Here is a 55,369-nt window from a genome sequence, read left to right on the forward strand (position 1 = left end):
GTGGCAGTTTCCTGCATGTATTGGCTGACGGTCGTCCACAAGACCCTGCCCAGACCATCGGTGAGCGCGGCTACCAGCGAGCCTTCTTCCACCAGCATTTCCAGTTCCGCCTGGATAGGCTGGATAGCCGGGTTCAAGGGGGAGGCTTCCCACAAGGCTTGCGGGGAAAGCGGCGCTTCCGGCGTCAGCGGCGTGCTCCACGGGTTAAGGTGTTGCAGGCTGCGCCGCCACGATCCGGCCACTTCAGCGGAAACTACGCCAGATGCTGCCGATAATACGCCATCATGGACAAACGCCTGCCATGCTTCCGCCAAGGCTTGCCTGCGTTGCTCCAGAATCTCTCCCCGGCTTGGCCGTTGTGGCATGACTTCTCCTCTACTGCCTGTGGATTTCCCGCTACCTACCTTTTTGCAACCTATATTCCTATAGGATGTAGTTTAAATACTTGCACACCAACTACCTGATATTCCAGAGGAGGAGGCGATATGCTGAAATCGCTGTACATTAATCCGGAGAAATGCACGGGCTGCCTGCAATGTGAGATGGCCTGTTCGTATGAAAACGAAGGTGTTTTCAACCCCGCGCGTTCCCGCATCAAGGTTTTTACTTTCCATCATGACGGGCGTTTCGTCCCCTACACCTGCACCCAGTGCGACGAAGCCTGGTGCATGAAAGCCTGCCCGGTTGAGGCCATCGTGCTCAACGCGGCCACCGGCTCCAAGGACATCGTGAATGACCGCTGCGTGGGCTGCAAGGTTTGCACCATTGCCTGCCCGTTCGGCACGGTGAACTACAACTCGGCCAGCGGCAAGGTGATCAAGTGCGACCTGTGCGGCGGTAACCCGCAATGCGCGGCAGCCTGCCCGACCGGCGCGATTACCTACATCGACGCCGACGCCACCGGCCTGACGCGGATGCGCGATTGGGTCGACAAGATCAACACGCAACACGCAGCCGCTTGAGGAGGATAACGACATGGCATGGACTAAACAGATTCTGCGCGTCAATCTGACCGAAGGCACAGTCAAGGCTGAGCCGCTCAACATGGAATGGGCGCAGGAATACCTCGGCCAGCGTGGGCTGGCGACCCGTTACATGGTGGAAGAAGTCGACCCGCAATGCGATGCGCTCGGCCCTGACAACAAGCTGATCATGGCCACCGGCCCGCTGACCGGCACCATGGCTTCCACCGGCGGGCGCTATTCCGTCATTACCAAAAGCCCGCTGACCGGCACGATTGCCTGTTCCAACTCCGGTGGTTTCATTGGCGCTGAACTGAAAAACGCTGGCTGGGACATGATCATTTTTGAAGGCAAGTCGCCTTCCCCTGTCTACCTGTACGTGGAAAACGACAAGGCTGAACTGTTGCCAGCCGATGACCTGTGGGGCAAATCCGTGTGGGAAACCGACGAAATATTGCACCAGAAACATCAGGATCCGCAATTGCGCATTTCCACCATTGGCCGCGCTGCCGAAGGCGGCTGCCTGTATTCTGCCATCATCAATGACCTGCACCGCGCGGCTGGCCGTTCCGGCGTGGGCGCGGTAATGGCGTCCAAAAACCTGAAAGCGGTGGCAGTGCGTGGCACCAAGGGCGTGGGCAACCTTAAAGACCCGATCCGTTTCATGCAGGAAGTGGTGAAGCAAAAGAAAGTGCTGGCTGACAATGCTGTGACCGGCGCTGGCTTGCCCACCTACGGCACCCAGGTGCTGATGAACGTCATCAACGAAATGGGTGCGCTGCCAACCCGTAACATGAACGAAGTGAAGTTTGAGGGCGCGCACAAGGTTTCCGGCGAAGCCATGCATGAAAAACGCAAGTCCGACGGCAAGGCCAACCTGACCCGCAATGCCGGTTGTTTTGGCTGCACCATCGCTTGCGGACGTATTTCCACCATCGACCAGGGGCATTTCTCGATCAAGGAAAAGCCGCAGTACTGGGGCAATTCCGGCGGTCTGGAATACGAAGCGGCTTGGGCGCTGGGGCCGGATACCGGGGTGGATGACCTGGATGCGCTCACCTACGTCAACTTCCTGTGCAATGAAGACGGTTTTGACCCGATTTCGTTTGGCTCTACCGTCGCAGCAGCGATGGAACTGTTCGAGCAGGGCGTGATTACCACCGAGGATACCGGCGGTATCGAGCTGAAATTCGGTTCGGCGGAAGCGCTGGTAGCAGTGACGGAACTGACCGCCAGGGGCGAGGGTTTCGGCAAGATTCTCGGTTTGGGTTCCAAGCGTATGTGCGAGAAATACGGTAAGCCGGAACTCTCCATGACGGTCAAGGGGCAGGAATTCCCCGCCTACGACCCGCGCGGCATTCAGGGCATGGGGCTGACTTACGCCACTTCCAACCGGGGCGCTTGCCACTTACGCAGCTACACGGTCGCTTCCGAGGTACTGGGCATTCCGGTCAAGACCGACCCGCTGGAAACCGATGGCAAGCCGGAACTGGTGATTGCCTTCCAGGATGCAACTGCTGCGGTGGATTCCTCCGGCCTGTGCCTGTTCACCACCTTCGCCTGGTCTCTGGAAAACATCGCGCCACAGATTGACGCTGCCTGCGAGGGTGACTGGTCGGTGGAAAAGTGCGCCGAAGTGGGCGCACGTATCTGGAATCTGGAGCGCGATTTCAACATGCGTGCCGGTCTGACGGGAGCGGACGACACCTTGCCAAAACGTCTGTTGAAAGACGCCGCCAACGTCGGCCCGGCGCAAGGTAAAGTAGCCGGTCTGGACAAAATGTTGCCCAAGTACTACGAACTGCGCGGCTGGACGACGGATGGCCAATTGACCGACGATACCCGCAACCGTTACAACCTGCCTGCATGAGGTCGGCATGAAGCATGTGATTATCGGTACTGGGCCGGCGGGCGTTATCGCCGCCGAGACCCTGCGTAAACGCCAGCCGGACGCCTGCATTACCCTGGTCGGCGGTGAGCCGGAACCGCCGTATTCGCGCATGGCGATTCCCTATCACCTGATCGGCAAAGTTGGGGAAAGCGGCACGTACCTGCGCTCCGGTTCCAGCCATTTCATCGAGCGGGATATAGCGCTGGTCGGCTTGCGTGCCACGGCCATCGACGCCAACGCCAAAGCGGTGATGCTGGAGGACGGTGACAGCTTGCCTTTTGACAAGCTGTTGCTGGCGACCGGTTCCCACCCGACCCGCCCGCCCATTCCCGGCATGGATTTGCCGGGCGTGGTTAACTGCTGGACGCTGGCGGATGCGCGCAGGATTATCACCGGAGCCAATGCCGGTGACGACGTGGTGCTGATGGGGGCGGGTTTCATCGGCTGCATCATCCTCGAAGCGCTGGCATTGCGTGGCGTCAACCTGACCGTGGTGGAAATGGAAAACCGCATGGTGCCGCGCATGATGGATGACCAGTCCGGCGGCTTGCTCAAGCAATGGTGCGAAAGCAAGGGTGTCACGGTGCTGACTTCCACCCGCGTCCTGAGCGTCAGCGAGGACGGCGACAAGCTGGCGGTGGAACTGGATGGCCGCGACCCGCTCACGGTCAATCTGGTGATCTGCGCCACCGGCGTGCGCCCCAACACGGAACTGGCCTCGGGGCTGCTGGATGTCAACCACGGCATTCTGGTCAACGAACGCCTGCAAACCAGCCACCCGGATATTTACGCGGCGGGCGACGTGGCCGAAGGTAAGGACTTTTCCACCGGCGGCTACAGCGTGCAGGCGATCCAGCCGACCGCTGTCGAACACGGCGCGCTGGCGGCCATCAACATGAGCGGCGGAACCAATGCCCTGCACCGTGGCAGCATCAACATGAACGTGCTTGACACCATGGGGCTGATTTCCGCTTCGTTCGGCCTGTGGCAAGGGGCGGAAGGCGGCGATTCGGCCACGCTGGACAACCCGCAACGCTACCGTTACATCAACCTGCGGTTTGCGGATGATGTGCTGGTGGGTGCGAATACGCTGGGCATGACCCAGCACATCGGCGTGTTGCGTGGCCTGATCCAGAACCGCACCCGGCTGGGCAAGTGGAAACAACACCTGATGGCAGACCCAACGCGGGTGATGGAGGCGTACCTTGCCCACCATGTCCCGCGTCAGGGGCCGTGACGGCATGAACATTACCCTGAAGCTGTACGCCAACCTCAGCCACCTGCTGCCCGCCCATGCGCAATACAATGCGGCGGAAGTGAGTGTTGCCGACAACGCCAGCCTGAACATGGTCATTGACCAGTTCCGGGTTCCGCGTGAATCGGCGCATCTGGTGCTGCTGAATGGCGTATTCGTCTGCCACGAAGACCGCGACCAGCCGGGCAGGCTTAAGGCGGGGGACGCCCTGGCCATCTGGCCGCCGGTGGCCGGGGGGTAACACCATCTCTCTCCTCAAGCGCGAAATGGGGTTTACGCGGGCGGAGTTCCTCCAACTCCTGCCTGCTGCCCTGCGCAACTACCCCTATACTCAGGACGGCGACCGTATCCAGGTGATGGTTGACGGCAAGCCGTTGATCATTACCTTGGGCGAACAGCAGGTAAGGCGTATTGCCATGCTGGCCTTGCCGTGGATTCCGGTCGAGTTCGATTATACGCAGCTGGATGAAGCAAGCTTTCAGACTTTCCTCAAACGCTTTGACCTTTACTACCGCAAAGGCGGCGGCTGAAGGACAGTCAAAAACAGAGTGGCTCAATATGCGTTTCAGGGTCTTATCCCAACAGCAGCGAAAGCAAGGACTGTAAGGCAGCTTGCCCCCGTTTCCTGATGTTGTGAAGAGACTCGAAGAATGCAAGGTAACACGGTAGCTTTTCTTGTGAGATCCCCCGATGAGGTCGTAACCATGAGCGTAACAGTGACCAAAAACCTTCCATCGTATTGACGTGGACTTCATGGAAACCGTCACCATCTTCGTCACGGGCATATTCGCCTGCGCCATGGTTGACGGTTTTGTGGGCATAGCCCCATTCTTCCAATCGGCTGTAAATGTTGTACTCATCGGTGTAGACCAGCGTGCCTGCTGCCACCGTTTCCACAATCAACGGCTTGATCGTCGTCTGTTTCACATTCGCCAGCATACGGATCACGACCTCCCCGGAACGCTGGATCATGCCGAAAATGGGTGGTTTGTCCTTTTCCAGTGTCCCACGCCCCGGCGCACCTTTCAGGGCGCGGCGGCGACCTTCACGCCCAGCATCCGCGACGGCTTCGGGGTTTCCCTTGTGTCCAGCCTTGACATAAACCTCATCAAATTCAACATTCCCAAACAGGTTTACTGGCGTTTTTTTTCTCGACACCACGCCGTAACTGTTCCGTCATCGCCTGAACATCATCCTTGTTCAACCCCAATTCGCGGGCGATTTGTTGGTTGGACAGGTTCAACGACATCAGGTACAGGCACAACACCCACACCTTCAGCGGCTGGTGGTGGCCTTCAAACACCGTTCCCGTCAGGTCATCAAAACGCTTTTGGCAATCCTTACACTGGTAACGCTGGCGTTCCTGCTGGGTGTCATCCTTGCCTCGACGGATAGTGTCCTGTGAACCGCAGTGCGGACAAATCACCCCATTAGGCCAACGCACGGAACGGACTTGCTCGAAACAGGCGGCATCACTGGTCAGGCTGGAAATACTGATGAGCGAGGTCATAAAGCCTCTCCTTGGCTATCGGAAATGACTAACTTTACCGCTATCCATCACGTTTGCAATGCCGGGGAAAACAAGACCCTGAAACGCATATTGAGCCAACAGAGTTAACTATTTTCTTTTTCATCGTAAAACAGTTTTGCTTTTTTTACGATGAGTGCGAAAATGGTTAGATGGAACGCTTCTACACAGACATCCTGCAAAACGAACTGCTGACACAGCGACAGATGCTGTTTGTCTCCGGCCCGCGTCAGGTCGGCAAGACAACACTGGCGAAAGCTATCGTTGAGCAGCAGCATGGCCAGTATTACAACTGGGATAACCGCCAGCACCGTCAATGGATTCTGCAAAGCGTTAGCAATACCACCGACGCTGAACTGCTCAACCAGATCGGTGTGCATGAGTTGCGCGAACAGCGGGCACTCGTCGCCTTCGACGAACTGCACAAATACAAGGACTGGAAGAACTACCTCAAAGGGCTGTTTGACCTGTACGAACAGCAACTGGCGGTGCTGGCAACCGGCAGCGCCCGCATGGATATTTTCCGCAAGGGCGGCGACAGCCTGATGGGCCGTTATTTCCATTACCGGATGCACCCGCTCAGCCTGCGTGAAATCAGCGCGCCGCATACCGCAGGGCAACTGCTGCAAGACCTGCAACGCCCTGACAGCAGCGCTCTGGAACAATTGCGCAATTTTGGCGGCTTCCCCGAACCCTTCCTCAAGGCTGACACCCGTTTCTACAACCGCTGGCAGCAACTGCGCCAGCAACAACTGATTTTTGAAGACATCCGCGACACCAACACGGTGCAAGACATCGCGCATCTGGACGTACTCGCCACCCTGCTGCGTGAACAAAGCGGGCAAGTGGTTCGTTACAGCACACTGGCAAACCAGATCAATGTCAGCGTTGACACCATCCGCCGCTGGATCACCCTGCTGGAAAGTTTCTACTACGCCTTCCGGGTCACGCCCTGGTTCCAGAACCTTGCCAGCGCGTTACGCAAGGAACCCAAAATCTACCTGTGGGACTGGTCGCAGGTAAAAGACACCGGAGCACGACACGAAAACCTGATTGCCAGCCACCTGCTCAAAGCGGTTCACTGGTGGACAGATCATGGCTTGGGTGATTACCAACTGCACTACCTGCGCACCAAAGACCAGAAAGAAGTCGATTTCCTTGTCAGCCGCAACAACCAGCCGTGGCTGCTGGTGGAGGTCAAAAGCTCACCCAGTCAACCAATCAACAAGAATTTGCACTGGTTTCAGGAACAACTGGGCGCAGAACACGCCTTGCAGGTCGTGATGGATATGCCGTATGTGGAAGCCGACTGTTTTGCGGCAGGTAAACCCGTCAAAGTGCCTGTGGAAACATTTTTAATGCGGCTGGTTTAACCAAGAATAACGATTACCCAAAGGATGATGCATGAACATTGGAGCAGACTTGCTGAAGCAAGTGGAACGCATCCGTCAGGTACTGCCGCTGCCTGCCGTCGACCGACTGTACTTCCCCGCCTTGCAAACGGATGGCGAATACCGCGACGAATTCGGTTTTGTGTTTCTGGAAACGGGCGACATCGGTACGTTTTACGTTAGGTGATTTACCTCAAAGATATTACCCAAAAACAGGGCGAATCAGAATGTCCCATTTTGGTAAAGCAGCATTTCTTTCCAGCCTCGCCTCAACAGCCTCCATAGCTTTTTTGCTGAGGGTCACGCCCTTCTCATAAACCTTGTGGCTGAATTCGACCATGGGGTTGATGCCTTTCCAGGTCATGGTTTTTGCCCATTCCAGCAGGGTTTCGGCATCCTTGAGCTGGGTGCCGTTCCAGTGTTGTTCCAGAATCCCCCAGCAGCGTTCAATCGGGTTGTACTTGCTGTGGTAAGGCGGGTAGTACAGCAGGTGGACTGTCTTACCGGTATGGTTGGCGAATTCCACCATGCGCTTGAGGAATTGCGTCCTGATCCCGCTGCTTTCCGGGCCATTGTCCGCTTTGATCTGGATGCACTGGCAGGCGTCCTTGTCAGCAGAAGGCATCTGTTCCCATACCCGGCACAGGGAATCCACGATGAAGTCACTGGTTTTGCTGGAACTGCCGAAGGTCAGGTAAACCTGCCCACTGTCCTCATCCAGTACGCCAAAAGGGATGTATTTCTCTTTGCAGCCCATCTCATGGTCAGCGGCTTTATTGTCACCCCGTGTTTTCCCGCCCCGTGAGTAGTCACCGATGTTGACGGTCGCCTTGCAGTCCATGCTCAGGCGTTTGACCGCCCCATCGGCAAACTGCCCATCGTTGGCCTGGATATTGGCGAAGATGGCGTCGGTTTCTGGAATTTTTTTTGCGGCTTGGCTTTCTCCACCTTGCGCAGGCGGTAGCCATTCCGGTTGAGTATCCGCGCCATGGTGCTGGGGGCGGGCACTTGTCCACCGCTGAAACCCATGGCCTGTAACTGCCGGATGGCTTCCGCCGCCGTCAGGCGGGTGTAGGCGATGCTGCTGCGGAATGTCGGGTCTTGCTGGCTATGTGCTTCCGCCAGCGCCAGCAAGGCGGCTGCCGCTTCCGGCTGGGTTTCCTCCCAGCGCTTCTGGCCACAATACGCCGCCTGCGCACCCACGCAAACCATGCCGCTGCGCTGTTCCTCCAAACCCAACTGCACCCCCTCCCGACCCCAGCCAAAACACCTTTCAGTCTGGCGGGCGTTGCCTGCACAATATTTCCGGCTCATGTCCGCCTGGAACGCACGGCGGGTGCTGCCAGACATTTTCGAGGCCGCCAGTTTCAGGTCGGCTATCTGGGATTCGCTCAGGATCGGGTTAGCTGTTTGGGGTTCGGGGGGCATGGGGATAGGGACTCCGCTTGTCGATAAGACAAGTGTAGCCATTGCGGGGGAATCTTTCAGGGAAATCCCCTTAGTCTGGAAGACACCTTGCCGAAACTGTGGCGACAGTTTCCCAACCCCGAACAGGTCAGCCTGCCGCTGGATGAATTACTGGTGAAGCTGCAAGCACCTGATCTGGCGTCGCGGGCGCTGGGGCTGGGCGCGTTCAATGCCCTCAGCCAGTATGTGCTGCGGCTAGCCGGTTTCCCGCTGGCGCCGCACCGCAACCACGATCGCGACAACCTACCGGTTCCGGTCGGCAAGGTAGGCATGGTTGGCTATTTCTGCCCGGTGATTGACCGCCTGACCGACCAAGGGATTGCCGTGCTGGTGCTGGAAAAGGTTCCAGAGCGCGTACCCGACCGCCCGCTGGTGAGCGTCACCACCAACCCGAGGGATCTGGCTGGTTGCGACGAAGTAATGTGTACGGCGTCCACCCTGATCAACGATACGCTGGATGATATTCTGGCGGCGTACGGTCAGGTGCCGGATTTCAGCCTGATCGGGCCGAGCGCAGGCGGGCTGCCGGATGCGGTGTTTGCGCGGGGCGTCGAGGAAGTGGGCGCAACCGTTTACCCCGACCGGGAAAAGCTGCTCTACCTGCTGGCCAATCAGGATTCCTGGGGCAAAGCCGGGCGGAAATACCGCATCAGGCGGGAAGATTATCCGGGGCTGGAGGCACTGCTTCAGCGGGCTGCGGCAGTATAGTCTTTTCATTTTAGTCGGCTACACTTTGTCTGTTGAATGCGTAATCAATCGCGTCGTCCAGGGTGCTACCTTTTCCCATGGCCAGACGCGCATAATGTTTCAAGGTTGCCCAGCATTGCCCGATGGGGTTGAGATCAGGCGAATAAGCGGGTAACTGAATGATACGAATCTGGTATTTCATGGCAATCGCCTCCAGGTCACCGCCTAAATGGAAGCTCGCGTTGTCCCAGACAAGCACATAAGGTTTGGGTTTTTCCTGACCTTGCTGCAACGATTTTCCCAAGGCTTCCAACCATTGTTCAACAATCATCCGGTTAATGTTGCCGGTCACTACCCACGGCATTTGCCAGCTTTGATCAGAGGCGCGGATAGCGCTGATCCAGTTGCGTTTATGTCCCCGGCCTCCAGGGCGGGGGATGTCACAAGGCTCCCCTTTTTTTGCCCAGCCCCACTCATAGCGTTCGGTGCTGTAGAATCCTGCCTCGTCCGCAAACAGGATATGATCCTGACCGTATTTTTTCTCCAGATGCCCAAGTAGCCACAGGAAAACCCAGCAGTCTAGCGGTTTGGCTTGCTGGTAGAAAGAACGTTTTTTTTATGGCTCCAGCCGATCCGTTGCAGCCATTTATGCAGGCCACGATAAGAAATGGCCTTGCCATAATGCGCTTCAAAGCGTGGCAGCAAATCCTCGATGCGTTCAAACGGGGTTTCGCTCTCCACCCATTGGCGAAAAGCTTCAACGTCTTTCACCTTATGGCTGTGCCCAGGGCGGGGATGTGTCCGGGGTTGGAGGCTGCCGGTTTCTTCCCTCAGGGCCAACCATTTGTCGTAAGCGCCGTTAAATCGCCCTACTTGCCCTTGTCAAAAAAAGGGACTTTTTTCGCACATTTCTCCAGCGGCACATTCCATGGCAGGAGGGCCTCCCATTTTTCCAGGGTGTCGGCCTGGGCGATATGCTCCAGCAGATAGCGGATATAGGCATACGGTTCGAGGCCGTTGGCCTTGGCGGTTTCAATCAGGGAATAACAGGCGGCGCTGGCGCGCGCGCCATGCGGGGTGTCGGCAAACAGCCAGGCTTTGCGGCCCACGGCAAAGGGACGGATGGCGTTCTCCGCCAGCACATTGCTGATATGCAGGTCGCCGCGTTGGCAGTAGCCACTCAGGTATTCCCACTGGTTGAGGCAGTATTCCATCGCCTTGCGGGTGAGGCCGCCTTTCATCACCTTGCCGACCTGCGTTTCCAGCCAGGTTTTCAGTTCGTTGAGCAGGGGCACGCTCAACTGCTGGCGCAGGCGGTATTTCTCCGCCGTGTCCAGGCCCTTGATGTTGTCCTCGATGCGGTAGAGCCTGCGGATCATGCCCAGGGCAATATCCGCCAGGGTGGGTTTGCCACGGGCCTGTTTGCCGCCCGCCGCCTTGACGGCCTCCACGAACTTGCGGCGGGCATGGTCCCAGCAGCCAATGCGGGTGATGGCGTTGTTGCGGCACACGGCGGCGTAACCGGAATAGCCGTCGGCCTGGAAAATGCCGTGGAAGTCCATCAGTAGGCGTTCGGGGACGCTCCCCGCCCGGCTGGGGTCGTATTCAAACAAGACCGCCACCTGGTTCGGCGGGCCGCCCCGCACCACCCACATCCATTTGTCGGCCTGGGCGGTTTTGCCGTCCTCCTTCAGCACCTGGATGCGGGTTTCATCGCCTTGCAGGTAAGCGCCGCTGTTCTGGGTTTCGCGCAGCAGGTTGAGCAGGGGTTTGAAGCTGTCCTCCAGACGGATGATCCAGTGGGCCATGCTGCTGCGGCTGAGTTCCGCGCCGTGGCGTTTGAAAATGCCCTCCAGGCGGTACAGGGGCAGGCCATCGGCGTATTTGGCGATGATGACCTGCGTCAGCAGGTTGAGGCTGGCATGGCATTTGCCCAACGGATGGGGCGGACGGGCGGCGGCGACCAGCGTTGGCCCGCCATCTGCCGTTGCCGGGGCGGGATCCTGGCTGGCCCCGGCGGCAAACACGGCTTTTTCCTGCCAGTATTCCAGCACCACCAGTTGCGCCGGGATGTAGTCCAGCTCTTCCTTGACCTTGGTGAAAAACGTGCGGGTCGCCCCGGCTTTTTCCGCATCACCCAACAACAGCTCCACCCGTTGGCGCTTCAGCCCGGGCGGGAAGCCGCGCTGGCGTTGGCTGGGGCGGGGCCTGGCGGGTTCCGCCTCCGGCAGTCGTCCGGCGATGTCCTCCAGCGCGGTTGCCAACTCGGCTTCATCAAACAGGTCAATCTGGAAGGGGAGCTTTTCAGACTGGGCGCTAAACCGCTGTATTTTGGCCAGGCGCAGCATTTCTTCCAGGAGCTGGATATGGTGGTCACGCTGTTTCAGGACGGCGGCAAATTCCGCCTCTTGCTGCGCCAGCAACTGGCGCAGGCGGGCAGCGTCCAGGTCGCTATGGGATGTGGTTTTGGGGGCTGGCGGCGGTGCTAAATCCATGGGTTAAATGATAACAAAATCATCAGGATAAGTCGCTAAAACAGCGCCCCGTAGCACAACTTTTTATGCCCTTTGAGCAGGCTGATGTCATAACCGTCCAGCAGCCAGTTGATCTGCTGGGCCGTCAGCGCCATCACCCCGCCATCCCCCGTTTGCGGCCAATGGAACTTCTCTTCCGCCAGGGCTTTGTAATACAGCACAAAGCCATTGTCTTCCCAATACAGGCATTTTGATTTTCGTGCGCTGGCGGTTGGTGAAGGCGTACAGCGCCCCGGCAAACGGGTCGTGGCCCAATTCCTGCGCCACGATCGCCGCCAGCCCCTGGGCGGCCTTGCGGAAATCAATGGGCGGGCGGTAAAGGTAAATGTCCGGCATCTCCCCGGCGGGGCGGAAATAACGGGCCATTACAACTGCCCCAGCAACCGGCGCAGCAAGGCCACATTGCCGGGGTGGATATTCCTGATCACCAGGCCATTCGGCAGGGACAGCTCCAGGCCATCGCCCGTCCGGGCGTCTGTCCCCGGCTGCGCCGGGCGGACAGTCACGAAACCGGAAGGCTCTGGCAATACCGGGCGTTTGCCATCCCCGGGCGGCTTGCCCGCCGTACCGCATAATTTGCGCCGCCAGTAGACAAAGCCGTGGTAACTCAACTGTTCCTGTTCACAATACTGGACTCCGGAAAGGCCGGAGGACTGGAAGCGTTGGAGCTGGGCTTGCCAGTACGCCAGACGCCCATCTTGACCTGGATTCATCGTGTTCTCCCATGCAATCTGTTGCTGATGGGCTGAGTGTCCGGGATTACGTGGGGCGCTGAAAGGAGGGGGATTTAGAAGCGCTTACCATTTGTCCAGGGTGCTGCGGGCTATGGAAAACGTCCCACAAACGTGGGATTTATGTTTGCTCTTGTCATAGGCAGCAACAACACGTTCACGGAGATCCTTAGAGTAGTAAGGTGATTTACCTCAAAGACATTACCCAAAAACAGGGCGAATCAGAATGTCCCATTTTGGTAAAGCAGCATTTCTTTCCAGCCTCGCCTCAACAGCCTCCATAGCTTTTTTGCTGAGGGTCACACCCTTCTCATAAACCTTGCGACTGAATTCGACCATGGGGTTGATGCCTTTCCAGGTCATGGTTTTTGCCCATTCCAGCAGGGTTTCGGCATCCTTGAGCTGGGTGCCGTTCCAGTGTTGTTCCAGAATCCCCCAGCAGCGTTCAATCGGGTTGTACTTGCTGTGGTATAGTCTTTTCATTTTAGTCAGCTACAATAGGACGGATGATCAACTTCCCCATCCTTCATCATGCCGACTTACTACTCTAAGGATCTCCGTGAACGTGTTGTTGCTGCCTATGACAAGAGCAAACATAAATCCCACGTTTGTGGGACGTTTTCCATAGCCCGCAGCACCCTGGACAAATGGTTGGCCCTGAGGGAAGAAACCGGCAGCCTCCAACCCCGGACACATCCCCGCCCTGGGCACAGCCATAAGGTGAAAGACGTTGAAGCTTTTCGGCAATGGGTGGAGAGCGAAACCCCGTTTGAACGCATCGAGGATTTGCTGCCACGCTTTGAAGCGCATTATGGCAAGGCCATTTCTTATCGTGGCCTGCATAAATGGCTGCAACGGATCGGTTGGAGCCATAAAAAAAACGTTCTTTCTACCAGCAAGCCAAACCGCTAGACCGCTGGGTTTTCCTGTGGCTACTTGGGCATCTGGAGAAAAAATACGGTCAGGATCATATCCTGTTTGCGGACGAGGCAGGATTCTACAGCACCGAACGCTATGAGTGGGGCTGGGCAAAAAAAGGGGAGCCTTGTGACATCCCCCGCCCTGGAGGCCGGGGACATAAACGCAACTGGATCAGCGCTATCCGCGCCTCTGATCAAAGCTGGCAAATGCCGTGGGTAGTGACCGGCAACATTAACCGGATGATTGTTGAACAATGGTTGGAAGCCTTGGGAAAATCGTTGCAGCAAGGTCAGGAAAAGCCCAAACCTTATGTGCTTGTCTGGGACAATGCGAGCTTCCATTTAGGCGGTGACCTGGAGGCGATTGCCATGAAATACCAGATTCGTATCATTCAGTTACCCGCTTATTCGCCTGATCTCAACCCCATCGGGCAATGCTGGGCAACCTTGAAACATTATGCGCGTCTGGCCATGGGAAAAGGTAGCACCCTGGACGACGCGATTGATTACGCATTCAACAGACAAAGTGTAGCCGACTAAAATGAAAAGACTATAAGGCGGGTAGTACAGCAGGTGGACTGTCTTACCGGTATGGTTGGCGAATTCCACCATGCGCTTGAGGAATTGCGTCCTGATCCCGCTGCTTTCCGGGCCATTGTCCGCTTTGATCTGGATGCACTGGCAGGCGTCCTTGTCAGCAGAAGGCATCTGTTCCCATACCCGGCACAGGGAATCCACGATGAAGTCACTGGTTTTGCTGGAACTGCCGAAGGTCAGGTAAACCTGCCCACTGTCCTCATCCAGTACGCCAAAAGGGATGTATTTCTCTTTGCAGCCCATCTCATGGTCAGCGGCTTTATTGTCACCCCGTGTTTTCCCGCCCCGTGAGTAGTCACCGATGTTGACGGTCGCCTTGCAGTCCATGCTCAGGCGTTTGACCGCCCCATCGGCAAACTGCCCATCGTTGGCCTGGATATTGGCGAAGATGGCGTCGGTTTCTGGAATTTTTTTTGCGGCTTGGCTTTCTCCACCTTGCGCAGGCGGTAGCCATTCCGGTTGAGTATCCGCGCCATGGTGCTGGGGGCGGGCACTTGTCCACCGCTGAAACCCATGGCCTGTAACTGCCGGATGGCTTCCGCCGCCGTCAGGCGGGTGTAGGCGATGCTGCTGCGGAATGTCGGGTCTTGCTGGCTATGTGCTTCCGCCAGCGCCAGCAAGGCGGCTGCCGCTTCCGGCTGGGTTTCCTCCCAGCGCTTCTGGCCACAATACGCCGCCTGCGCACCCACGCAAACCATGCCGCTGCGCTGTTCCTCCAAACCCAACTGCACCCCCTCCCGACCCCAGCCAAAACACCTTTCAGTCTGGCGGGCGTTGCCTGCACAATATTTCCGGCTCATGTCCGCCTGGAACGCACGGCGGGTGCTGCCAGACATTTTCGAGGCCGCCAGTTTCAGGTCGGCTATCTGGGATTCACTCAGGATCGGGTTAGCTGTTTGGGGTTCGGGGGGCATGGGGATAGGGACTCCGCTTGTCGATAAGACAAGTGTAGCCATTGCGGGGGAATCTTTCAGGGAAATCCCCTAAGTCGGCATGATGAAGGATGGGGAAGTTGATCATCCGTCCTATTGTAGCTGACTAAAATGAAAAGACTATAGGTAGCTGATCATATCGTGAGAAGTTATTGTTTGCATCCAAGAGTCTCCCCTAAATCAAAGCCTTTTAGAACTTCCTGAATTTCTAACCACTTAGGGTGAATTTTGCCTTGCTCAACTTCAGGTTTAAGATCTTGTGATAAATGGCGTGTAAGTAATTGAGCTAATAGGGAAAATTGTTCACAACGTGCTTTTCCCTTCTCGCCAGTAGTTCTAAAATTATAGGTTACTAACGATACGTAATCACTGACAGTGCTAATCCCTTTACCTTCCGGGATGCTGGAGTAAAATTCATGTGTCAATATTGCTGGAATATATGTTGCGTTAGGCCGTTGCACAGTAAGAAAGTGGGCTTGCTTGAATACTGAATCACTTTTTATTTTTTCTAATCTGTCAGCAAAGTCTTTAAAAATAGGTACTGGCTGACCACCTGCAAAAACTATGGCATCCGCATTCCCATCAGAAGATACAACTTGGCAAAAGCCTTCTTTTATATCATTATCTAGGGGGAGTTATTTTGATATGCAGCAGATCAAAAAGTCTCTCGGCTGTAATACGACTGCCTAGTTTTTCGCTGCCAAGGACAACCCGTTTATTTTCTAGTTTACTTATGTCTTCGATTGTATTTTTTGCAAAGACATGTATTTCCTCTGTGTATAATTTGGATGCTGATGTTAATAACCCACTGTTTTCTGTATCTAAGATGTCTCCTTTGGCGAGACCTATGGCTGCATCTGCTGTTGATTTTAGCATTTTCAGACTTTCTACACCTCCTCCTGTTTCTATTACATTTATTTTTAAACACTTATCTCTATCGCCGACACGACAGTTGTTTTCTGTCCAGTCATGTTCTGCCCATTGGCTAATATCTTTAGCTATCTCGAAGTAAGTACCTCCTTTAGGGCCTGTAAGAAAGGGCAATGGCTGTTTAATCCAATAATCATACCTATTGTCTTTGCTGGCATCTAGCTGATTGGCTGGAATTCCTGGGAGGGGAGAGTAAATGTTTTTAACTTCTTGGCGGCATTCTGCAAGTGTTATTTGTTGTGGTATTGGTGTAGACGTAACCTGATTATTCGAGGAAGAGGGTAATGGAATTACTATTTTTGTAGGTGGTTCTTTTAAATAAAGATATAGCAAATATGTAGCAATAAAACCTAAAAAAAATAAAAGCAACAACCATTTAGTAAGGTTTGAGTTATTATTTTGATGTGTATTTTTGGTATAAGTTGGCATGTCAATCAGTTCGGCACGGAGATCAAATGCATAACCATCAAACTTGCCTTTTAAAATATGAACTGTGTCAAGATTGTCAATTAGCAGTTGTTTATTTCGACCTTGGCATTGTTCACTCACATTGTTAAGTTTTATTGCAAGCTTTACAATATTGGGTTGATTGGCATATCTAGTTATTAAATTCAGGGAGGTCGATTGTAATTGGGATAATTCTTGTAAAGGATGCTGATTGTCTTCTAGTTTTAGAATAGCTTTTCCGAGTACTTCGCCTATCCCAGCAAAAATGTTTGCCAAATCTTCTCTTTGAGCTTTACTTTGGTTTTTTAGAAAAGCCACAAAGTCGGGAGTGGTCTTCATAAAATTTAATAATAGACTGAGAGCATCTGTTCCCGTTACCATGGCTTTATCCAATAAATACTCAAACGCGCTTAAATTTAAACATAAATCTCTTGTAAAATACACAAAATTCCTTGATTAAACATGTGGATATTATTGATATATTTTATTTCCAATAAAATGGGGGTTGTTAAGTAAAATATACTCACGACAATCCAAAATTCGGTTTCCTCAAAATTAATAACTCATTGATAATCAAGTGGTAATAGAAGGTAAGGAAACCGAAAGCTGAATTGCCGAAGGTATAGTTGTGCGGCTAATTTGTGTTCTCCAATTTGCCAACACTTTCAGATCGACTTTCTGTTCGAATGCCCATCGATTTCAGCGGGCTGCGGCAGCACGTAGCTGATCGTCACGCCCTTCATGCGCAGCGCCACCAGCAGCGGGGTGGAAAGGCTTTCCGGCAGGTACAGGCGGTAGCCGCCGAAGAAATAATGGTGCACGTCCAGATACAAGGTTTCCAGCAGGAAAGCCGGTGGATTCGCGCCATTCAAGGCTTGCAGGATGGGCAACACCGGCGTGCGTTCCACATCAGAAAAATACAGCAGGTTGCGTTCCCGGTTGAAAAAAACGTGGTTGACGCCAAGATAATAGAAAATATCCTTTTCGCTGGTGCTGGCCGGTAAATCACGCCGCTGGCAGGGCACATTGGCCGTATTGCGGACACTTTGCGGAACCGGCTGCATGTTGGCCTCCCAACGGTGGAACGGAATGCTTGGCTGTGGTGTAGTGTAGTGTACCACCCATGATCAGGAATGATGTCAACATGCTGGAAGAAAACCTACTGGCGACCACCTACCCGCACCGCATCCACTACTCGGTGTTCGGCAACCCTGACGGCATTCCCCTGTTGTTCATCCATGGCGGCCCCGGTGCGTATGCCCGCCCGGAACACGCGCAATTCCTGTGCCCGCAACATTTCCGCATCATCCAGTTTGACCAGCGTGGGTGCGGGCGTTCCCTACCGTCCGGCAGCCTGTTGTACAACTCGACCTTTCACTTGCTGACTGACATGGAAGCCTTGCGTAAGCATTTGGGTATCGAGCGCTGGGTGGTGTACGGCGGCTCCTGGGGTGCAACGCTGGCGCTGGAATACAGCAAGCGCTACACCACCCAGGTGCTGGCGCTGTTGTTGCGTGGCTCGTTTCTAGGGCGCAAAACGGACTGGGACTGGTTCAGCCAGCCGGATGGCGTCGCGCAATCCATCCCCGAGGCTTACCGGCAGTTGCGGGCAGCATTGCGCTGTGAACCTGATGATGACATTGCGGATGCTTTGCACAGACGTTTGTTTGAGGCGGATGCTTCCACCGAAACGCTCTACCGTTACGCGCTGGCGTGGGATGCGTGGGAATCTGCCGTGATGGGCTTGCCTGCCCCCGGCTTTAACCCGGATGCAAGTGTCTGGCAGTCGCGTATCAACAGCATCCGGATCTACGCCTATTATGGCTTGCATCGCTGGTTTTTGCCTCCGGAAGGCGTGTTGCCGGGGCTGGAACGTATCCGCCATATTCCGGGCGCGATTGTGCATGGCTTGCAAGACCGTGTGTGCCAACATGCCGGTGCGGCCTTGCTGGCGGAGAAGCTTCCCCGGATGCGCCTGAAAAGCATTGAGGCCGGTCACGGAATGCATGAAAGCGTCATGCAACAGACCGTACAGCAGGCGGCAAACTCGTTATTCGCCTACCTGAGCAGCAGCAAGGTGCTGTAACACTGCTCAGACCGGCTCACGTTCAATCGCGCCGCAGACCGGGCAGTTGGGGTCACGTGGCAGTTTGAACCCCATCCATTCCATCGCCTGCCCGTCGAACAGCAGCACCCGCCCGGTCAGGGTCTGGCCGTTACCGACCAGCAGTTTGATTACCTCCAGCGCCTGCATACTGCCGAGGATACCGAGTAGCGGGCCGACCACGCCGTTTTCGCTACAGGTTTGTGCGAGGCTTCCCACCTTGCCGTAGAAGCAGTGGTAGCAAGGGTTTTCGCCCAGCCAAGGTTGGAATACGCTGATTTGCCCTTCCCAACGGATAGCGGCGGCGGATACCAGCGGCTTGCGGGCAGCCACGGCGGCGCGGTTGATCAGCAGGCGGGAATTGAGGTTGTCGGTGCAATCCACCACCACGTCAACCTGCTGCATTTGAGCCAGCAAAGCCGCTTCATCCAGTCTGGCGGGGATGGTTTCGACCATGATTTCCGGGTTGAGGCGGCGCAGGGTTTCAGCGGCGGAATCCACCTTGGGCTGGCCGACCTTGGGTGTGTCGTGCACGATCTGGCGTTGCAGGTTGGTCAGGTCAACCACATCCGGGTCGCACAACACCAGTTTGCCGATGCCACTAGAGGCGAGGTACATGGCAACCGGTGACCCCAGCCCGCCGATGCCAAGAATCAGTACGGTAGCGGCATTGAGCTGTTCCTGCCCTGCCAGATCAATCTGCGGCAGCATGATCTGGCGGCTGTAGCGCAGCAATTGTTCATCTTCCATCGGTATCCCTCCCCATTGTGTTCAGTGTATTCCAACATGCCGGTCTGGGCGCGTCTTCCCACCTTTTACCAACCTTTTCATCAAAAGGCATGAATCCCAACCTTTTTCCAACCTTTGCATTTTAACTTATCCACAAGGGGACAATCCCGACCTACCAAAGACCACTAGAGAGAGGAAACAAACATGCAATACGCAAACCCGAATACTGAAAGCGCGGTCATCAACTTCAAGGAACGCTACGGCAACTTCATCGGCGGGCAATGGAAAGAACCGGTCAACGGCGAATACTTCGACAATATTTCCCCGGTCAATGGCAAGCCATTCTGCCAGATTCCACGCTCCACGGCGGAAGACATCGAACTGGCGCTGGATGCAGCCCACGCCGCCAAGGACGCCTGGGGCAAAACCTCCGTCGCTGCCCGTTCCAACATCCTGCTGAAAATCGCTGACCGTATCGAAGCCAACCTGGAAAAGCTGGCCATCGCCGAAACCTGGGACAACGGCAAAGCCGTGCGCGAAACCCTTAACGCTGACGTACCATTGTCTGCTGACCACTTCCGCTACTTCGCAGGCTGCTTGCGGGCGCAGGAAGGCACAATGGGCGAAATCGACGAAAACACCGTCGCCTACCATTTCCATGAACCACTGGGCGTGGTCGGGCAGATCATTCCGTGGAACTTCCCGCTGCTGATGGCGGCGTGGAAACTGGCCCCGGCACTGGCGGCAGGCAACTGCGTGGTGCTGAAACCGGCTGAACAGACCCCGGCTTCCATCCTGGTACTGATGGAGCTGATCGAAGACCTGCTGCCACCGGGCGTACTGAACATCGTCAACGGTTTCGGCGTGGAAGCAGGCAAGGCGCTGGCCACCAGCACCCGTATCGCCAAGATCGCCTTCACCGGCTCCACCCCGGTCGGCTCCCTGATCATGAAATACGCCGCCGACAACATTATCCCATCCACCGTGGAACTGGGCGGCAAATCACCCAACGTCTACTTCGCTGACGTAATGGATCACGAAGACGCCTTCCTGAGCAAGGCGGTGGAAGGCGCGGTACTAGCGTTCTTCAACCAGGGCGAAGTCTGCACCTGCCCATCCCGCCTGCTGATTCAGGAAGACATTTACGAAAAGTTCATCGGCATGGTGGTCGAGCGTGCCGCCCTGATCAAACGCGGCAACCCGCTGGATACCGACGTCATGGTCGGCGCGCAAGCATCACAGGAGCAGTACGACAAGATTCTGGAATACATCCAGATCGGTAAGGACGAAGGCGCGGAAGTCATCACCGGCGGTTCAGCCGAACAACTGGACGGCGACTACTGCGATGGTTACTACATCAAGCCGACCCTGCTGAAAGGCACCAACAACATGCGCGTGTTCCAGGAAGAAATCTTCGGGCCGGTCGTGTCTGTAGCCACTTTCAAGGACGAAGCCGAAGCGCTGGCAATTGCCAACGACACGGAATTCGGCCTGGGCGCAGGCGTGTGGACCCGCGACATGAACCGCTCCTACCGCATGGGCCGCGGCATTCAGGCTGGCCGCGTGTGGACTAACTGCTACCACCTCTACCCGGCACACGCAGCCTTCGGTGGTTACAAAAAATCCGGCGTAGGCCGTGAAACCCACAAGATGATGCTCGACCACTACCAGCAGACCAAAAACCTGCTGGTCAGCTACGACATCAACCCACTGGGTTTCTTCTAAAACTTTCCTCCTCAAGCGGTGTGCGTGGGTCGGGTTAGCCTGACCCACGCTTTTTTACACCAATAACTGATCAGTAACGGGAAGTACCCGTCCATTGCAACTTGCCAAACAATGCCCACGCCGCCACAGCCAATGTGGACAGGAAGGAAACCAGCGCCCAATTGGCCAGTGACAGCCCCAGGATCACCAGTTCCTCGTCTTCACACAGACCCGTTACCTCGAACAGGCTGGGGATGTTGTCGCTCAGGAAATAAACCAGTTGCTCAATCAGGTTGGGTTTGGCTCCTGCGCAAGAGGCGTCACCGGGTGGTAGCAGCTGCAACCAGGTTTGATAGCCCGCCACGCTGGTACCGACGCCTGCCAGCAGCAGCACCATCCCACCCCAGATTTTTTCCAGAAAACCCGCCGCCGCCAGCAGGCCAAATACGCCAATCAGCATGAACAGCAAGCGCTGGAAAATACACAGGTAGCAAGGGTGCAGGTCAAGCATGGCGGTCAGGATCAGGCTGGCTACAGCCAAACCCATTGTGCCCACCCCGACGGCCAGCCAGATAAGTTTACGGTTTATTGTCAGCATTGTTTTGGTTTCCTTGTATCCATACTTGTTGTGTCATGTGATTGATTAACCAGACGTGAAAATTATAGCAGTTTTGCCGCCAATGCTACCGCTTTGCGCTGCACGGATTCCGGCAGCTCCGCATGAGGCCGTTGGCTTACCAGCCCGGTAAACAGGCTGCCGACGGTATCCGCGCCGATCGTTTTGGCCGTCTGTTTGAGTTGGGAATGCGTACTGTACACCCACCGCCCCAGCAAACCCGGAGCCGCGCAAGACGACACCAGCGCAGCCTTTTTCGGCGCTGACTTTGCCTTGCGCAGGTGTGGCGCAGGTAATCCCGCCGGGGCGGTAGGAACCGTTGATGATGAGGATTTGTTTCATGTGCATTCCTCCCTGACGCTACTTTTCCAGTCTACGCGACCTGTAACCGTGACAGGGCGACATAAAGCAAGAGAACAGCAGCAGAATATGCCATACTAGAAACAAGTTCCTACATTAAAGGAGAACTTTCATGCAGGTTGTGAATATCCGTCAGCTTAAAGCCAATCCATCGGTCGCTTTGCGTGAAGCCAAGCGCGATCTGGTCATGGTGACAAACCGCGACAAACCTGATGCGCTGCTGGTCAGTATGGAACAACTTTCCGGCATCCCCAATCTTGATCAGGTACGGTTGGTATTGGGTGTTTCCATGTTCCGCGACAAACAGCTTTCCCTCTCTGCTGCCGCCAAAGTAGCAGGCAAATCCCTGTCTGAAATGCTGACTATTGTTTCTGAAATGGGCATTCCCGTAGTCGATTATTCAGAGGAAGAACTCGACACTGAAGTCAGAGCCGCCGAGCAACTCATCAAAGAACGCCACGCCAAACAAAAAGCCGAGGCTGCATGAGCAACACCGTTGTGATTGCGGATGCCAGTCCGCTGATTGCGCTTGCGCGTATCAATCACCTCCACTTATTACCGCAACTTTTCAGCGAAGTTTTCATGACAGAAACCGTCAGGCAGGAAGTCGTTTCCGGTGGCAACTTCGCAGACTCAAAGCCTGTAGAACAAGCCATCAAAGCCGGATGGTTACAGGTTAAAAAACTACCCGAAAGTCAGTATAAGACCGCCAACCAATTGTTATTGGATGGGCTTGATCCGGGTGAAAAAAGCTCAATCCTGTGGGCACTGGAATTGCAAGATAATGGGCAACTCACCCGCCTCATCATCGACGACGCCAAAGGCCGCGCAGCAGCACGCCGGTTATCACTGGAACTGATCGGCAGTGCCGGTATCATTGCCACTGCCAAACGGCTGGATCTGATACCCCATGCCCGTCCGTTGTTGGAGCAGTTACGGGCGTCGGGTTATTATTTGTCGCAGACGGTGGTGGATGCCGCCTTGAAAATTGCTGGGGAAAAATCTTAACCACCGTCACTTATTATTCCCATAAGATACGCATTCGCCCTTTTTTTGAACAGCACCACGACATAGCAACGCTGGAAAGCTGTCTGGCTACCAAACCAGATTGACGAGACGTGATTGGCGTTGTCACAATGTCGATGCACCAGTAAAAAACCATGCCCAAGAATCGCACTGTCATGGCCGATGTAGCGGAGTACAGGAGGCAATACCATGACCAACACTAAGCGCACCCTCGAAATCAAAATCCTCACTGAAGAGCAGGCCATGCAAGCCTCAGCCCCCCGTTTTCTGGATGCCTGGAACAAGGGTGAATACGCCGGTGAATACCTGACCTTCACCTCCCCCGGCATGTTCTTTGAAGTGATCAACGCCCGCCGCTGGGATTTGGTGGTCAAGCTGCAAAAGCTGGGCAAAACCAGCATCCGCGAGCTGGCAAGGCAGGTGCAACGCGATGTACGTCGGGTGCACGATGACATCAAAATCCTGATCGAACACGGCATTGTGGAACAGGATGCGGGCGGAGTTTTCGTCCCTTACGATGAAATCCATGCCGATTTCACCCTGACGGCGGAGGCAGCATGATATGCCCAAACAAAGCGAATACGTCACCTACCTGCTCGAACTGCTCGCCCCGCTCGGGCAGGTTTCCGCCCGCGCCATGTTCGGTGGCCACGGCATTTACCGCGATGACGTGATGTTCGGGCTGGTGGCCTACGAAACCCTTTATTTCAAGGTCACAGCAGATAATCAGGCTGACTACGAACAAGCGGGCAGCCAGCCGTTCAGCTACAGCAAGAAAGATGGCAAGGTCGCGGTCATGTCCTACTGGACGGTTCCCGCCGACCTGCTGGAAGATCAGGATCAACTGCTGGAATGGGCGCGCAAGGCATACAACATCGCCCTCAAGCACAAAGCCCCGCTCAAACGCGGCAAGAAAACCAAGGCATGAAACAGCTGGCCGAACTCAACCTCCAGCAGCATTTCCATGATCTGGGGGATGGGTTCTATGCCGGACATCAGCCGCAAGGCTTGCAACAACCGGAACTGGTACGCGCCAACCCCGCCGTGGCGCAACAACTTGGCCTTGACCCTGCCGAATTCGACACGGATTATTTCCTGCAAGTCTTCAGTGGCAACGCGCTGCTGCCTGGTAGCCGCCCGCTGGCGCAAGCCTACGCCGGGCATCAGTTCGGCAACTTCAACCCCTTCCTCGGCGATGGCCGCGCTGTGTTGCTGGGGGAGGTGGAAACGCCCACCGGATTATTCGATATTTGCCTGAAAGGCGCAGGCCGCACCCCCTACGCCCGCAACGCCGACGGGCGCGCCGGGCTGGACGAATGCCTGCACGAATACGCCACCAGCGAACGGCTGGCGGAACTGGGCGTGCCCGCCGCCCGCTGCCTGTGTGTAATCAAGGGTCAAGGGCTGGTGTACCGGCAGGGTTTTGGGCCGGAAGCCATGCTCACCCGCATTGCCCCCAGCCATGTGCGTTTCGGCAGCTTTGAGAATTTTTACTACCAGCGCAACACCACAGCCTTGCGGGCGCTGGCCGATCATGTGCTCAGCTGGCATTTTCCCGAATGCGTGGATGCGGGGGAAACAAAATACGCGGCCTTGTTCCGGGAAGTGGTGTTGCGCACGGCGCGGCTGATGGCGCACTGGCAGGCGGTGGGGTTTGTGCATGGGGTGATGAACACCGACAACCAGTCCATCCTTGGACTGACGCTGGATGTGGGTCTGGGTGGCTTTACCCCGGAACGTGACCCGGATTGCGTGGTCAACCCGGCGGATGAAAAAGGCCGTTATGCTTTTGGCCAGCAGCCACTGGCCGGGCTATGGAACTGCAACGTGCTGGCGCGCGCACTTTCACCGCTCATTGCCGCCGCTGAGTTACGCACCGCCCTGCAAGCCTACGAGCCGGAATACCTGCGGCATTACGCTGCCCTGACAAACAACTCATAACTTGCCCGCCGACGCCAGCTCAGCCAGCCGTTCACGCACCAGTTCACTACCGGCTGTGCTATGGCACAGTTTTTCCATCAGCAGGGAAGGATCCTGACAGGATTCCAGCGCCTTGCCCATGACCGCATCAATGCAGTGCCGCCATTCCTCCAGTTCCGGCGACTCGGATTGCGGCAGGAATGAACCACGGTACAGTGAAAAGGCTTCGCTGGTGCGTTGCTGACGCAGGGTTTGCCACACCTGGATAAAGTCGGCCCAGGCCGGAATCAGCAAGCGATAGGGGCGCGAACCGATTTGCCCGTCCAGCACCCGGCGCAGGTGTGAGAGTTCCGATTTCAAGGTGGCGGTGGAAACCGGCGAGTCGCCATACAGCGCGGCGTGAAAGCCTTCCAGGCTTAGCCCTTGCGGGTTCAGCGCCAGCAGGCAGAGGATTTCCACCTGCCGCATGGGCAGGTTCAAGGGTTTACCCCTGAACAGCACCCGGGGTTGCCCGAGGGCATGGATTTCCAGTTCGGCGCGCGGCAGGTTCTGGGGCAAGCCGGTAGCGATGGAACGCGCCAGCTCCGTGACTGCCGCCTGCCCCAGTGGCGTGTGGCGGTTCCAGGTGGTGGACATATCCAGGATGCCGACGCATTCGCCGGATTGCGGATGGATGATGGGCGCGGCGTAACACACCCAGTCATGCACAAACGGCAGGTAATGTTCGGATGAAAACACCGTGACGGAACGGCGCAGTTTCAGCGACAGGCCCACCGCGTTGGTACCGACCGAACGTTCATCCCAATGCCCCCCAGCGGTGAAATTGACGGATTCAGCGCGGCGCTGCATGTGGCTGCTGGCAAAAGTCCACAGCAAGCGTCCGCACGGGTCGGCAATGGCGGCGACCAGCTCGCCTTCCCTGGCCAGTTGCATCATCGCGTCCTGCTCACGGCGGGCGGCTTGGCAAAGCTGGGATTCCTGCCAGAGCTTGGCGGCAGTGTATTCGTCATCCGCAGGTGCGTGGGGTTGTCGTGGTTTGATGTGTTGGGCGCTGCGTAACCAAGACGACATGATGTCATCACGCACGTTTTCCGTTTTGACAAACGGGCTACCCGCCACAAAACGGCTCCATTGGGTTTCAATGTTGGTACGGCGCTGTGACAGGGGGCCACCTGTCAAATTTGCCTGCTTCATCCGCCTCCTCCTGCGTCAAAGCGTTGTGGTGATCAGGAAATAGTCTTACCTACCTTTTCCCAACCTCCTGTTGCGTAGTATCTGCCTTAACATGCTGATTACGCTATTGTACTGGGTGTTTTATCGGAGAATATCATGTAAATTTGTGGATTAAAAGACTGTTAAACAATTGTTGCATAACCGGATTGATGTAATGAAAGGGTCATCCGTAGGTTTTGTTTCGGGTTTTAATTTCAGGCTCTCTTTTTTTTAAACGGGAGCTATTTCTGTTTATTAATTAAAAATTTATACATAAAAATCATGTAATTATGAAATGGCATTTTAAATAGACTTGTTTTGTTGTGCTTGCCATCATTATTTTCCGAAAGCTTTAAGCAATTACCAACCTTTTTCCAACCTGAAACATTTAAACATCGTCTCCACCCGGCGTATTCAGGGTAAACCAGTAAATAGAATGGAGAGGATGATATGCGTAAAAAACAGATTGCATTAATGGTGGCAGCCATTGTGGCCGCCAGTTCCCTGTCAACGGTATCTGCCGCCACTTGGCAGGCAGGTGATTGGGAGCTGGGTCTGGGTGGCAACGTCAATACTTTCTACACCGTGACCCAGTGCGACAGCGGTGATCTGGGCGCTAACGGCGGAACCATGGCGGGTCTGGCGTGTGCGGATCTGGATACGGGAACGGTCGCCGACGGTAATACCCACAGCGTTTCCAATGGTCTCCTGCCCGCCTCCCTGAACTTCAGCGCCAAGACCAAACAGAACGGTTATGACCTCAGTGGTAACGTCAATGTGTATTACGGCATGGCTTCGCAGGACACCAACGGGTTGGCAGGCGATGCGCTGGACTTTTCCACGGTCGACGCCCGTCAGGTGTACCTGACCTTTGGCAACGACAAGATGGGTACAGTCAAGGCCGGGCGTGATTTCGGCCTGTTCGGGTTTGACCCGATCATCAATGACATGAGCCTGATCGGCAATGGCGCAACCTTTGCTTCCGCAGGCCCTGGCCACACCACCTTGGGCGGGTTGGGTTATGGTTATGTGTATACCGACCGTCTGGCACAGATCAACTGGACTGCACCGAAGAAGGGTGGCGTTGAAGCGACCGTGGGCGTTTTCAACCCGCTGGATGGGGTGGAATCCAACGGCTCCTCCACCCGCGATGGCGGGCAGCCGGGCATCCATGGCAAGGTCAGCTACGATTGGGACAAGGGCAACGGCGTGAAAGGCCGCGTGTCAGCCAGTGCCCTGAGCCAGAAAGTCCAGTTGGCCAACGGCGACAAGCCCAGCATCAATGGCGCGGACATCTTCGCCAAGGTGGATATCAACAATACCAGCCTCGCTGGCTCCTATTACCAGGGCAAAGGTATGGATACGCTCGGTCTGGGCGGTATCATTTTCCCCGGTTTCGACAGCACGACGGGGGAAGCGGAAAAGTCCAAGGGCTACATGGCGCAGGCCAGTTACAAGATGGGTAACACCAAGTTGGGGCTTAACCTTTCCCAGAGCAAGCAGACCAATCTGACCAAGGTCAAGAACGACAAGGTGACGGTAGGCGTGTACCACAACCTGACCGACAGTTTGACCCTGATTGGCGAGGCATCCAGCCAGAAGAGCAATCTGGATGGCGTGGGTACCGACAAAACCGGCAGTGTCGCGGTGGGGGCGATGTTGTCGTTCTGATGTTTCCCTACACCACGGGCTGTTTTTCAGAGCGGCAGCCGGTGGTTTCAATCTGACACTTCCTCCTTGTGCCGGGGCGACTCCTTTACCCGGCATTTTTTTTGGGCTGGCGGCGGCGACCTACCTTTCCCCAACCTCACATTGGCATAATGAAAACTCGATCAACCTACCAATGGAAGAGGAGACATCATCCATGAAAAAGCCAATGAAATGGACAAAGCCTGCATTCAAGGAAATGCGTTACGGGTTTGAAATCAACCTGTACATCATGAACCGCTGATCCCTTGTTTGTACTGGTGCTTGGTTCTGCTGCGGGCGGTGGATTCCCGCAGTGGAACTGTAACTGCCCGATGTGCGAAGGGGAACGCACGGGCGTCATCAACGCCCATGCCCGCACCCAGTCTTCCATCGCGGTATCCACTGACAAGGTGAACTGGTTGCTGGTGAATGCCTCGCCTGACATCCGCACCCAGCTCAACGCCAACCATCAACTGTTGCAACCTGCCCGCCAGTTACGCGACACCGGCATTACGGCGGTGATGCTGGCTGACAGCCAGATTGACCATACCACCGGTTTGCTGATCCTGCGCGAAAGCCCCAAGCCGCTGGAATTGTATTGCACCGACAGCGTGCACGAAGACCTGACCACCGGCTTCCCGGTATTGAACATGCTGCAACATTACTGCGGCGTAAACCGTCATGTGCTGCCTTTGGATGGCACAGCGTTCAGCATTCCCGGCCTCGATAACCTGCGCATCACGCCGGTTGGTTTACACAGCAAAGCGCCACCGTATTCCCCACACCGTCATGATCCCGGTATTGGCGATAACGTGGGGTTTTGGTTTGAAGACACCGCAACGGGCGGCAAGCTGTTTTACGCGCCGGGTCTGGGCGAAATCGAGCCGCACCTGCAAGCCTTTTTCGCCAATGCCGATTGCGTGCTGGTCGATGGCACTTGCTGGACGGATGACGAAATGCTGCGCCGTAACGTTGGCACCAAACCAGCGCTGGCAATGGGGCATCTGCCACAATCTGGCAAGGGCGGCATGATGGAATGGCTGGCGAATTTCCCGGATGTACGCAGAATTCTCATCCACATCAACAACACCAACCCGATTCTGGATGAGGGTTCGCCGGAGCGTGCGGAACTGGCGGCTGCGGGGATTGAGGTTTCCCACGACGGGATGCTGCTGGCGTTGTAAAACCCTGTCGCAGAAGGCATTAGCACGCTTGCCACAGCACCCGCTCAAACCCCAGCGCCACCACAGCCAGACAGTGCAGGCGGTCAGGTTGCTGGTATTTTGCTTCCAATGCCTGCCGGTAATCCCGCAACTGAGCCAAAGCCGCCTGCATCGCTGTTTGCACCGCAGGTAATGTCGCCAAGGTTTCACGGGATTGGTTACGCACTTGTTCCGCCGTGAGCGTGGCGTCCGCCAGTGATACGTATTTGAATTCCAGCACGATGTCTTTCAGCAGTGGGAAACGCCGCATATTGGGGCGGATGATCATCAGCAAGTCGGAATAACGCCGCTGAATCACCGCTTCCGAATCCATGATGTAATACAAGTCGTTGAACAGCAGCGTCATGAAGGCCGTTTTCACCGTGAGTTCGTTGCTCCAGCGGTAATCGCGGTTGCTGAATACGGCAAAATATTTGTTCTCGACGAATTCGACCAGGGGCTGCAAATCAGCCGTCTGGTAGAAGTTTTCTGCCAAGTGTTGCGCGGTTTGCTGGTCTTCAAAGCGTGGCAGAGTTTGTTCCTTGAGTTGCTCAACGTACAAGCCACGGATCACCAGATTGGGAATTGCCAGCACTAGCCGCCCCATGCCATCCACATCCGCTATCGTCAACACCCCAAAAAAATACAGCAGGGAGAGCATGTAGGCCGGGTCGTGTTGCACCCGTTGTAATTGTTCTACCCCGAAGCGGGTTTCCAGTTGCCGCAAGGGGGTGGTGCGGGTTTCATCCAGAATTTGGTCAATCACTGCCGCACCGGCTGGCAGGTTGGCAATGTAACGGATACGCCCCGCATCCATCGCCAGATTGCCATCGAGCATTTGATCGGGCAATTGGGCTTTTTTCTGGTAATGGCGTAAGGCGTAAAAACACAAGGTTGGATTATAGACAGTGGTTTGGGTCAAGTCCTTGCAGAAACGGTAGCCATTGTAAAAACGGCGCAGGGTTTCCATCACCTCGGCAACGTGTGTCTCGGCTAAACCATGCCCTTGCATGATTTGTTGCACCAGCCCCTGTAGTTCCGCTTCCGGGATGCCACAGAGGGAGTTGAAGTCTTCATCCAGATAAATGCTGGTGGCGACATTGTAGCCGCTGGTCATGTCGCTCAATACCACCGGGGACACGCCCGTGATGAATACCCGTGAAATTTTGCTCTCAGTAGCACTGGCCTTGATCACCTTGAACAAGGTTTTCAACACGCCCTCGCCTTCCAGCAGGTCGTGGTAACGCACCCGGTCATGCGGGTCACTGGTGAGGATTTCATTGGCGAAATTGTCGTATTCGTCAATCAGCAGATAGAGCGTATGCCCGCTGTTTTTCACACTGTTGGCTAAAGAATCAAAACTTGCCAGCGCATCCTCTGGATAAACCGTGATCGGAAACTTGAGGATTGCCTGATATTTTTGGGCGAAACCCTTGATGCACTCGTTCAGGTGGCGGAACAGGTTGCCAGTAATGGCGGCAAGATCACCCTGAGCCGACACTTTGGAAAAATCCCAACGCAGAATCAAGTACTGGTTACGTTCGGCGGTGGGCTTTTTGCCAATGGCAAGGTCGCCAAATAGCGTGGGAAATTCATCCGCCGCATACAAATCATAGTAGTTCGCCAACATTGACAGCAGCAAGGATTTTCCGAAACGGCGCGGACGCAGGAATACCAACTGATCCCCAGCGGCTTCCATCGCCGGGATGTGGGCAGTGCGGTCAAGGTACAACATACCTTGGGAGCGAATGCGCTGGAAATCACTGATACCGTAGGGAAACTGGATCATAATGTGGCAATATTTGGGTTGGGGTATGCAGAGAGTTTAGCACGGGCTATCACAAGTCTGAGGTCATTCATGCAACAACCTCTGCACAACTATCAACCTAACATAGCCCCATGATCCGCCAAGATGAATATAGCCTGAACACTTTATCATCAATGTACGGGCGTGCTCAACCATTAGCAATGGTTATTGGAGTGCTGGCAATTTCATCACAAGGCTTGCCACAGCACCCGCTCAAACCCCAGCGCCACCACAGCCAGACAATGCAGGCGTTCCGGTTGTCGGTATTTGGCTTCCAGCGCCTGACGGTAATCCTGCAACTGGGCCAAAGCCGCCTGCATCGCTGTTTGCACCACGGGTAAGGCTGTCAAGGCTTCACGGGATTGGTTACGTACTTGTTTCGCCGTGAGTTTGGCGTCTGCCAGCGACACGTATTTGAATTCCAATACGATGTCTTTCAGCAGCGGGAAACGTCGCATATTGGGGCGGATAATCATCAGCAGGTCGGAATAACGCCGCTGGATCACCGCTTCCGAATCCATGATGTAATACAGGTCGTTGAACAACAGCGTCATGAAGGCGGTTTTCACCGTGAGTTCGTTGCTCCAACGGTAATCGCGGTTGCTGAACACGGCGAAATATTTGTTCTCGACGAATTCGACCAGGGGCTGCAAATCAGCCGTCTGGTAGAAGTTTTCTGCCAAGTGTTGCGCGGTTTGCTGGTCTTCAAAGCGTGGCAGAGTTTGTTCCTTGAGTTGCTCAACGTACAAGCCACGGATCACCAGATTGGGAATTGCCAGCACTAGCCGCCCCATGCCATCCACATCCGCTATCGTCAACACCCCAAAAAAATACAGCAGGGAGAGCATGTAGGCCGGGTCGTGTTGCACCCGCTGTAATTGCTCCACTCCGAAACGGGTTTCCAGTTGCCGCAGGGGAGTGGCGTGGGTTTCATCCAGAATCTGGTCAATCACCGCCATGCCAGCAGGCAGGTTGGCAATGTAACGGATGCGCCCCGCATCCATCGCCAGATTGCCGTCGAGCATTTGGCGTGGCATATCACCGTTCTGCTGGTAATGGCGCAAGCAGTAAAAGCTCAAGGTAGGGTTATACAGCAAGGGCAGCGTCAACACTTCGCAAAAGCGGTAGCCGTTATAAAAGCGCCGCATCACATCCAGAATATCCACAACTTTACTGGCATCCTGCTGGTGAACTTGCAGAATTTGCTGCAATAGCAACGTCAGTTCGTCTTGCGTCACCCCGCACAAGGCATTGAAACGTTCATCCAGGTAAATGCTGGTGGCGACATTGTAGCCACTGGTCATGTCGCTCAAGACCACCGGGGATACGCCGGTGATGAATACCCGTGAAATCTTGCCCTCGGACGCACTGGCCTTGATCACTTTGAACAAGGTTTTCAACACGCCCTCGCCTTCCAGCAGGTCGTGGTAACGCACCCGGTCATGCGGGTCACTGGTGAGGATTTCATTGGCGAAATTGTCGTACTCGTCAACCAACAGGTAGAGGGTATGCCCGCTGTTTTTCACGCTATTGGCCAAAGAGTCGAAACTCGCCAGCGCATCCTCTGCATACACCGTAACCGGAAACTTGAGGATTGCCTGATATTTTTGGGCGAAACCCTTGATGCACTCGTTCAGGTGACGGAACAGGTTGCCAGTAATGGCGGCAAGATCGCCCTGAGCCGAGACTTTGGAAAAATCCCAACGCAGAATCAAATACTGGTTGCATTCGGCAGTAGGATTTTTGCCAATGGCAAGGTCGCCAAACAGCGTGGGAAATTCATCCGCCGTATACAAATCGTAGTAGTTCGCCAACGTCGACAGCAGCAAGGATTTCCCAAAACGGCGCGGGCGCAGGAATACTAGCTGTCGTCCAACCGTTTCCAAATCTGGAATAGCTACCGTGCGATCAAGGTACAAATACCCTTTTGTGCGGATAAGGTGGAAATCACTGATACCGTAAGGAAACTGGATCATAATGTGGCAATATTTGGGTTGGGGTATGCAGAGAGTTTAGCACGGGCGGCCACAAGTCCGAGGTCATTCATGCTGACTGATCCAATAACGTCTCAACCAACCTTTCTCCAACCCGGCCCATTCCATACTCAAAGTCAATCTGGGAGAGGAGATTGACTCATGACGACAGCATGGACACCTGCCGAATTTGAACAGCAGTTGCGCTCGCTCGGGCGCCATTACCACATCCACCACCCGTTCCAGCAGATGATGTACGCAGGTAAGCTGAATGCCGAGCAATTGCGCGGCTGGGTGGCGAACCGTTTCTACTATCAGGTCACCATTCCGCGCAAGGACGCAGCCCTGCTGTTCAATTGCCCCGACCGGGAAGTGCGCCGGATGTGGATTCAACGCATTCTGGATCATGACGGTGGGCCAGCCACCAACCACGTTTCCAACGGCGGCATCGAGGCATGGTTGCGCTTGGGCGAAGCCTGCGGCGTGCCGCGTGAGGAATTGCTCGACCAGCGCCATGTATTGCCGGGGGTGCGTTTCGCCGTCGACGCCTACATCAATTTCGTGCACTACGCTGACTGGCGCGAGGGCGTGTGTTCCTCGCTGACTGAACTGTTTGCACCGACCGCGCACCGCCAGCGTCTGCAAAGCTGGCCTGACCACTACCCCTGGATCGACAACGCCGGTTTGCAGTATTTCCGTAACCGCCTGAGCGAAGCGCACCGCGATGTGGATCATGGGCTGGCGCTGACCTTGCAGCATTTCACCACCTGTGAGCAGCAGCAACGCGCCCTGCACATCCTCAAATTCAAGCTGGATGTGTTGTGGACAATGCTGGATGCGATGTATCTGGCCTACGTCCAGCACATGCCGCCCTATTTCAACATTGCGGAGGCGGGAGATGAGTAACCTGAACGCCAAACCCGCACTCGCCCCCGGCTACCGTTTCCAGTGGGAACCGGTGCAGGACTGCCATGTGCTGCTGTATCCGGAAGGCATGGTGCAACTGAACGACACCGCCGCCGCCATCCTGGCCTTTTGTGACGGCCAGCGCAGCGTGCTGCGCGTGATTGCCGATCTGGAAAACGAATACGAGGCGGAAAACCTGCGCGAAGATGTGGTCAGCTTCCTCAACGAAGCGATTGAACGCGGGTGGGTGCGCTATGCCTAAACCACCCCCACCGCTGTGGCTGCTGGCGGAAATCACCCATTCCTGCCCGCTGCAATGCCCGTATTGCAGCAACCCGCTCAACCTCGTCCCCAAGAAAGACGAACTCGATACCGAAACCTGGTTGCGCGTTTTGCACGAAGCCCGCCAACTGGGTGCGGCGCAGCTCGGCTTTTCTGGCGGCGAACCGCTGGTGCGCAAGGATCTGGAAGACCTGATCGGTGAGGCGCGCAAACTCGGCTACTACAGCAACCTGATCACCTCCGGTATCGGCATGGATGGCGACCGGGTGGCACGTTTCCGTGAGCTGGGGCTGGATCACATCCAGGTCAGCTTCCAGGCCGACGATGCGGTGCTGAACGACTATCTGGCCGGTACGCAGGCTTTCCAGCACAAGCTGGAGATGTCGCGGGCGGTCAAGGCGAATGGCTACCCGATGGTGCTGTGTTTCGTCATCCACCGGCAGAATACCCACCGCATCCCGCAGATGCTGGAACTGGCGGCGGAATTGCAGGCCGATTATGTGGAACTGGCCACCACCCAGTTCGAGGGCTGGGCGCTGCTCAACCGCGACCACCTGCTGCCGACGCTGGAACAGGTGCGCGAAGCCGAGCGTGTCGCCCACGAATATCAGGAAAAACTCAAGGGCAGGATGCGGATTTACTACGTCGTGCCTGATTACTACGAAAACCGCCCCAAAGCCTGTGTCGGCGGTTGGGGGCGCGTATTCCTCGCGGTCGCGCCGGATGGCGTGGCGTTGCCTTGCCATGCCGCCCGCGACCTGCCGGGGTTGGAACTGTTCAACGTGCGTGAGCACAGCATGGAATGGCTGTGGAACGAATCCTCTACTTTCAACCATTTCCGTGGCGAAGGCTGGATGAAAGAGCCATGCCGCAGCTGTGACGAGCGTGAAAAGGACTTTGGCGGCTGTCATTGTCAGGCGTTCAAGCTGACCGGCGACCCGGCCAATGCCGACCCAACTTGCGCCAAATCACCGCACCATCACCTCATTGAGCAAGCGATTGACACTACCCGACTGGGTACACAAGCGCCTAGCAGACCCATGGTTTTCCGGCAACGACAAAAATCAAAAACGCCCAACCTTTTTCCAACCTGATGTTGGATAAGCTGTTTTTCAACACCTGCAAGGTCTGGGGAGAGCTGTTGCAGGCTTTAATCCGACAAATTGGCTTGATAGCTGGAGAGGAGATTCGATTCATGAAAACAGAGCGTTCATTCCGTAAAGCATTGCTCGCGCTGACCATTGGTTGCGCACTGAGTACGCCTACCCTAATGGCAGCGGTTACTGATCAGGATATTACCGACGATGCCAAAACCACCCATGACGTGGTGAGCTATGGCATGGGTTTGCAAGGCCAACGTTTTAGCCCGCTGGAAACCCTGAATACTGAAACCGTCAAAAACCTGGTGCCTGCCTACGTTCTGTCATTCGGTGATGAGAAACAACGCGGCCAGGAAGCTCAGCCGCTGGTCAGTAACGGCAAGATTTTCGTCACGGCCTCCTATTCCCGCGTGTTCGCTGTCGATGCCAAGACTGGCGAGGAACTGTGGCAGTATGACCACCGCCTGCCGGACGGCATCCTGCCTTGCTGTGATGTGGTCAACCGTGGCGGCGCGCTGTATGACAACCTGTTCATCTTTTCCACCCTGGATGCGCAACTGGTAGCGCTGGATCAGGATACCGGCAAAGTCGTGTGGAAGGAAAAACTGGATGACTACAAGGCTGGCTATTCCAACACCGCCGCGCCCATCGTCGTCAAGGGCAAGGTCATCACCGGCGTCTCCGGTGGTGAATTCGGCGTGGTAGGCCGGGTGGATGCGCGTGATGCCAAGACCGGCAAGCTGGTCTGGTCACGCCCGACCGTGGAAGGCCACATGGGCACACTGGATGGCAAGGACAACGGCATTACCGGCGAAACCAACAAGAGCTGGGAAGGCGACCTGTGGAAAACCGGCGGCGCGGCCACCTGGCTGGGCGGCACTTATGACGCCGATACCGACACCCTGTTCTTTGGCGCGGGCAACCCGGCCCCGTGGAACTCGCATTTGCGCCCCGGCGACAACCTGTATTCCTCCTCCATACTGGCGATCAACCCGGATGACGGCAAGATCAAGTGGCACTACCAGTGGACGCCGCATGACGGTTGGGATTTTGACGGCGTAAACGAATTCGTTTCCTTCGACCTGAAGAAAGAAGATGGCACGGTCATCAAGGCGGGCGGCCATGCTGACCGTAACGGTTTCTTCTACGTCCTGAACCGTGAAAACGGCGAGCTGATCAATGCCACCCCATTCGTCAACCAGATTACCTGGGCGAAGGGCATCGACCTGAAGACGGGCCGCCCTGAATACATCGACGCCAACCGCCCCGGTGCGCCGGAAGGCGAGAAAGGCAAATCGGTATTTGCCGCGCCGTCCTTCCTTGGTGGCAAGAACTGGATGCCAATGGCCTACAACCCTGGTACCGATTTGTTCTACGTGCCCGCCAACGAATGGGGCATGGACATCTGGAATGAGCCGGTCACTTACAAGAAAGGTGCGGCCTACCTTGGCGCGGGTTTCACCATCAAACCGTTGAACGAGGATTACATCGGCGCGCTGCGTGCCATTGACCCTAAAACCGGCAAGATTGCGTGGGAAGCCAAGAACAACGCGCCACTGTGGGGCGGCGTGCTGACTACGGCGGGCAATCTGGTATTCACCGGCACGCCGGAAGGCTACCTGAAAGCGTTTGATGCCAAGAGCGGGCAAGAACTGTGGAAGTTCCAGACTGGTTCCGGCGTGGTTGGCTGCCCGATCACCTGGGAACAGGATGGCGAACAGTTCGTAGCCGTTCCATCCGGTTGGGGTGGTGCGGTGCCATTGTGGGGCGGTGACGTTGCCGAGCGCGTCAAGCACCTGAATCAGGGTGGCAGCCTGTGGGTATTCAAACTACCCAAATCTGCCTGATCTCCACTGCGTTGGCGGGATAGTTTGGCTGTCCTGCCATTTTTTGGGGCAAAGCTTTTTGACTTGAAGGTATGTGATTATGCAAACGGTTAACTATTCTTTTTCTGGCTTTATGGCTGTATTGATACTGACTGGCGCTTCCCAGGCGTGGGCGCACGGTGATGTGACGCCGCAACCGGTTGATACATCCGCTCTGGAGCCGATCGAGAATACAGCGGAATGGCTGGAAACCAACCCCTATTCCGGCAATGAAAAGGCCGCCGAAATCGGCCACCACGCTTTTGCCCAGAACTGCGCGCGCTGCCACGGCATCGACGCGGTTTCCGGCGGTATCGCCCCTGACCTGCGTGAGCGTCTGCCACTGGGCGCGGAAGGCGACGAAATTTTCAAGGAACGCATGATCAATGGTGCTATCCGCAATGGCGTCACCTACATGCCCAAGTTTGAGGGGTTGATCGCGCAGGAAGGTCTGTGGGCCATCCGCACCTGGCTGGAAACTGTTTCTGTGGATGCACCGCCGAAGGATGAAGCCAAGGCGGAAGACGGCAAAACGGATGAGGCCAAGTCTGATGACAAAGCAGCGGCAGACAGTAAAGAAGCAGACAGCAAGACAGCCGAAAACAAGTAATTAAAGGCCACAAGATACCCTCTGCTGGCGGAGGGTATCGCCAATAATGTTGGGAGGAGGAGGCATTGAAATGTGGATCAGGACACTACAGACCTTAACGGCGACAATGTTGATACTGGCGTTGCCCGCTCACGCGGTGAGTCTGGATGATGTCAAGGCTAAGGGGACGCTGAGCGTTTCCCTGTACAAGGATTTTCCGCCGTATTCGTACCTGAAGGATGGCAAACAGACAGGCGTTGATGTTGATCTGGCCAGGGCACTGGCAGACAAGCTGGGCGTGGAAAGCGACATCCGTCTGGTCGGCGCGGATGAAAACGTCGAGGATGACCTGCGCAACAACGTCTGGAAAGGCCATTACCTCGGCAGCGGCGTTACCGACGTAATGCTGCATATGCCGTATGACCGCGAGTTTTCCAAAAAGGTGGATGAAGCCAGCTTCGTCGCGCCCTACCAACTGGAAAAGGTGGTGTTCGCCTTCAATACCGACAAGGTGGGCAAGCAACCCACCATCGCCAATTTCATGAGCGAACCCATAGGTGTGGAAATCGACACCCTGAGCGATTTCTACCTGTTACAGGCCATGCAGGGTGCGATCAGTAGAAACGTCCGTCATTATGCAAACCTGACCAAGGCTGCCGAAGCCCTCAAATCCGGAGAAATTTCCGGCATCATGGGGCCGCGTGGCGAGTTGGAAGGCATCCTTGCCACCCGTCCGGCCAATATCCAGATGCAAAGTCTGGTGACGCCCGGTCTGGCGCGCGGTAGCTGGGCCATGGGTATTGCCGTCAAAGCCGACATCAAGGGCAACCTAGGCAAGGAAGTCGACAAGGCCATGGCCGAACTGGTCAAGGATGGTACGGTGAAAAAGGTTTTCGAGGAACACAAACTCACCTATCAGCCACCAGCGGAAGCGTCCAATGTAACCACCAGCCAGTAAGGAGGCTTCCATGCGTACAACCACTATGCTGACAGTATTGTTTTTTCTGTCTGCATTGGCGCAGGCAGGTGAGGGTGAATCTGACCCGTTGAAATCGCCGCATTGGGGAGAAATGCACGCCCGTTTCCTCAACGGTGAAAATTACCGGTTTGACGACAAGGTGCAAGTGTTGGCTCCTAATGCGGCAGAAGACTCGTTGAACGTCCCCGTCACCTTCGATGCCACTGCGTTGGAGGGGGTAGAGCAAGTCATCGTCATGGCCGACCTCAACCCGATTCCGGGCGTGCTGGAATTCATCCCCAAAGCCATTCCCGCGCGCCTGTCGTTCCGCATGAAACTGCAACAAGGCAGCCCGGTGCGGGCAGCGGCGAAAACGGTGGATGGCGTTTGGCATGTTGGCGGCGTGTGGGTGGATGCCTCGGGCGGTGGCTGCACCCTGCCCAGCGTCGGCACATCCAGCGGCGACTGGAGCAGCACCCTAGGGCATGTTTCCGCCAATGTTTGGCAACGCCCCGACAACAACCGCCTGCGTGTACGCGTGATGCATCCGATGGATACCGGGCTGGCTTCCGGCATCCCCACCTTCCACATCGAAGACCTGAGGGTGCTGGATGCAAACGGTGCAGTGCTGGCGGAAATGGCGCTGTACGAACCGGTCAGTGAAAACCCGATGCTGAGCCTCGACACTGGCCAGCACACCCGCTTCAAGCTGCAAGGGCATGACAACAACGGCAACCGGATTGAGGCGGAGGTGACGGAATGAGGAAAGCTATCCTTTGCCTGCTGCTCATGGTGTGTAGTGCCGCCCATGCCGACAGCTTCCAGTACCCGTTGGAACCACAGGCAGTTGCGCCAGATACCTATGTGCTGGAAGGCAAAACCGAAGATTTTTCGCGCACAAATGGCGGTTTCATCGTCAACACCGGCTACATCGTGACGGATAACGGCGTGGTGGTGATCGATAGTGGCCCTTCCAAACGCTTTGGCGAACAGCAACGTGCCCTGATTGAGGAAACGACCGGCAAGAAAGTTATCCGCCTCTACCTGACCCACCATCACCCGGATCATTTCCTCGGCAATCAGGCGTATGAAAATGTTCCCCGCTACGCCTTGCCCGCCAGCAAGCAGGGGATGCAGGCGGAAGGGGAAAACTTCACGTCCAACCTGTACCGTATGACCGGAGACTGGATGCGCGGCACCAGCGTCGTCCTGCCCGACAAGGAGGCGAAGGCTGGTACAGAAACCATCGGTGGCCATGAGCTGGAAACAATTGCGCTCAGTGGTCATACCCCCGGCGATCTGGCGTTGTTCGACCACACCACGGGCGTGCTGTTCAGTGGTGATTTGGTGTTCAACAACCGCGCTGCCACTACCCCGCACGCCGATATTGATGCCTGGCTCAAATCGCTGGAAAAGCTGCAATCTTTACCTTTCAAAGTCATCGTGCCGGGACATGGCAAGGTGGCTCAGGACAAAGTTCCGATTGAACAGACCCGCGACTACCTACAATGGCTGATGACTACCCTCAAGGAAGGTGCGGCCAATGGCCTCGATATGAACGAAGTCATGCAAACACCTATGCCAGAGCGTTTCAAAAGCGTCGCTTTGGCGCACAGCGAATTACAGCGTTCGGTGAGCCACCTATTCCCGACGCTGGAAACAGACAGTCTGAAACCGGCGAAACAGGCGGAATGAAGCGGAGCCTCCTCCCCGCATTCCTATGCCTCGGCTTGTCCGCCTGTCAACCGGCTTCAGACGCCCCCATCTGCGAACGCACCCCCGACATGCCACCGGGGCTAAAAATGGAGCATTACCGGGGGCCGACCCCGGCTTGCGTTCCCAACGCGGCCATGCTGGATGTGCCAGGTTTGCAGGCATTGCAGCGCAAGGAAAAACCCATCCTGATTGATGTATGGGCGATTTTGCTGCGCCGGGAAACAGGCTTCCCCAGCGTATGGCTCCCCAACGAGGAACACGACAGCCTGCCGGGCGCGGTGTGGCTGCCCAATGTCGGTTACGGCAAGCTAGAGCCGGACATCGAAACCTACCTGCAACACAACCTGCAACACCTGACTGGTGGCGACAAAAGTAAACCCCTGGTGTTTTTCTGCGTGGCCGATTGCTGGATGTCGTGGAACACGGCGCAGCGGGTGCGCGAATACGGCTACACCAAGGTGTACTGGTACAAGGATGGTACGGATGGGTGGGCGGAAGCGGGGTTGCCATTAAGCAAGGCAAACCCGGTTCCACTGGAATAGCATTTAGTCGAACTCGTAATTCAGGCGCAGCAAAGCACGATGCCCATCGGTATCGCCCACCCCAAACGCAACCGCCGCGCCCACATCCAGCCCCTTGGCCGGTTTCCAGAACACACCCGGCGTCACCCAGCTTTCTTCCTTACTCCAGTTGTATTCGCCAGTGAAAACCTGCCTGCCCACTGCCTGAAATGCTGCCAGATTGGCGAAGGACTCGTTGCCGCCTTCTCTGAACTCGCGCCCCAGTTGCAACGACGCCATGCTGTTGCTATCCAGATGGCGGGCAAATGTTATGCGCACTTCGTCCCCCGCTGCCGGATCATCGTCATCATCGGCAATGACAGCTTGATCCCCAGTGGCGAATTCGTGCTCGTAGCCCAGCGCAATGCTGTTGGGCGAGCCGCCGATGTTCATCCAGCTTTGCTGAAAACCCAGCGAGGTATTGCCTTGCCCGTCAAGGCTTTCCTCATCCTCTGCGTCGGGCTTGATGCGGATGTAGGGCGTATGTTCAAGCTCCACCTGGAAACTGTCGGTAATGCCGTATTCCAGCCCGGTGGTCAGTTCAGTGGCTTTGTGTTCAGCGTTTTTGCTGAAATCCACCCCGATCGAAACCTGCCATTCCCCTTTGTCCTGCGGGAAGACGGCATCAGACTGGAAGAAATCGTTCAGCGGTTGTGGTGTTTCCCCCGCCTCATCGTCATCCCCGGCGAAAGCTGCCGGAGTGGACAACGCGCAGGCGACCAAGGCCAGTGGCAAGGTACGGCGGTATGACATGGATGCTCCTTAAAACTTGCAATGACTGTCGCGCTCATCAAAACCGAGCGTGTCGAGGTTGTTGGTCTGGTGCAGGAAACCTTGCAGCGGCGCGCGTTCCACCACCCAGTTCTGGGTGGACAGCAGCAGCGGCTGGCGCAGCTGGTGATCCCACGGGCGGAAACTGCTGGCATTACCCTTGGCACCATCCAGCGTTGTGTCGGGCGCTATGAGGTAATCCCACACTTTGCCGAAATCGCTGCTGGCGGTTTGCTGTACCGCCGTGGCGATAGCCTTGACCGACATCCATGCGGCCCAGTCGACATCCGCCATGTGGCGACCGGCCTGTTTCCCGAAACGCTTTTCCACCTGCGGCGCGCCGTGGCGGCTCCACGCCCAGTTCCAGGCCAGCGCATTCAGGCCGCCAGAACCCACTACCGGGCGCGGCAACAGTGTTTGGTAAGGCGCATTGCGGGCAAATTCCCCGTCACTGTCAGCGATATACACCACGTCGTAATCGCCGCCGCTCAACAAGGCGATGTTGTTCTGGTCACGTTCACGCGGGTCGTTGCCGAGCACGAACGGGCGCGTGTCAGTGACTTCCAGCCCATAGCGTTTGGCGGAACGGGCGAAAGCGGCGCTCAGCAATTTGTCTGCGGGCGCTGGCCCTTCCAGCACCAGCACCGCCTTCCACTTGTGCGCAACCAAATATTGCACCAACCCGTCGGCTTGCATGGCGTGGTTGGGCAAGGTGTGGAAGACGTTGGACTGACACTGTTCCTGCCGCAGGCTGTCGTCAGGCGCGGAGATGTTGAAAAAGATCAGGTCTTTGCCCTTGAAGGCCGCCGCCACTTCACCCAACATCGGTGCGGCGAGGTCGGTCAGGATGAACTGCACGCCTTCCCCCTGTAAGGTTTCCACCTGTTTGATCAGGTCGGCGGGAGTTGCGCCTTCTGCTTTTTGCAGCGCGAAGCTGACGCCTGCGGGCTGGCCGTGGAACTTGCTATCCTTCAGCGCCATTTCCGCCCCGGCATAGGGGCGGCCTAGCGGCTGGCCGAGGAATTGCGCGGCCATGCGCTGCTTGTCGTAGCGCTTGTCGTCAGTTTGTTCCAGATAAGCAATGGTGAATGTTTTCAGTTCCTGAGTGGAAACAGACACCTGCACAGTGGATGCTGGGGAGGCATCATCCGCCCATGCAGGGCTGCAAGCGGTCAGGCAGAGCAACAAAGCGGCATGGAAGCTGCGGCGCATGGTTTGCCCTCCTGTTTAATCATCGACCACAATCATGTACGGCACACGCCCCACCGGTACGGATTTGATGACCTTGTGGTCGGCTGTCTGCACGATGGAGATGTCATCACTGAGGCCATTGGCGACGAACAGGGTGGATTCATCCCTGGTCAGCGCCACGTTCCAGGGTCGGTTGCCGACCAAGATATAGTCTTTGACTGCGCGGGAAGGCACATCGACCACCGCGACCCGGTTGGCGCGCCCCAAGGTGATGTAGGCGGTGTTGCCATCCCTGGTCATGGCCATCCCGACGGGGGTAATGTCTTCCTTGCGGAAACCTTCCGGCGCGAAGGTGATTGTTTCCTTCACCGTATTGGTGGCTACGTCGATGATGCTGGCGGAAGCGTCCAGTTCACTCGTGACCCACAGATCTTTGCCATCGGGTGCTAGTACCAAACGGCGCGGGCGTTCGCCGACCACGATGCTGGCTTTTAACTCATTGGTGGGAATATCGACCACATGCACGCTGTTGGCGGATTCGGAGGTGACGTAAGCGGTGTTGCCATCGGGGCTGACCAGCACGCCTTCCGGCTCGCCGCCGACCTCAACCGTTTGGGTTAGCTGCTGCTCGGCCAGATCGATCGTGCCCAACAGGCTGTCGTCTTCCAGCGAGATGTACAGGGTCTTGCCGTCGGGGCTAAGGTCGAAGGCTTCCGGGTCGTCAATGCCCTTGATCCGCTCTACGTCTTCCAGCTTGGCCACGTCGATGACGTCGACGCTCTCGCCATCGCCGCACGCCACGTACAGCAGGGAATGGTCAGGGCTGAACTGGATGTGGCGCGGGCGTTCAGCGGTTGGGATGTCCTTCACTTTTTCAAAGGTCTTGCCGTCCAGCACGGCAACGACATCATCGTCCTCGCTGCTGATGAAGATGTAGCCGGTATCTTTGCCGAAAACGGGGCTGGCGGCCAGCAGGCTGAACGCTAGCCAATACATGGCGGGGAGCTGGGGTTTCATGATCTCCTCCTTTCAATGAAACGCTTCGCGGCAAGATAGCGGTAAACGGGTTGGAAAAAGGTTGGGTTAATCGTCGAATTCCACCAGTTCCAGCGTCATCTTGCCGCCCTTGTACACATCCGTGTCCAGCGGCTCCTCGCGCTCCAGCCTGACCAGGCCGACGCCGGGGGCGTACCACTCGCGGGTGGTGACATGAACCTGCGAATCGCCCTTGCGCGGGTCGGCGTACAAGGTCAGTTCCGCCTGGCCTTCGACCAGCAGGCAGTGGCTGAAACGACCGGCGGGTACTTCCACCTGTTCATCTACCCCCACCAGCGTGTAGGTCATGGGAAAACGCAGCCCCGAGGCGTACAGGTTGTGCCCGCCCTCGTACACCCGCTCGATCAGGTAAGGCATGGTGACGGATGACCAGGTTTTGCCCTTCGATTGCGCGGCAGGCAGCGGCAACACCATACGCGGCGTTGGGTCTGGCTGGGGTTGCAGTTCAACTGCCGAGCGTTTGGCGATACGGTACAGGCCATCGGTCTGGCGGGCAATGTAGTAATCCGTGCCATCGCTGGTCTGGCGCACACTGGCAGTTGCGCCCTTGAAGGTTTGTTCGCCCAGATTGCGGATCAGCAGTCCACGGCTGGCGGAACGGTGCGGCTGCTCAATCCTGACCTGATATTCCCAGCGCAAACCTGCTTGCAGCGGGAAATGGTCATCGGCGGCGGGTTTGTGGCCGCAGGCGTACAACAGCGGCAGGCAGAGCAGGGTGAAGATAAGGCGTTGCATCTTACTTCTCCGGTAAGGCCGGGTCGGGCAGGTTGCTGAACTTGAGTTTGTCATGCACTTCGCCCAACTGCCGCACGTTGACGGGCGCGCCATCCCGTGCCGCCTTGTTACCCTCTTTCGTGCCAATCTGCACGTTGCCATTACGTTGGTTGCGCAGGGCATCTTCCAGCGCGGAATGCACCTCGCGGTCGTAGGGGAGTTCATACGCCCGTGGTTCATCCGCCGGTTTGTTGCCTTGCAGGCTGGAAGCCCACACGAATATCCGCCCGCTCGTGCCTGCTTCCTGATCCGGCTCCTCAATCACTGAAGCGTGCAGCAGGAACTTGTCCGGCAGCTCCACCCGGCTCGGCCAGCCCTGTACCTGTTTCCAGCCCTGATAGCTGACGAGGTAAAAACTGCCTGCCAGTACGATCAGCCCCAGCTTCAGCAGCCAGTGCAAGCGCCCGTGTGTCACCACCAGCACCAGCATCGCCAGCAGGAAAATGTAGGCCAACACCAGCAATGTCAGCATTTCGGTCATAGTTTTCCTCCCAGCACGATGGATTTTTGTAGGGTGTTGATGTGGGTAACTTTGCCGTTGGGGGCGATGGTGAAACGCACGGCGGTGCGTTCCTCGCCTGCGCGTTCCAGCGTGAGGGTGGCGTAGTGCAATACCTTCAGCACCGGGTTCACTTCCGCCACGTACACCGTGACCGGCACGGCGCGTAGGGTCTGGCTGCGGTAGTAATGCGCATTGACGGTGTATTCGCCGGGCGGGCGCCCGCGAATGGTGACGACTTCCTGATTGAGCGGGTTGATGATTTCCTTGCCGTCGATCAGTTGCATGTCGTTGACCAAACCACGGTCGTCGCGGTCGAGGTGCATCAGGCCATCCTGCGGGCGTTTGAACCATACCAGTTTGCCATCCGAGCCTTCCACCCAGGTGTCGATGTCGTCGGGGCTGTTGTCCGGCCAGCTGACCGTGACCATGAATTCGGCCTTGGGGTCTATGATGCCGCTTTTGGCTGGCGGGTGCATCAGCAACAAGGTAATGAGGAACAGGAAGGCAAACGTCAGCAGGGCATTGAACAGCAGGTCGGTAAACGGGTCGACATCGAAACTGCCCCGTCGTTTAAACAGCGCCATGCGTTACCCCGGCCAGCAGTTTGCTCTCGCTGGCGTGCACCGCCTCGACCACCAGTTTGTCAGCGGTGCGATCCAGCAGCAGGTATTGCAGCCCCAGTAACATGCTGCCGACCAACCCGATGATGGTGGTGTTGAGGGCAATTTTCATGCCCTGCGTCATTTGCTGCATCAGGGTTTGCACCTGCTCAATATCGAGCGATTCCAGACGCCCCATCGAACCCAGCATAATGACGAAGCCAACCACGGTTCCCAGCAGCCCCAGCTTGATCATCAACCCCGTGATGAACCAGCCGACCTGGTGCTGGCCGTGCAGTTGCTCGCTCAGCAGTTCCGCCATCAACTGCTTTTCGTGCACATTGGGGATGGCCCGCAATTCGCGCAGGTAACGGTTCATCAATACGCCATCATCCGCCCTTTTACCCTCTACCCAGGCATGTAGTGCATGGGTCTGGTACGACAGGAACAAGCTGCGGTAGCCGCAATGCAGGCAGCTCAGCAGGAACAGCAGCACCATCAGCGGCGACAGCCAGGTGTTGTCGGTGGCGAACATGAACCGCAATATGCCGTTGTCCCACAGCAACACCAGACCCACGGCCAGCAGACCGGCGAACCACAGCCAGTGCAGGCACAACAGCCAGGGGGTTTTGTTCATGTGCTTGCCCTCCCGCAGGGTGAATAACCAGCCGTAGGGGTGCACCCCTGTGTGCGCCCAATTTGGGCATATACCAGTTTCACCCAGCTGGGGTTGGCGAAAGGTTGGTGACTGATGCCCTGTCCATTCGCGCCCAATTAACGTAAGATTTATTACTGTAACAATTATTACGGTAATCAGAAATGAAGTTCTACAACCGTGACAGCGAACAACAGCAACTGCGTTTGTGGTCGCAACAGGCAGCGGAAGGCCAGTCCAGCCTGACCCTGATGGTCGGGCGGCGGCGTGTCGGCAAAACCGGCTTGCTGGCGCACACCTATCAGGATTCAGCACTCTATCTGTTCATTTCACGCAAATCTGAGCCACTGCTGTGCGAGGAATTCACCGAACAAATCCGCGCCCAGTTAAACCTGCCAATTTTTGGTCAGCCCCGCAGCTTGCGCGAGGTGCTGGAAATCCTGTTCCAATATGCGCAAAGCCAGCCGCTGACCCTCATTCTGGATGAATTCCAGGACATTGCGCGGGTGAATCCGGCGGTGTTTTCCGAACTGCAAAACCTGTGGGATCGGTACCGGGCGCGTTGCAAGCTGCACCTGATTTGCTGCGGCTCGCTGTATTCGCTGATGACCCGGCTGTTCCAGGACAGCAAGGAACCGCTGTTCGGGCGGGCTGATCACCGCATTAACCTGCAACCGCTCAAACCTGCCTACATTGCCGAGTTGTTGCGCGACAGCGGGCGTTACAGCGCGGCCAGCCTGCTGACGTGGTACACCATCAGCGGCGGCGTGCCCAAATACCTCGAATGGCTGGTGAACACCGACCCGCAGCAGAATCTGTGGGCAAGCCTGATCAACGAATTCAGCCTGGTGATTGAAGAAGGCCGTTACCGGCTGGCGGAAGAGTTTGGCGCGGAACAAAGCACCTATTTTTCCATCCTCGCCACCCTGGCCAGCGGCAAGACCAGCCGCAGCGAAATCGAGTCGGTGCTGGAAACCTCCATCGGCCCCTACCTGAAACGCCTGGAGGAAGATTTCGACATTATCCAGCGTATCACGCCCGTATTCGCCACGCCCAATAGCCGTCAGGTCAAATACCGCATACAGGATGCGTTCCTGAGCTTCTGGTTCCGCTTTATCTACCGTTACCGCAGCGCGGTGGAAATCGAAAACTTTGCCTTTATCTGTCAGGCAATCACGCGGGATTTCGCCACTTACAGCAGGACATGGCTGGAACAGCTGTTCCGCGCACAGCTCGCCGCCAGCGGTGAGTACAACCTGATCGGCAGTTATTGGGAGGCAGGCAATAAAAATGAAATCGACATCGTGGCGGTGAATGATTTCAGCAAAACCGCCCTGATTGCCGAGGTGAAACGCAACCCGGACAACCTGCGCCTCAGCCATCTCAAAACCAAGGCGCAACGGTTGGAACAGCGGCTTGCTGGCTACGACATCACCTTCTGTGGCTTTTCGCTGCACGATCTGGCGGTTTGAGGTTGGTAAAAGGTGGGTGGCGTAACCACGCCATTTCCAGTATCAAGTATGAAAACCATCGGGAGGAGGTTCATGGCCACACGGCATCTGCCCGCTTTGCTGGCGATCTGTCAGCGTGAAACCGTCAAATTCCTGCATCAGCGTGGACGCTTGCTGTCGGCACTGGTACGTCCGGCTTTGTGGCTGATCGTATTCGCCGCCGGTTTCCAGAACATTTTCGGCGTGTCGATCATCCCGCCTTACGACACCTACATCGAATATCAGGTCTACGTCGTGCCCGGCTTGTTGGGGATGGTGCTGCTGTTCAACGGGATGCAGTCTTCGCTGGCGATGGTGTATGACCGCGAAATGGGGCTGATGCGGCTGTTGCTGATTGCGCCGCAACCGCGCTGGTTTTTGCTGTTCAGCAAGCTGGTGGCGGGGACTGTGCTGTCGGTATTACAGGCTTACGCCTTCCTTGCCCTGTGCGCCGTATTCAAGGTCGATATTCCGTGGGCGGGCTGGCTGTACGCCTTGCCCGCGCTGGTGCTGGGCGGGTTAATGCTGGGCGCGTTGGGGCTGCTGTTGTCAGTTTCCATCCGCCAGCTGGAAAATTTCGCCGGGACGATGAATTTTGTCATTTTTCCCATGTTCTTTATTTCCACCGCCTTGTATCCATTATGGAAATTGCAGGAGTCGGGCGCGACCATCGTGCATCTGCTGGCGACCTACAACCCGTTCACGCATGTGGTGGAAATGACCCGTTTTGCCCTGTACGGCCAGTTCAACCTCCTCTCTTCGGTGGCCGTACTGGGCGCTTTAATTGTATTTTTCCTGCTGGCGGTGTGGGGGTATGACCCGCAGCGCGGGTTGGTGAGGAAGGCACGGCAGGCTTGATCGAATTCATTCCTGATTTTATACAACATGATTCCTGATTCTACGCTAAAATAATCCTGATCCTACGAAACAGGTATCCCGCATGGAAAACACGGTTCTGTACCCCAGGTTACTGGTTTCTCGCTTGCAGGAAGCATTGGCAGATACACCGGTGGTATTGGTCGCAGGCCCGAGGCAAGCAGGAAAAACCACGCTGGTTCGCCATCTGGCGAGCACCGGGATGCGCTATCTGACACTGGACGATAATCTGACACTGTTGGCGGCGCGGGAAGACCCGGTAGGTTTCATCCGCAACATTGAGCGTGGCGTGATTGATGAAATCCAGCGTGCGCCACAGTTGTTGCTGGCCATCAAAAAAAGCGTGGACGAAGACCGCCGACCGGGACGTTTCCTGCTGACAGGTTCGGCCAACCTGATGACTTTGCCGCTGGTGGCCGACTCCCTGGCGGGGCGCATGGAAACCTTGCCCTTGTACCCCTTTGCCCAATGCGAACGTCAGCATCAGGCGACTTTTTGGCTGGACGCCATTTTTGCTGGCAGGATTCCCGTCGCCTCTAAGCCCATCATCGGTGATGCCCTGGTCGAAACGGTTTTACAGGGCGGCTACCCCGAAGCACTTTCGCGCGCCTCCCCACGCCGCCGTCAGGCATGGCATCAACAATACCTTGACGCCCTTATCCAGCGTGATGTGCAGGAGATAGCCAGCATCGACAAACTGGGGCAGCTCCCCCTGTTCTTGCGGGCATTAGCGGAAATGACGGGGCAACTGTGCAACTACAGCCAATTGGGGGCGCAGATGAACATGGATGCCAAAACAGCCAACAAATACATGGGTATTTTTGAGCAGATGTACCTGCTGAAGCGCGTCCCGGTCTGGGCAGGCAACCGGCTCAAACGCGTCCTCAAGTCCCCCAAGCTACAATTTGTGGACTCCGGTTTGCTGGCTTCGCTACGCGGCCTGACCGGCGAGGCTTTCAAGCGCGACCGCACCTTGTTTGGCTCCTTGCTGGAAACGTTCGTGTATGCCGAACTGCTTAAGCACACCACATGGGCAGAAGATCATTATCAAATCCTCTACTACCGGGATGCAGACCAAAACGAGGTGGATTTCATTGTCGAAAACCGGGCGGGCGCGGTAGCAGCAATAGAAGTCAAAGCCTCCGCCACCCTGACGGCAAAGGATCTGCGCGGGCTGAAACGGTTTGCGTCCCTGGCTGGCGAATCCCTGCAAGCGGGGATAATCCTGTATGACGGGACAGAGACGCTACCAATGGGGGAAAAGCTGTGGGCAGTGCCTGTATCCAGTTTATGGGGTGGCTGATTTAATGGAACGCCCACGCTGGATGGCAAGGCCGCTGTAATCTTCAGGTTGGCAAAAGGTGGGTGGAATCCCGCCGTGCTTTCCGGTATCAAGACTGTATTCATGTCATCGGGGAGGAGGACATCATGCATCATTCATTACGCCCTTGGCTGATCCGTTGCGCCACCCTGCTAAGCCTGCTGGCCGGGCTGGTTTCGCCCGCATTTGCGCTGGAAAAAGTGCGCGTGGGCGTACTGGAATTCGGCACCGTCAATTGGGAGATGGATACCCTCAAGTACCACAAGCTGGACGAACAAAATGGCATCGAACTCGACATCATGCCGCTGGCTTCCGCCGATGCCTCCACCGTCGCGTTGCAAGGTGGCGCGGTCGACATCATCGTCTCCGACTGGGTGTGGGTCGCCCGGCAACGTGCCGCCGGGCAGGATTACACCCTGTTTCCCTACTCCAACGCAGTCGGCGCAGTGATGGTCAAACCCGACAGCGGTATCAAGACGCTGGCTGACCTGAAAGGCAAAAAGCTCGGCGTGGCGGGCGGGCCTAGCGACAAAAGTTGGCTGTTGCTGCGCGCCTACGCCAAACAAACAGCAGGGCTGGATTTGCAGGCGGAAGCCGAACCGCAATTCGCCGCGCCCCCGCTGCTCAACGAGCTGATGCAACGCGGCGACCTCGACGCTGTGCTGAATTTCTGGCATTACGCTGCCCGCCTGCAAGCCGCCGGGATGCAGCCATTCATCACCGTACCGGACGTGGTGAAAGGTTTGGGCATCGACAGCGAATTGCCCTTGGTCGGCTGGGTGTTCAGCGAGAAATGGGCGAACGGGCATCCCGACATTGTGAAAGGCTTCCTTAGCGCCGATTACGCCGCCAAGCAAATCCTCAAGGAGTCGGATACGGAATGGGAACGCCTGCGCCCGCGCATGAAGGCCGAAAGCGACACCATTTTCACCCAGTTGCGCGACGGCTTCCGCGCGGGTATCCCCATCTGTTTCGGCGATCGGGAAAAACAGGCTGCCGCTAACACATTCAAAATCCTGGCCGAAACCGGCGGGGAAACACTGCTGGGTACGGCCAAGCCGCCGCTGGATAACCAGGTGTTCTGGTCTGGCTTCGGCCTGCCCGCTTGCGCCGAGTGAGCATGAACCCACGCTACATACGCCCCGTTGTCCTGTGTGGTTTCGTGCTGCTATGGCAATTGGTGGCGTGGGCGCTCGACAGCCGCTATCTGCCCTCGCCGTTGGCAGTGCTGGCAACCCTCTGGCAACAACTGCGCAACGGTGAGTTACTGTTCCATCTGGGCGTTACCCTACTGCGGGTGCTGGTCAGTTTCACCCTGGCGATGCTGGCCGGGGTTGCGCTCGGCATTCTGATGGGCAGCCGCAAAACCTGGGATGCCTGGCTGGACGCGCTCTTGATCCTCGGCCTCAATATTCCTGCGCTGGTGGTCATTATCCTCTGCTACATCTGGCTGGGGCTGGGCGAAACGGCGGCGGTGCTGGCGGTGGCGCTCAACAAGATTCCCACCGTGGTGGTGACCGTGCGTGAAGGTGCGCGTGCCATCGACCATGAACTGCTGCAAGTGGCGCAAGTCTACCGCCTGTCGCGCTGGCAGACTTTCCGCAAGGTCTACCTACCGCAGCTTTACCCTTACCTGTTCGGCGCGGCGCGTAACGGGCTGGCGCTGATTTGGAAAATCGTGCTGGTGGTGGAACTGCTGGGGCGCAGCAACGGCGTCGGTTTCCAGTTGGGCAATTACTTCCACTTTTTCGACATCCAGGGGATTCTGGCTTACACGCTGGCGTTCGCGCTGATCGTACTGGCGCTGGAAGCCACCTTGCTACGCCCGCTGGAGCGGCATTTGAACGGGTGGCGCGCGTGAGTTTCCTAAGCGTCGATTTACAGCACAAGACCTACCCCAACGGTGTCTGCACGTTGCGCGACCTGCGTTTTCAGGCAGGCAAAGGGGAATTCATCGCGCTGGTCGGGCCATCGGGAACCGGTAAAAGTACCCTGCTCAACCTGATTGCCGGGTTGGACGCTGGCTTCGAGGGGAGGATCGATTACCCTGCGGATACGACCTTGAGCTTCATGTTTCAGGAACCGCGCCTGCTGCCGTGGTTAAACGTGGAAGACAACATCCGGCTGGTGCTGGATGCGCCTTCCCGTCAGGCGGATACGCAGCGCTGCGCCCGTATGGATGCACTGCTGGAACAACTGGGGCTGGCGGATTTCCGCGCCAGTTTTCCGGGGCAGCTGTCAGGCGGAATGAAGCGTCGCGCCGCATTGGTGCGGGCATTCGTCACCCAACCTGGCTTGTTGCTGATGGATGAACCGTTCCAATCCCTGGATGAACCGACCGCGCAAGGTTTGCGTCAGTTGCTGCTGCAATGGTGGGGGGAAACCCGCCCGACTGTACTGTTTGTGACCCATAGCCTCAACGAAGCGCTGTTGTTGGCGGATCGTATCCTGTTCCTGTCGGCGCGCCCCGCGCACATTATTCTGGATTATCCCGTACCGCTGGTGCGCCCGCGCCCGTTGGCGACCAGCCAGTTGCAACCCGTGCGAAATGAACTGCTGCAACAGCACCCGGAACTGCTTTCCGGCATCCCAACCTTTTACCAACCGGCTTGCCCCTAAGCTGTGACACAGACGCACGGGTATTAACAGGAGATATTGACGATGAAGCGTTTGAAAATCATGGCATTGGTGGCCTTGCTGGGGTTGGGCGCAAGCGTTCATGCCGCTGACAACATGCTGGAGACGGCGACCCAAAAGGGATGTTTCATCTGCCACTCGGTACAGGCCAAAACCGGCCCGGCAGTACCGCTTGCACCAGCCTATGCAGATATTGCCGAACGCTTCAATGGCCAGAAAGACGCCGCCAGCTATCTGGCGCAACGCATCCTCAAAGGCACGGTGGACACGCCGCAGGACTGGGCGGGCAAGGTCAATATGCGTTTCATGCCGCCCAACGTGAACGTGACACCGGAAGAGGCTGGCAAGCTGGCGGAATGGGTGCTTTCCATCAAACAAGACGCGGTGCCGGAAGAAGTGATTACCCGCGAAGGGATGCTGACACTCGCGGCCCAGAACGGCTGTATCGCCTGCCACGGCGTCAGCAAGGAAAGTGATAGCCATTACCTCCCGTTGGCTCCGCCTTTCCATGATGTGGCCGAGCGTTATAAGGGGGTTGATAATGCCCGGGCAACCCTGCTGGATTCCGTCCTGCACGGTACGGTGGAGAAGGAAAAGAAATGGCCGGATACCAACATGCGTTTCATGCCGCCTAACCCGGCGCTGAGCCAGCAGGACGCCGCAACGCTGGTTGACTGGATCTTGTCGTTGTAAACACGGAAGCCTTTGATGCCTGAACAGCCTGTCCTGTCCGTCGAATCTGTCAGCAAGCATTACGGCGCGTTATGTGCCGTGAACAAGGTCAGTTTCCAGCTGGGCAAGGGTTTTCACGCCTTGCTGGGGCCGAACGGGGCAGGCAAGAGCACCCTGTTCCAGTTACTGACCGGCCTGTTCGCGCCGGATCAGGGGGACATCCTCCTCAACGGCATCAGCATCCGCCGTGACTTGCCGCAAGCGCTTGCGCAAATGGGCGTGGTTTTCCAGCAGCCTGCGCTGGATCTCGACCTGAGCGTGCAGGCCAACCTGGATTTTTATGCTCGGCTACATGGGATGGGTAAAGCTGACATTCGCGCCCGCAGCACCGCCGAACTGGCACAACTGGAACTGACCAAGGCCGCTACCAAGCCCTGCCGCGCCCTGAGCGGTGGCAACCGCCGCAAGGTGGAACTGGCGCGTGCCCTGCTGACCAGACCACGACTGTTGTTGATGGATGAAGCTACTGTTGGGCTTGACCCGGCTTCCCGCGCTGCGCTGTTGGCTTACGTCCACCGCTTGTGCAGGGAACAGGGTTTGAGCGTGTTGTGGGCGACCCATCTGATTGACGAAGCGGAGCAGGCCGACCAAGTGCTGGTCATGCACAAGGGCAAACTGTTGGCGCAAGCCAAACCCGCCGATCTGGTTGAACAAACCGCTGCGCCTTCCCTGCTGGACGCTTTCTTCCACCTGTCCGGCGATTCCCCGCAAGGTAGTTTCCAACCTTTTGCCAACCTGTAAGCATTAGATTATGCTGCACTGCAATATCGTCTAATGACAGGAGTCCTTATGCAAACTCATATACCGGATGGCCAGGGGATGCACCGCATCGTGGTTGTTGGCGGCGGCGCAGGCGGGCTTGAGCTTGCCACCTTGCTGGGTGATTCGTTAGGTAAGCGCAAGCAAGCGCATATCACCCTGATCGACAAGAACCTGACGCATATCTGGAAGCCGATGTTGCATGAAATTGCTTCCGGCAGCATGGACTACACCCTGCATGAGGTGGATTATCTGGCGCAGGCACGTGCCCATCATTTCCGTTACCGGGTTGGTGCAATGACGCATATCGACCGTCAACAGAAGCGGGTATTCATCGATGCGCATACCGATGTAGAAGGGCAAACCGTCACGCAACAACGCAGCTTTCCCTATGACACATTGGTGGTGGCAATCGGCAGCCGCACCCACGACTTCGGCATTCCCGGCGTGGCGGAACATGCTATCCAGCTGGATACCGCCGAGCAGGCCCAGCGTTTCCACCGGCGGCTGGTCAATGCCTGTATCCGTGCCAATGCACAAGAGGAACCCCTGTACGCGGGGCAGTTGCAAGTCGCCATCATCGGTGCGGGTGCGACCGGCGTGGAACTGGCTGCCGAGTTGCATAAAAGCATCCGCACCCTGCTGGATTACGGGCTGGAAACCATCGACGCTGACCGCGATGTCACCCTGAACCTGATCGAGGCAGCACCACGCATCCTGTCAGCCCTGCCGGAACGGATTGCCGCAGAAGCCACCCGCATCCTGCAACGGCTGAAGGTAAACATCCGCACCAACGCGCGTGTTTCCGCCGTCTTGCCCGACGGGGTACAACTGTCCAGTGGTGAATTCATCCCAGCGGAGCTGGTGGTGTGGGCGGCGGGCATCCGCTCCTTTGTCTGCCTGCAACGCATGGACGGTCTGGAAATCAACGACATCAATCAATTATTGGTCAAACCCAGCTTGCAAACCACACAGGATGATAGCATTTTCGCCTTTGGTGACTGCGCAGCAGCGGCCTGGTTAGGCAAGCCGGACGGAACCCTGATTCCACCCCGCGCCCAAGCCGCCCACCAACAGGCCATGCACCTGACCAAACAGATGCACCATCTGCTGGAAGGCAAGCCGCTGGAAGACTTCCATTATCAGGATTTCGGCTCACTGGTCTCGTTGGGGGAAAACTGGGCGGTAGGCGGGCTGATGGGCAACCTGGCCAAGGGAACCTTGTTCGTGGAGGGGTACGTCGCCCGCTTCATGTACAATATGCTGTATAAAAAACACCAACTGGGTTTACACGGCTTCTGGAAAGTTGTGCTGGATACCGTGGGTGGCTGGATCCGCCGTAGTACCACGCCGCGTATCAAGCTACATTAGCAGCATGAAACACCTGCTTATCGACATCTCGGCGCACGGCTTCGG

62 protein-coding genes and 4 pseudogenes (2 of these 66 running past the window's edge) are annotated in these 55,369 nt (G+C 56.5%); 39 read left to right on the forward strand and 27 right to left on the reverse strand.

All coding sequences use genetic code 11. The features are described 5' to 3' along the window. On the reverse strand, positions 1–365 hold the start of the coding sequence (locus THINI_RS11485; protein WP_002708759.1) for a helix-turn-helix domain-containing protein. Its footprint begins 817 nt before the window's first position; the window shows 365 of its 1,182 coding nt (coding positions 1–365); its start codon is at positions 363–365; its stop codon lies off the left edge, out of view. Positions 366–485: 120 nt separating this feature from the next. Here THINI_RS11485 and THINI_RS11490 point away from each other — a divergent pair, with 120 nt between their 5' ends. The 5 genes from THINI_RS11490 to THINI_RS11510 are packed head-to-tail and all read left to right on the forward strand — an operon-like array spanning position 486 to position 4,638. Then, on the forward strand, positions 486–962 hold the full coding sequence (locus THINI_RS11490; RefSeq protein WP_002708760.1) for a 4Fe-4S dicluster domain-containing protein: 477 nt from the start codon (positions 486–488) through the stop codon (positions 960–962). A 13-nt stretch (positions 963–975) separates the two neighbouring features. Continuing rightward, complete coding sequence (locus THINI_RS11495; protein WP_002708761.1) at positions 976–2,832, forward strand: aldehyde ferredoxin oxidoreductase family protein; 1,857 nt, start codon at positions 976–978, stop codon at positions 2,830–2,832. Positions 2,833–2,839: 7 nt separating this feature from the next. Next, complete coding sequence (locus THINI_RS11500) at positions 2,840–4,090, forward strand: NAD(P)/FAD-dependent oxidoreductase (protein WP_002708762.1); 1,251 nt, start codon at positions 2,840–2,842, stop codon at positions 4,088–4,090. A gap of 4 nt (positions 4,091–4,094) precedes the next feature. Next, positions 4,095–4,349 carry a MoaD/ThiS family protein gene (locus THINI_RS11505; protein WP_040840582.1) on the forward strand — a complete coding sequence of 85 codons (255 nt, stop codon included), beginning with the start codon at positions 4,095–4,097 and terminating at the stop codon, positions 4,347–4,349. A gap of 25 nt (positions 4,350–4,374) precedes the next feature. Then, complete coding sequence (locus tag THINI_RS11510) at positions 4,375–4,638, forward strand: hypothetical protein (RefSeq protein ID WP_002708764.1); 264 nt, start codon at positions 4,375–4,377, stop codon at positions 4,636–4,638. A 43-nt stretch (positions 4,639–4,681) separates the two neighbouring features. Here THINI_RS11510 and THINI_RS27275 read toward each other — a convergent pair. After that, positions 4,682–5,618: pseudogene (locus tag THINI_RS27275) on the reverse strand (IS1595 family transposase). Positions 5,619–5,788: 170 nt separating this feature from the next. Here THINI_RS27275 and THINI_RS11525 point away from each other — a divergent pair. Then, entirely contained in the window at positions 5,789–7,009 is a 1,221-nt protein-coding gene (locus THINI_RS11525; protein WP_002708765.1) for an ATP-binding protein, read from the forward strand. 31 nt (positions 7,010–7,040) lie between these two features. After that, the gene (locus THINI_RS25205) at positions 7,041–7,214 is read left to right on the forward strand and encodes a hypothetical protein (RefSeq protein WP_154724402.1); all 174 of its coding nucleotides are present in this window, start codon (positions 7,041–7,043) and stop codon (positions 7,212–7,214) included. Positions 7,215–7,229: 15 nt separating this feature from the next. Here the strand turns inward: THINI_RS25205 and THINI_RS27280 are convergent. Continuing rightward, positions 7,230–8,497, reverse strand: a pseudogene (locus tag THINI_RS27280) (ISAzo13 family transposase). Between the two features lie 45 nt (positions 8,498–8,542). On the opposite strand from THINI_RS27280, the gene THINI_RS11540 reads away from it, so the two are divergent. Continuing rightward, positions 8,543–9,202 carry a Rossmann-like domain-containing protein gene (locus THINI_RS11540; RefSeq protein WP_050988037.1) on the forward strand — a complete coding sequence of 220 codons (660 nt, stop codon included), beginning with the start codon at positions 8,543–8,545 and terminating at the stop codon, positions 9,200–9,202. Between the two features lie 10 nt (positions 9,203–9,212). On the opposite strand, the gene THINI_RS26545 is transcribed toward THINI_RS11540, so the two are convergent. The 7 genes and pseudogenes from THINI_RS26545 to THINI_RS11570 all read right to left on the reverse strand — a co-directional run bounded on the left by THINI_RS26545 (position 9,213) and on the right by THINI_RS11570 (position 12,929). Then, positions 9,213–9,746: a transposase gene (locus THINI_RS26545; protein ID WP_081485833.1), complete on the reverse strand. Its 534-nt coding sequence runs from the start codon at positions 9,744–9,746 to the stop codon at positions 9,213–9,215. Positions 9,747–9,760: 14 nt separating this feature from the next. After that, the gene (locus tag THINI_RS26550; protein ID WP_050988039.1) at positions 9,761–10,021 is read right to left on the reverse strand and encodes a COG3415 family protein; all 261 of its coding nucleotides are present in this window, start codon (positions 10,019–10,021) and stop codon (positions 9,761–9,763) included. A 29-nt stretch (positions 10,022–10,050) separates the two neighbouring features. Further along, positions 10,051–11,676: an IS66 family transposase gene (gene tnpC, locus THINI_RS11555; protein ID WP_002707094.1), complete on the reverse strand. Its 1,626-nt coding sequence runs from the start codon at positions 11,674–11,676 to the stop codon at positions 10,051–10,053. Positions 11,677–11,711: 35 nt separating this feature from the next. Beyond that, entirely contained in the window at positions 11,712–11,876 is a 165-nt protein-coding gene (gene tnpB / locus THINI_RS27285) for an IS66 family insertion sequence element accessory protein TnpB (protein WP_169314619.1), read from the reverse strand. Positions 11,877–11,904: 28 nt separating this feature from the next. Next, positions 11,905–12,081 (reverse strand): annotated as a pseudogene (gene tnpB / locus THINI_RS27290) (IS66 family insertion sequence element accessory protein TnpB); the annotation flags it as partial. Then, positions 12,081–12,428: an IS66 family insertion sequence element accessory protein TnpA gene (gene tnpA, locus THINI_RS11565; protein WP_002706643.1), complete on the reverse strand. Its 348-nt coding sequence runs from the start codon at positions 12,426–12,428 to the stop codon at positions 12,081–12,083. The gene tnpA and the pseudogene tnpB (THINI_RS27290), both read right to left, overlap by 1 nt. 219 nt (positions 12,429–12,647) lie before the next feature. Next, the gene (locus THINI_RS11570) at positions 12,648–12,929 is read right to left on the reverse strand and encodes an ISAzo13-like element transposase-related protein (RefSeq protein ID WP_050988040.1); all 282 of its coding nucleotides are present in this window, start codon (positions 12,927–12,929) and stop codon (positions 12,648–12,650) included. Positions 12,930–12,977: 48 nt separating this feature from the next. Here THINI_RS11570 and THINI_RS26560 point away from each other — a divergent pair, with 48 nt between their 5' ends. Both THINI_RS26560 and THINI_RS26565 read left to right on the forward strand, forming a co-directional pair. After that, entirely contained in the window at positions 12,978–13,358 is a 381-nt protein-coding gene (locus THINI_RS26560) for a helix-turn-helix domain-containing protein (RefSeq protein WP_040838909.1), read from the forward strand. Between the two features lie 62 nt (positions 13,359–13,420). Further along, the gene (locus tag THINI_RS26565; RefSeq protein ID WP_245536692.1) at positions 13,421–13,906 is read left to right on the forward strand and encodes a transposase; all 486 of its coding nucleotides are present in this window, start codon (positions 13,421–13,423) and stop codon (positions 13,904–13,906) included. 72 nt (positions 13,907–13,978) lie between these two features. Here THINI_RS26565 and THINI_RS27295 read toward each other — a convergent pair. The 4 genes and pseudogenes from THINI_RS27295 to THINI_RS11600 form a co-directional block, all read right to left on the reverse strand. Further along, positions 13,979–14,919, reverse strand: a pseudogene (locus tag THINI_RS27295) (ISAzo13-like element transposase-related protein); the annotation flags it as partial. A 125-nt stretch (positions 14,920–15,044) separates the two neighbouring features. Further along, positions 15,045–15,356 (reverse strand): hypothetical protein, encoded by a 312-nt coding sequence (locus THINI_RS25215; protein WP_154724404.1) that lies wholly within the window; start codon positions 15,354–15,356, stop codon positions 15,045–15,047. A gap of 160 nt (positions 15,357–15,516) precedes the next feature. Further along, positions 15,517–16,665, reverse strand: coding sequence for a TAXI family TRAP transporter solute-binding subunit (locus tag THINI_RS11595; protein WP_154724405.1), 1,149 nt, complete (start codon positions 16,663–16,665; stop codon positions 15,517–15,519). A gap of 272 nt (positions 16,666–16,937) precedes the next feature. Further along, on the reverse strand, positions 16,938–17,336 hold the full coding sequence (locus THINI_RS11600) for a hypothetical protein (protein ID WP_002708769.1): 399 nt from the start codon (positions 17,334–17,336) through the stop codon (positions 16,938–16,940). Positions 17,337–17,395: 59 nt separating this feature from the next. On the opposite strand from THINI_RS11600, the gene THINI_RS11605 reads away from it, so the two are divergent. After that, a complete protein-coding gene (locus THINI_RS11605) occupies positions 17,396–18,358 on the forward strand; it encodes an alpha/beta fold hydrolase (protein ID WP_050988041.1) in 963 nt (320 codons plus the stop codon). 6 nt (positions 18,359–18,364) lie between these two features. Here THINI_RS11605 and THINI_RS11610 read toward each other — a convergent pair whose 3' ends face one another. After that, positions 18,365–19,126, reverse strand: coding sequence for a HesA/MoeB/ThiF family protein (locus THINI_RS11610; RefSeq protein WP_002708771.1), 762 nt, complete (start codon positions 19,124–19,126; stop codon positions 18,365–18,367). 183 nt (positions 19,127–19,309) lie between these two features. Here THINI_RS11610 and exaC point away from each other — a divergent pair, with 183 nt between their 5' ends. Next, positions 19,310–20,830, forward strand: coding sequence for an acetaldehyde dehydrogenase ExaC (gene exaC, locus THINI_RS11615; protein ID WP_002708772.1), 1,521 nt, complete (start codon positions 19,310–19,312; stop codon positions 20,828–20,830). A 70-nt stretch (positions 20,831–20,900) separates the two neighbouring features. On the opposite strand, the gene THINI_RS11620 is transcribed toward exaC, so the two are convergent. Together THINI_RS11620 and THINI_RS11625 are read right to left on the reverse strand one after the other, a co-directional pair. After that, positions 20,901–21,407 carry a disulfide bond formation protein B gene (locus THINI_RS11620; protein WP_002708773.1) on the reverse strand — a complete coding sequence of 169 codons (507 nt, stop codon included), beginning with the start codon at positions 21,405–21,407 and terminating at the stop codon, positions 20,901–20,903. A 45-nt stretch (positions 21,408–21,452) separates the two neighbouring features. Then, positions 21,453–21,767 carry a hypothetical protein gene (locus THINI_RS11625; RefSeq protein ID WP_040839407.1) on the reverse strand — a complete coding sequence of 105 codons (315 nt, stop codon included), beginning with the start codon at positions 21,765–21,767 and terminating at the stop codon, positions 21,453–21,455. A 130-nt stretch (positions 21,768–21,897) separates the two neighbouring features. Here THINI_RS11625 and THINI_RS11630 point away from each other — a divergent pair, with 130 nt between their 5' ends. The 5 genes from THINI_RS11630 to THINI_RS11655 all read left to right on the forward strand — a co-directional run bounded on the left by THINI_RS11630 (position 21,898) and on the right by THINI_RS11655 (position 24,752). Beyond that, a complete protein-coding gene (locus THINI_RS11630) occupies positions 21,898–22,272 on the forward strand; it encodes a UPF0175 family protein (RefSeq protein WP_002708774.1) in 375 nt (124 codons plus the stop codon). Beyond that, the gene (locus THINI_RS11635) at positions 22,269–22,793 is read left to right on the forward strand and encodes a PIN domain-containing protein (RefSeq protein ID WP_002708775.1); all 525 of its coding nucleotides are present in this window, start codon (positions 22,269–22,271) and stop codon (positions 22,791–22,793) included. Before THINI_RS11630 ends, THINI_RS11635 begins: the two co-directional genes overlap by 4 nt. Positions 22,794–23,000: 207 nt before the next feature. Then, entirely contained in the window at positions 23,001–23,372 is a 372-nt protein-coding gene (locus THINI_RS11645; protein WP_002708776.1) for an HVO_A0114 family putative DNA-binding protein, read from the forward strand. A gap of 1 nt (position 23,373) precedes the next feature. Continuing rightward, entirely contained in the window at positions 23,374–23,739 is a 366-nt protein-coding gene (locus THINI_RS11650; protein WP_002708777.1) for a TfoX/Sxy family protein, read from the forward strand. Beyond that, on the forward strand, positions 23,736–24,752 hold the full coding sequence (locus THINI_RS11655) for a protein adenylyltransferase SelO family protein (RefSeq protein ID WP_002708778.1): 1,017 nt from the start codon (positions 23,736–23,738) through the stop codon (positions 24,750–24,752). Before THINI_RS11650 ends, THINI_RS11655 begins: the two co-directional genes overlap by 4 nt. On the opposite strand, the gene THINI_RS11660 is transcribed toward THINI_RS11655, so the two are convergent. Next, complete coding sequence (locus tag THINI_RS11660; RefSeq protein ID WP_002708779.1) at positions 24,747–25,925, reverse strand: helix-turn-helix domain-containing protein; 1,179 nt, start codon at positions 25,923–25,925, stop codon at positions 24,747–24,749. The two genes, THINI_RS11655 and THINI_RS11660, sit on opposite strands and share 6 nt — an antisense overlap. A gap of 468 nt (positions 25,926–26,393) precedes the next feature. Between THINI_RS11660 and THINI_RS11665 the strand changes: the two genes are divergently transcribed. The 3 genes from THINI_RS11665 (at position 26,394) to pqqB (ending at position 28,816) form a co-directional block, all read left to right on the forward strand. After that, positions 26,394–27,614: a porin gene (locus tag THINI_RS11665; protein WP_002708780.1), complete on the forward strand. Its 1,221-nt coding sequence runs from the start codon at positions 26,394–26,396 to the stop codon at positions 27,612–27,614. 205 nt (positions 27,615–27,819) lie between these two features. Continuing rightward, on the forward strand, positions 27,820–27,894 hold the full coding sequence (gene pqqA, locus THINI_RS27300; protein ID WP_154724557.1) for a pyrroloquinoline quinone precursor peptide PqqA: 75 nt from the start codon (positions 27,820–27,822) through the stop codon (positions 27,892–27,894). A gap of 4 nt (positions 27,895–27,898) precedes the next feature. Continuing rightward, positions 27,899–28,816, forward strand: coding sequence for a pyrroloquinoline quinone biosynthesis protein PqqB (gene pqqB, locus THINI_RS11675; protein WP_002708781.1), 918 nt, complete (start codon positions 27,899–27,901; stop codon positions 28,814–28,816). Positions 28,817–28,835: 19 nt separating this feature from the next. On the opposite strand, the gene THINI_RS11680 is transcribed toward pqqB, so the two are convergent. Together THINI_RS11680 and THINI_RS11685 are read right to left on the reverse strand one after the other, a co-directional pair. Beyond that, positions 28,836–30,623, reverse strand: a complete 1,788-nt coding sequence (locus tag THINI_RS11680; RefSeq protein WP_002708782.1) for an AAA family ATPase — start codon at positions 30,621–30,623, stop codon at positions 28,836–28,838. A 206-nt stretch (positions 30,624–30,829) separates the two neighbouring features. Continuing rightward, a complete protein-coding gene (locus THINI_RS11685; RefSeq protein ID WP_002708783.1) occupies positions 30,830–32,617 on the reverse strand; it encodes an AAA family ATPase in 1,788 nt (595 codons plus the stop codon). A 159-nt stretch (positions 32,618–32,776) separates the two neighbouring features. Here THINI_RS11685 and pqqC point away from each other — a divergent pair, with 159 nt between their 5' ends. The 9 genes from pqqC to THINI_RS11730 all read left to right on the forward strand — a co-directional run bounded on the left by pqqC (position 32,777) and on the right by THINI_RS11730 (position 40,572). Continuing rightward, a complete protein-coding gene (gene pqqC, locus THINI_RS11690; protein WP_002708784.1) occupies positions 32,777–33,520 on the forward strand; it encodes a pyrroloquinoline-quinone synthase PqqC in 744 nt (247 codons plus the stop codon). Further along, positions 33,513–33,782, forward strand: a complete 270-nt coding sequence (pqqD, locus tag THINI_RS11695; protein WP_002708785.1) for a pyrroloquinoline quinone biosynthesis peptide chaperone PqqD — start codon at positions 33,513–33,515, stop codon at positions 33,780–33,782. The genes pqqC and pqqD overlap by 8 nt, the downstream gene beginning before the upstream one ends. Further along, positions 33,775–34,896 carry a pyrroloquinoline quinone biosynthesis protein PqqE gene (gene pqqE, locus THINI_RS11700; RefSeq protein WP_002708786.1) on the forward strand — a complete coding sequence of 374 codons (1,122 nt, stop codon included), beginning with the start codon at positions 33,775–33,777 and terminating at the stop codon, positions 34,894–34,896. Before pqqD ends, pqqE begins: the two co-directional genes overlap by 8 nt. Positions 34,897–34,997: 101 nt before the next feature. Then, positions 34,998–36,749 (forward strand): PQQ-dependent methanol/ethanol family dehydrogenase, encoded by a 1,752-nt coding sequence (locus THINI_RS11705; RefSeq protein WP_002708787.1) that lies wholly within the window; start codon positions 34,998–35,000, stop codon positions 36,747–36,749. 79 nt (positions 36,750–36,828) lie between these two features. Next, positions 36,829–37,377, forward strand: coding sequence for a cytochrome c-550 PedF (gene pedF / locus THINI_RS11710; protein WP_002708788.1), 549 nt, complete (start codon positions 36,829–36,831; stop codon positions 37,375–37,377). 70 nt (positions 37,378–37,447) lie between these two features. Then, the gene (locus THINI_RS11715) at positions 37,448–38,314 is read left to right on the forward strand and encodes a substrate-binding periplasmic protein (RefSeq protein WP_002708789.1); all 867 of its coding nucleotides are present in this window, start codon (positions 37,448–37,450) and stop codon (positions 38,312–38,314) included. Between the two features lie 10 nt (positions 38,315–38,324). After that, the gene (locus THINI_RS11720) at positions 38,325–39,077 is read left to right on the forward strand and encodes a quinoprotein dehydrogenase-associated SoxYZ-like carrier (protein ID WP_002708790.1); all 753 of its coding nucleotides are present in this window, start codon (positions 38,325–38,327) and stop codon (positions 39,075–39,077) included. Continuing rightward, the gene (locus THINI_RS11725; protein ID WP_002708791.1) at positions 39,074–40,009 is read left to right on the forward strand and encodes a quinoprotein relay system zinc metallohydrolase 1; all 936 of its coding nucleotides are present in this window, start codon (positions 39,074–39,076) and stop codon (positions 40,007–40,009) included. Before THINI_RS11720 ends, THINI_RS11725 begins: the two co-directional genes overlap by 4 nt. Continuing rightward, the gene (locus THINI_RS11730) at positions 40,006–40,572 is read left to right on the forward strand and encodes a rhodanese-like domain-containing protein (RefSeq protein ID WP_002708792.1); all 567 of its coding nucleotides are present in this window, start codon (positions 40,006–40,008) and stop codon (positions 40,570–40,572) included. Before THINI_RS11725 ends, THINI_RS11730 begins: the two co-directional genes overlap by 4 nt. 3 nt (positions 40,573–40,575) lie before the next feature. Here the strand turns inward: THINI_RS11730 and THINI_RS11735 are convergent, their stop codons facing one another. The 7 genes from THINI_RS11735 to THINI_RS11765 form a co-directional block, all read right to left on the reverse strand. Beyond that, a complete protein-coding gene (locus THINI_RS11735; protein ID WP_002708793.1) occupies positions 40,576–41,343 on the reverse strand; it encodes a hypothetical protein in 768 nt (255 codons plus the stop codon). 9 nt (positions 41,344–41,352) lie between these two features. Then, the gene (locus THINI_RS11740) at positions 41,353–42,573 is read right to left on the reverse strand and encodes an ABC transporter substrate-binding protein (protein WP_002708794.1); all 1,221 of its coding nucleotides are present in this window, start codon (positions 42,571–42,573) and stop codon (positions 41,353–41,355) included. Between the two features lie 15 nt (positions 42,574–42,588). Next, positions 42,589–43,569: a PQQ-dependent catabolism-associated beta-propeller protein gene (locus THINI_RS11745; protein ID WP_002708795.1), complete on the reverse strand. Its 981-nt coding sequence runs from the start codon at positions 43,567–43,569 to the stop codon at positions 42,589–42,591. Positions 43,570–43,635: 66 nt separating this feature from the next. Beyond that, positions 43,636–44,343, reverse strand: a complete 708-nt coding sequence (locus THINI_RS11750; protein ID WP_002708796.1) for a hypothetical protein — start codon at positions 44,341–44,343, stop codon at positions 43,636–43,638. A gap of 1 nt (position 44,344) precedes the next feature. Next, positions 44,345–44,863, reverse strand: coding sequence for a hypothetical protein (locus tag THINI_RS11755; RefSeq protein WP_002708797.1), 519 nt, complete (start codon positions 44,861–44,863; stop codon positions 44,345–44,347). Next, positions 44,860–45,468: a hypothetical protein gene (locus tag THINI_RS11760; RefSeq protein WP_002708798.1), complete on the reverse strand. Its 609-nt coding sequence runs from the start codon at positions 45,466–45,468 to the stop codon at positions 44,860–44,862. The genes THINI_RS11755 and THINI_RS11760 overlap by 4 nt, the downstream gene beginning before the upstream one ends. Continuing rightward, a complete protein-coding gene (locus THINI_RS11765) occupies positions 45,455–46,120 on the reverse strand; it encodes a MotA/TolQ/ExbB proton channel family protein (protein WP_002708799.1) in 666 nt (221 codons plus the stop codon). The genes THINI_RS11760 and THINI_RS11765 overlap by 14 nt, the downstream gene beginning before the upstream one ends. 182 nt (positions 46,121–46,302) lie before the next feature. On the opposite strand from THINI_RS11765, the gene THINI_RS11770 reads away from it, so the two are divergent. The 10 genes from THINI_RS11770 to THINI_RS11820 all read left to right on the forward strand — a co-directional run. After that, a complete protein-coding gene (locus THINI_RS11770) occupies positions 46,303–47,610 on the forward strand; it encodes an ATP-binding protein (protein ID WP_002708800.1) in 1,308 nt (435 codons plus the stop codon). A 72-nt stretch (positions 47,611–47,682) separates the two neighbouring features. After that, on the forward strand, positions 47,683–48,486 hold the full coding sequence (locus THINI_RS11775; RefSeq protein WP_002708801.1) for an ABC transporter permease: 804 nt from the start codon (positions 47,683–47,685) through the stop codon (positions 48,484–48,486). Between the two features lie 82 nt (positions 48,487–48,568). Continuing rightward, complete coding sequence (locus THINI_RS11780) at positions 48,569–49,807, forward strand: ATP-binding protein (RefSeq protein ID WP_002708802.1); 1,239 nt, start codon at positions 48,569–48,571, stop codon at positions 49,805–49,807. Positions 49,808–49,932: 125 nt separating this feature from the next. Then, a complete protein-coding gene (locus tag THINI_RS11785; RefSeq protein WP_002708803.1) occupies positions 49,933–50,943 on the forward strand; it encodes an ABC transporter substrate-binding protein in 1,011 nt (336 codons plus the stop codon). A 2-nt stretch (positions 50,944–50,945) separates the two neighbouring features. Beyond that, positions 50,946–51,686 (forward strand): ABC transporter permease, encoded by a 741-nt coding sequence (locus THINI_RS11790; protein WP_002708804.1) that lies wholly within the window; start codon positions 50,946–50,948, stop codon positions 51,684–51,686. After that, positions 51,683–52,444 carry an ABC transporter ATP-binding protein gene (locus THINI_RS11795; RefSeq protein WP_002708805.1) on the forward strand — a complete coding sequence of 254 codons (762 nt, stop codon included), beginning with the start codon at positions 51,683–51,685 and terminating at the stop codon, positions 52,442–52,444. The genes THINI_RS11790 and THINI_RS11795 overlap by 4 nt, the downstream gene beginning before the upstream one ends. Before the next feature lie 42 nt (positions 52,445–52,486). Next, positions 52,487–53,155: a c-type cytochrome gene (locus tag THINI_RS25695; RefSeq protein WP_002708806.1), complete on the forward strand. Its 669-nt coding sequence runs from the start codon at positions 52,487–52,489 to the stop codon at positions 53,153–53,155. Positions 53,156–53,170: 15 nt separating this feature from the next. Continuing rightward, entirely contained in the window at positions 53,171–53,935 is a 765-nt protein-coding gene (locus THINI_RS11810) for an ATP-binding cassette domain-containing protein (RefSeq protein ID WP_002708807.1), read from the forward strand. Positions 53,936–53,983: 48 nt separating this feature from the next. Continuing rightward, entirely contained in the window at positions 53,984–55,324 is a 1,341-nt protein-coding gene (locus THINI_RS11815) for an NAD(P)/FAD-dependent oxidoreductase (protein ID WP_002708808.1), read from the forward strand. Between the two features lie 4 nt (positions 55,325–55,328). Beyond that, positions 55,329–55,369, forward strand: partial view of a glycosyltransferase family protein gene (locus tag THINI_RS11820; protein WP_002708809.1) — the 5' end (the start) only. The gene runs 1,039 nt beyond the window's last position; the window shows 41 of its 1,080 coding nt (coding positions 1–41); the start codon lies at positions 55,329–55,331; the stop codon falls past the right edge of the window.

The organism is Thiothrix nivea DSM 5205 (assembly GCF_000260135.1).
In the GTDB taxonomy this organism is placed as follows: domain Bacteria; phylum Pseudomonadota; class Gammaproteobacteria; order Thiotrichales; family Thiotrichaceae; genus Thiothrix; species Thiothrix nivea.

Coding starts and splice junctions, on each gene's coding strand:
- THINI_RS11490 (WP_002708760.1), top strand. CDS start 486: ATGCTGAAATCGCTGTACATTAATCCGGAGAAATGCACGGGCTGCCTG.
- THINI_RS11495 (WP_002708761.1), top strand. CDS start 976: ATGGCATGGACTAAACAGATTCTGCGCGTCAATCTGACCGAAGGCACA.
- THINI_RS11500 (WP_002708762.1), top strand. CDS start 2,840: ATGAAGCATGTGATTATCGGTACTGGGCCGGCGGGCGTTATCGCCGCC.
- THINI_RS11505 (WP_040840582.1), top strand. CDS start 4,095: ATGAACATTACCCTGAAGCTGTACGCCAACCTCAGCCACCTGCTGCCC.
- THINI_RS11510 (WP_002708764.1), top strand. CDS start 4,375: ATGGGGTTTACGCGGGCGGAGTTCCTCCAACTCCTGCCTGCTGCCCTG.
- THINI_RS11525 (WP_002708765.1), top strand. CDS start 5,789: ATGGAACGCTTCTACACAGACATCCTGCAAAACGAACTGCTGACACAG.
- THINI_RS25205 (WP_154724402.1), top strand. CDS start 7,041: ATGAACATTGGAGCAGACTTGCTGAAGCAAGTGGAACGCATCCGTCAG.
- tnpC (WP_002707094.1), bottom strand. CDS start 11,676: ATGGATTTAGCACCGCCGCCAGCCCCCAAAACCACATCCCATAGCGAC.
- tnpA (WP_002706643.1), bottom strand. CDS start 12,428: ATGAATCCAGGTCAAGATGGGCGTCTGGCGTACTGGCAAGCCCAGCTC.
- THINI_RS11570 (WP_050988040.1), bottom strand. CDS start 12,929: ATGAAAAGACTATACCACAGCAAGTACAACCCGATTGAACGCTGCTGG.
- THINI_RS26560 (WP_040838909.1), top strand. CDS start 12,978: ATGCCGACTTACTACTCTAAGGATCTCCGTGAACGTGTTGTTGCTGCC.
- THINI_RS11600 (WP_002708769.1), bottom strand. CDS start 17,336: ATGCAGCCGGTTCCGCAAAGTGTCCGCAATACGGCCAATGTGCCCTGC.
- THINI_RS11605 (WP_050988041.1), top strand. CDS start 17,396: ATGATCAGGAATGATGTCAACATGCTGGAAGAAAACCTACTGGCGACC.
- THINI_RS11610 (WP_002708771.1), bottom strand. CDS start 19,126: ATGGAAGATGAACAATTGCTGCGCTACAGCCGCCAGATCATGCTGCCG.
- exaC (WP_002708772.1), top strand. CDS start 19,310: ATGCAATACGCAAACCCGAATACTGAAAGCGCGGTCATCAACTTCAAG.
- THINI_RS11620 (WP_002708773.1), bottom strand. CDS start 21,407: ATGCTGACAATAAACCGTAAACTTATCTGGCTGGCCGTCGGGGTGGGC.
- THINI_RS11625 (WP_040839407.1), bottom strand. CDS start 21,767: ATGAAACAAATCCTCATCATCAACGGTTCCTACCGCCCCGGCGGGATT.
- THINI_RS11630 (WP_002708774.1), top strand. CDS start 21,898: ATGCAGGTTGTGAATATCCGTCAGCTTAAAGCCAATCCATCGGTCGCT.
- THINI_RS11635 (WP_002708775.1), top strand. CDS start 22,269: ATGAGCAACACCGTTGTGATTGCGGATGCCAGTCCGCTGATTGCGCTT.
- THINI_RS11645 (WP_002708776.1), top strand. CDS start 23,001: ATGACCAACACTAAGCGCACCCTCGAAATCAAAATCCTCACTGAAGAG.
- THINI_RS11650 (WP_002708777.1), top strand. CDS start 23,374: ATGCCCAAACAAAGCGAATACGTCACCTACCTGCTCGAACTGCTCGCC.
- THINI_RS11655 (WP_002708778.1), top strand. CDS start 23,736: ATGAAACAGCTGGCCGAACTCAACCTCCAGCAGCATTTCCATGATCTG.
- THINI_RS11660 (WP_002708779.1), bottom strand. CDS start 25,925: ATGAAGCAGGCAAATTTGACAGGTGGCCCCCTGTCACAGCGCCGTACC.
- THINI_RS11665 (WP_002708780.1), top strand. CDS start 26,394: ATGCGTAAAAAACAGATTGCATTAATGGTGGCAGCCATTGTGGCCGCC.
- THINI_RS11680 (WP_002708782.1), bottom strand. CDS start 30,623: ATGATCCAGTTTCCCTACGGTATCAGTGATTTCCAGCGCATTCGCTCC.
- THINI_RS11685 (WP_002708783.1), bottom strand. CDS start 32,617: ATGATCCAGTTTCCTTACGGTATCAGTGATTTCCACCTTATCCGCACA.
- pqqC (WP_002708784.1), top strand. CDS start 32,777: ATGACGACAGCATGGACACCTGCCGAATTTGAACAGCAGTTGCGCTCG.
- pqqD (WP_002708785.1), top strand. CDS start 33,513: ATGAGTAACCTGAACGCCAAACCCGCACTCGCCCCCGGCTACCGTTTC.
- pqqE (WP_002708786.1), top strand. CDS start 33,775: ATGCCTAAACCACCCCCACCGCTGTGGCTGCTGGCGGAAATCACCCAT.
- THINI_RS11705 (WP_002708787.1), top strand. CDS start 34,998: ATGAAAACAGAGCGTTCATTCCGTAAAGCATTGCTCGCGCTGACCATT.
- pedF (WP_002708788.1), top strand. CDS start 36,829: ATGCAAACGGTTAACTATTCTTTTTCTGGCTTTATGGCTGTATTGATA.
- THINI_RS11715 (WP_002708789.1), top strand. CDS start 37,448: ATGTGGATCAGGACACTACAGACCTTAACGGCGACAATGTTGATACTG.
- THINI_RS11720 (WP_002708790.1), top strand. CDS start 38,325: ATGCGTACAACCACTATGCTGACAGTATTGTTTTTTCTGTCTGCATTG.
- THINI_RS11725 (WP_002708791.1), top strand. CDS start 39,074: ATGAGGAAAGCTATCCTTTGCCTGCTGCTCATGGTGTGTAGTGCCGCC.
- THINI_RS11730 (WP_002708792.1), top strand. CDS start 40,006: ATGAAGCGGAGCCTCCTCCCCGCATTCCTATGCCTCGGCTTGTCCGCC.
- THINI_RS11735 (WP_002708793.1), bottom strand. CDS start 41,343: ATGTCATACCGCCGTACCTTGCCACTGGCCTTGGTCGCCTGCGCGTTG.
- THINI_RS11740 (WP_002708794.1), bottom strand. CDS start 42,573: ATGCGCCGCAGCTTCCATGCCGCTTTGTTGCTCTGCCTGACCGCTTGC.
- THINI_RS11745 (WP_002708795.1), bottom strand. CDS start 43,569: ATGAAACCCCAGCTCCCCGCCATGTATTGGCTAGCGTTCAGCCTGCTG.
- THINI_RS11750 (WP_002708796.1), bottom strand. CDS start 44,343: ATGCAACGCCTTATCTTCACCCTGCTCTGCCTGCCGCTGTTGTACGCC.
- THINI_RS11755 (WP_002708797.1), bottom strand. CDS start 44,863: ATGACCGAAATGCTGACATTGCTGGTGTTGGCCTACATTTTCCTGCTG.
- THINI_RS11760 (WP_002708798.1), bottom strand. CDS start 45,468: ATGGCGCTGTTTAAACGACGGGGCAGTTTCGATGTCGACCCGTTTACC.
- THINI_RS11765 (WP_002708799.1), bottom strand. CDS start 46,120: ATGAACAAAACCCCCTGGCTGTTGTGCCTGCACTGGCTGTGGTTCGCC.
- THINI_RS11770 (WP_002708800.1), top strand. CDS start 46,303: ATGAAGTTCTACAACCGTGACAGCGAACAACAGCAACTGCGTTTGTGG.
- THINI_RS11775 (WP_002708801.1), top strand. CDS start 47,683: ATGGCCACACGGCATCTGCCCGCTTTGCTGGCGATCTGTCAGCGTGAA.
- THINI_RS11780 (WP_002708802.1), top strand. CDS start 48,569: ATGGAAAACACGGTTCTGTACCCCAGGTTACTGGTTTCTCGCTTGCAG.
- THINI_RS11785 (WP_002708803.1), top strand. CDS start 49,933: ATGCATCATTCATTACGCCCTTGGCTGATCCGTTGCGCCACCCTGCTA.
- THINI_RS11790 (WP_002708804.1), top strand. CDS start 50,946: ATGAACCCACGCTACATACGCCCCGTTGTCCTGTGTGGTTTCGTGCTG.
- THINI_RS25695 (WP_002708806.1), top strand. CDS start 52,487: ATGAAGCGTTTGAAAATCATGGCATTGGTGGCCTTGCTGGGGTTGGGC.
- THINI_RS11810 (WP_002708807.1), top strand. CDS start 53,171: ATGCCTGAACAGCCTGTCCTGTCCGTCGAATCTGTCAGCAAGCATTAC.
- THINI_RS11815 (WP_002708808.1), top strand. CDS start 53,984: ATGCAAACTCATATACCGGATGGCCAGGGGATGCACCGCATCGTGGTT.